At 63.5% G+C, this 56,746-nt stretch carries 53 protein-coding genes and 2 pseudogenes (2 of these 55 only partly in view); 25 read left to right on the top strand and 30 right to left on the bottom strand.

Translation table 11 applies throughout. The features are described 5' to 3' along the window. Together AB4Y79_RS01340 and AB4Y79_RS01335 are read right to left on the bottom strand one after the other, a co-directional pair. Positions 1–424, bottom strand: the 5' portion of a protein-coding gene (locus AB4Y79_RS01340) for a hemerythrin domain-containing protein (protein ID WP_441858061.1). Its footprint begins 89 nt before the window's first position; the window shows 424 of its 513 coding nt (coding positions 1–424); it begins with the start codon at positions 422–424; its stop codon lies off the left edge, out of view. 142 nt (positions 425–566) lie between these two features. Continuing rightward, positions 567–1,073, bottom strand: a complete 507-nt coding sequence (locus AB4Y79_RS01335) for a hypothetical protein (protein WP_441858059.1) — start codon at positions 1,071–1,073, stop codon at positions 567–569. A 174-nt stretch (positions 1,074–1,247) separates the two neighbouring features. On the opposite strand from AB4Y79_RS01335, the gene AB4Y79_RS01330 reads away from it, so the two are divergent. Both AB4Y79_RS01330 and AB4Y79_RS01325 read left to right on the top strand, forming a co-directional pair. After that, positions 1,248–1,958: a response regulator transcription factor gene (locus tag AB4Y79_RS01330; protein ID WP_441858057.1), complete on the top strand. Its 711-nt coding sequence runs from the start codon at positions 1,248–1,250 to the stop codon at positions 1,956–1,958. Next, positions 1,955–3,448: a HAMP domain-containing sensor histidine kinase gene (locus AB4Y79_RS01325; protein ID WP_441858055.1), complete on the top strand. Its 1,494-nt coding sequence runs from the start codon at positions 1,955–1,957 to the stop codon at positions 3,446–3,448. The genes AB4Y79_RS01330 and AB4Y79_RS01325 overlap by 4 nt, the downstream gene beginning before the upstream one ends. Positions 3,449–3,633: 185 nt before the next feature. Here the strand turns inward: AB4Y79_RS01325 and AB4Y79_RS01320 are convergent, their stop codons facing one another. From AB4Y79_RS01320 to AB4Y79_RS01310, 3 genes are all read right to left on the bottom strand, one after another. Further along, positions 3,634–3,837: a hypothetical protein gene (locus AB4Y79_RS01320; RefSeq protein WP_441858053.1), complete on the bottom strand. Its 204-nt coding sequence runs from the start codon at positions 3,835–3,837 to the stop codon at positions 3,634–3,636. 251 nt (positions 3,838–4,088) lie between these two features. Next, on the bottom strand, positions 4,089–5,438 hold the full coding sequence (locus AB4Y79_RS01315; RefSeq protein WP_441858051.1) for a MinD/ParA family ATP-binding protein: 1,350 nt from the start codon (positions 5,436–5,438) through the stop codon (positions 4,089–4,091). A gap of 341 nt (positions 5,439–5,779) precedes the next feature. Then, complete coding sequence (locus tag AB4Y79_RS01310; protein ID WP_441858049.1) at positions 5,780–5,926, bottom strand: hypothetical protein; 147 nt, start codon at positions 5,924–5,926, stop codon at positions 5,780–5,782. A 199-nt stretch (positions 5,927–6,125) separates the two neighbouring features. On the opposite strand from AB4Y79_RS01310, the gene AB4Y79_RS01305 reads away from it, so the two are divergent. Then, positions 6,126–7,406: a glycoside hydrolase family 26 protein gene (locus AB4Y79_RS01305; RefSeq protein ID WP_441858047.1), complete on the top strand. Its 1,281-nt coding sequence runs from the start codon at positions 6,126–6,128 to the stop codon at positions 7,404–7,406. Between the two features lie 296 nt (positions 7,407–7,702). Beyond that, positions 7,703–9,268 (top strand): right-handed parallel beta-helix repeat-containing protein, encoded by a 1,566-nt coding sequence (locus tag AB4Y79_RS01300; RefSeq protein ID WP_441858045.1) that lies wholly within the window; start codon positions 7,703–7,705, stop codon positions 9,266–9,268. A 117-nt stretch (positions 9,269–9,385) separates the two neighbouring features. Here AB4Y79_RS01300 and AB4Y79_RS01295 read toward each other — a convergent pair whose 3' ends face one another. The 7 genes from AB4Y79_RS01295 to AB4Y79_RS01265 form a co-directional block, all read right to left on the bottom strand. Next, positions 9,386–9,784, bottom strand: a complete 399-nt coding sequence (locus tag AB4Y79_RS01295; protein ID WP_441858043.1) for an Hpt domain-containing protein — start codon at positions 9,782–9,784, stop codon at positions 9,386–9,388. Continuing rightward, positions 9,781–11,814 carry a glycosyltransferase gene (locus tag AB4Y79_RS01290; protein WP_441858041.1) on the bottom strand — a complete coding sequence of 678 codons (2,034 nt, stop codon included), beginning with the start codon at positions 11,812–11,814 and terminating at the stop codon, positions 9,781–9,783. Before AB4Y79_RS01290 ends, AB4Y79_RS01295 begins: the two co-directional genes overlap by 4 nt. Next, positions 11,814–13,514 (bottom strand): ArnT family glycosyltransferase, encoded by a 1,701-nt coding sequence (locus AB4Y79_RS01285; protein ID WP_441858039.1) that lies wholly within the window; start codon positions 13,512–13,514, stop codon positions 11,814–11,816. The genes AB4Y79_RS01290 and AB4Y79_RS01285 overlap by 1 nt, the downstream gene beginning before the upstream one ends. Then, on the bottom strand, positions 13,504–15,519 hold the full coding sequence (locus tag AB4Y79_RS01280; protein ID WP_441858037.1) for a hypothetical protein: 2,016 nt from the start codon (positions 15,517–15,519) through the stop codon (positions 13,504–13,506). Before AB4Y79_RS01280 ends, AB4Y79_RS01285 begins: the two co-directional genes overlap by 11 nt. 118 nt (positions 15,520–15,637) lie before the next feature. Next, positions 15,638–15,781 carry a hypothetical protein gene (locus AB4Y79_RS01275; protein WP_441858035.1) on the bottom strand — a complete coding sequence of 48 codons (144 nt, stop codon included), beginning with the start codon at positions 15,779–15,781 and terminating at the stop codon, positions 15,638–15,640. Between the two features lie 187 nt (positions 15,782–15,968). Further along, positions 15,969–18,152, bottom strand: a complete 2,184-nt coding sequence (locus AB4Y79_RS01270; protein ID WP_441858033.1) for an acyltransferase family protein — start codon at positions 18,150–18,152, stop codon at positions 15,969–15,971. Positions 18,153–18,327: 175 nt separating this feature from the next. Then, complete coding sequence (locus AB4Y79_RS01265; RefSeq protein ID WP_441858031.1) at positions 18,328–19,155, bottom strand: MBL fold metallo-hydrolase; 828 nt, start codon at positions 19,153–19,155, stop codon at positions 18,328–18,330. Positions 19,156–19,500: 345 nt separating this feature from the next. On the opposite strand from AB4Y79_RS01265, the gene AB4Y79_RS01260 reads away from it, so the two are divergent. The 3 genes and pseudogenes from AB4Y79_RS01260 to AB4Y79_RS01250 all read left to right on the top strand — a co-directional run. Then, a complete protein-coding gene (locus AB4Y79_RS01260) occupies positions 19,501–21,021 on the top strand; it encodes a polysaccharide biosynthesis tyrosine autokinase (RefSeq protein WP_441858301.1) in 1,521 nt (506 codons plus the stop codon). A gap of 45 nt (positions 21,022–21,066) precedes the next feature. Further along, on the top strand, positions 21,067–22,011 hold the full coding sequence (locus tag AB4Y79_RS01255; protein WP_441858029.1) for an NAD-dependent epimerase/dehydratase family protein: 945 nt from the start codon (positions 21,067–21,069) through the stop codon (positions 22,009–22,011). Between the two features lie 358 nt (positions 22,012–22,369). Then, positions 22,370–22,634 (top strand): annotated as a pseudogene (locus AB4Y79_RS01250) (IS3 family transposase); the annotation flags it as partial. A 41-nt stretch (positions 22,635–22,675) separates the two neighbouring features. Here AB4Y79_RS01250 and AB4Y79_RS01245 read toward each other — a convergent pair. Then, on the bottom strand, positions 22,676–23,965 hold the full coding sequence (locus AB4Y79_RS01245) for an ISL3 family transposase (RefSeq protein ID WP_441858027.1): 1,290 nt from the start codon (positions 23,963–23,965) through the stop codon (positions 22,676–22,678). A gap of 118 nt (positions 23,966–24,083) precedes the next feature. Here AB4Y79_RS01245 and AB4Y79_RS01240 point away from each other — a divergent pair. Continuing rightward, positions 24,084–24,246, top strand: a pseudogene (locus tag AB4Y79_RS01240) (IS3 family transposase); the annotation flags it as partial. Positions 24,247–24,336: 90 nt separating this feature from the next. Here the strand turns inward: AB4Y79_RS01240 and AB4Y79_RS01235 are convergent. From AB4Y79_RS01235 to AB4Y79_RS01215, 5 genes are all read right to left on the bottom strand, one after another. Beyond that, the gene (locus AB4Y79_RS01235; RefSeq protein WP_441858025.1) at positions 24,337–25,482 is read right to left on the bottom strand and encodes a hypothetical protein; all 1,146 of its coding nucleotides are present in this window, start codon (positions 25,480–25,482) and stop codon (positions 24,337–24,339) included. 104 nt (positions 25,483–25,586) lie between these two features. Then, positions 25,587–26,651 (bottom strand): hypothetical protein, encoded by a 1,065-nt coding sequence (locus AB4Y79_RS01230; RefSeq protein WP_441858024.1) that lies wholly within the window; start codon positions 26,649–26,651, stop codon positions 25,587–25,589. Between the two features lie 37 nt (positions 26,652–26,688). Further along, the gene (locus AB4Y79_RS01225; protein WP_441858022.1) at positions 26,689–27,237 is read right to left on the bottom strand and encodes a hypothetical protein; all 549 of its coding nucleotides are present in this window, start codon (positions 27,235–27,237) and stop codon (positions 26,689–26,691) included. Next, positions 27,183–28,283, bottom strand: coding sequence for a glycosyltransferase (locus tag AB4Y79_RS01220; protein ID WP_441858020.1), 1,101 nt, complete (start codon positions 28,281–28,283; stop codon positions 27,183–27,185). The genes AB4Y79_RS01225 and AB4Y79_RS01220 overlap by 55 nt, the downstream gene beginning before the upstream one ends. Then, entirely contained in the window at positions 28,283–29,134 is an 852-nt protein-coding gene (locus AB4Y79_RS01215; RefSeq protein WP_441858018.1) for a glycosyltransferase family 2 protein, read from the bottom strand. The genes AB4Y79_RS01220 and AB4Y79_RS01215 overlap by 1 nt, the downstream gene beginning before the upstream one ends. Before the next feature lie 640 nt (positions 29,135–29,774). On the opposite strand from AB4Y79_RS01215, the gene AB4Y79_RS01210 reads away from it, so the two are divergent. The 5 genes from AB4Y79_RS01210 (at position 29,775) to AB4Y79_RS01190 (ending at position 36,018) form a co-directional block, all read left to right on the top strand. Next, positions 29,775–31,163, top strand: coding sequence for a sugar transferase (locus AB4Y79_RS01210; protein ID WP_441858017.1), 1,389 nt, complete (start codon positions 29,775–29,777; stop codon positions 31,161–31,163). Positions 31,164–31,227: 64 nt separating this feature from the next. Next, on the top strand, positions 31,228–32,541 hold the full coding sequence (locus AB4Y79_RS01205; protein ID WP_441858015.1) for a UDP-glucose dehydrogenase family protein: 1,314 nt from the start codon (positions 31,228–31,230) through the stop codon (positions 32,539–32,541). A gap of 197 nt (positions 32,542–32,738) precedes the next feature. Beyond that, the gene (locus tag AB4Y79_RS01200) at positions 32,739–34,415 is read left to right on the top strand and encodes a DUF4012 domain-containing protein (RefSeq protein ID WP_441858013.1); all 1,677 of its coding nucleotides are present in this window, start codon (positions 32,739–32,741) and stop codon (positions 34,413–34,415) included. Between the two features lie 170 nt (positions 34,416–34,585). Then, positions 34,586–35,185 (top strand): LPXTG cell wall anchor domain-containing protein, encoded by a 600-nt coding sequence (locus AB4Y79_RS01195; RefSeq protein WP_441858011.1) that lies wholly within the window; start codon positions 34,586–34,588, stop codon positions 35,183–35,185. Between the two features lie 377 nt (positions 35,186–35,562). After that, on the top strand, positions 35,563–36,018 hold the full coding sequence (locus AB4Y79_RS01190; RefSeq protein WP_441858009.1) for a VanZ family protein: 456 nt from the start codon (positions 35,563–35,565) through the stop codon (positions 36,016–36,018). A 10-nt stretch (positions 36,019–36,028) separates the two neighbouring features. Here AB4Y79_RS01190 and galU read toward each other — a convergent pair whose 3' ends face one another. The 7 genes from galU to paaA all read right to left on the bottom strand — a co-directional run bounded on the left by galU (position 36,029) and on the right by paaA (position 41,862). Further along, entirely contained in the window at positions 36,029–36,919 is an 891-nt protein-coding gene (gene galU / locus AB4Y79_RS01185; protein WP_308930046.1) for a UTP--glucose-1-phosphate uridylyltransferase GalU, read from the bottom strand. 69 nt (positions 36,920–36,988) lie between these two features. Continuing rightward, positions 36,989–37,771 carry an enoyl-CoA hydratase/isomerase family protein gene (locus tag AB4Y79_RS01180; protein WP_441858007.1) on the bottom strand — a complete coding sequence of 261 codons (783 nt, stop codon included), beginning with the start codon at positions 37,769–37,771 and terminating at the stop codon, positions 36,989–36,991. Positions 37,772–37,800: 29 nt separating this feature from the next. Beyond that, positions 37,801–39,027 carry a 1,2-phenylacetyl-CoA epoxidase subunit PaaE gene (gene paaE, locus AB4Y79_RS01175; protein WP_441858005.1) on the bottom strand — a complete coding sequence of 409 codons (1,227 nt, stop codon included), beginning with the start codon at positions 39,025–39,027 and terminating at the stop codon, positions 37,801–37,803. A 9-nt stretch (positions 39,028–39,036) separates the two neighbouring features. After that, on the bottom strand, positions 39,037–39,561 hold the full coding sequence (gene paaD / locus AB4Y79_RS01170) for a 1,2-phenylacetyl-CoA epoxidase subunit PaaD (protein ID WP_441858299.1): 525 nt from the start codon (positions 39,559–39,561) through the stop codon (positions 39,037–39,039). A 5-nt stretch (positions 39,562–39,566) separates the two neighbouring features. Beyond that, positions 39,567–40,493 (bottom strand): 1,2-phenylacetyl-CoA epoxidase subunit PaaC, encoded by a 927-nt coding sequence (gene paaC, locus AB4Y79_RS01165; protein ID WP_441858003.1) that lies wholly within the window; start codon positions 40,491–40,493, stop codon positions 39,567–39,569. Continuing rightward, complete coding sequence (gene paaB, locus AB4Y79_RS01160) at positions 40,490–40,870, bottom strand: 1,2-phenylacetyl-CoA epoxidase subunit PaaB (protein ID WP_441858001.1); 381 nt, start codon at positions 40,868–40,870, stop codon at positions 40,490–40,492. Before paaB ends, paaC begins: the two co-directional genes overlap by 4 nt. Beyond that, on the bottom strand, positions 40,867–41,862 hold the full coding sequence (gene paaA / locus AB4Y79_RS01155) for a 1,2-phenylacetyl-CoA epoxidase subunit PaaA (protein WP_441857999.1): 996 nt from the start codon (positions 41,860–41,862) through the stop codon (positions 40,867–40,869). Before paaA ends, paaB begins: the two co-directional genes overlap by 4 nt. Before the next feature lie 300 nt (positions 41,863–42,162). On the opposite strand from paaA, the gene AB4Y79_RS01150 reads away from it, so the two are divergent. The 9 genes from AB4Y79_RS01150 to AB4Y79_RS01110 all read left to right on the top strand — a co-directional run bounded on the left by AB4Y79_RS01150 (position 42,163) and on the right by AB4Y79_RS01110 (position 50,392). After that, positions 42,163–42,597 (top strand): VOC family protein, encoded by a 435-nt coding sequence (locus AB4Y79_RS01150; RefSeq protein ID WP_441857997.1) that lies wholly within the window; start codon positions 42,163–42,165, stop codon positions 42,595–42,597. Between the two features lie 5 nt (positions 42,598–42,602). After that, positions 42,603–43,244: a winged helix-turn-helix transcriptional regulator gene (locus tag AB4Y79_RS01145; protein WP_441857995.1), complete on the top strand. Its 642-nt coding sequence runs from the start codon at positions 42,603–42,605 to the stop codon at positions 43,242–43,244. Between the two features lie 48 nt (positions 43,245–43,292). Then, on the top strand, positions 43,293–44,114 hold the full coding sequence (locus AB4Y79_RS01140) for an alpha/beta fold hydrolase (RefSeq protein ID WP_441857993.1): 822 nt from the start codon (positions 43,293–43,295) through the stop codon (positions 44,112–44,114). Positions 44,115–44,229: 115 nt separating this feature from the next. Next, on the top strand, positions 44,230–45,819 hold the full coding sequence (locus tag AB4Y79_RS01135) for a S53 family peptidase (RefSeq protein ID WP_441857991.1): 1,590 nt from the start codon (positions 44,230–44,232) through the stop codon (positions 45,817–45,819). A 134-nt stretch (positions 45,820–45,953) separates the two neighbouring features. Beyond that, complete coding sequence (locus AB4Y79_RS01130; protein ID WP_441857989.1) at positions 45,954–46,709, top strand: phosphatase PAP2 family protein; 756 nt, start codon at positions 45,954–45,956, stop codon at positions 46,707–46,709. A gap of 9 nt (positions 46,710–46,718) precedes the next feature. Beyond that, entirely contained in the window at positions 46,719–47,393 is a 675-nt protein-coding gene (locus AB4Y79_RS01125; RefSeq protein WP_441857987.1) for a DedA family protein, read from the top strand. Between the two features lie 5 nt (positions 47,394–47,398). After that, positions 47,399–48,070: a response regulator transcription factor gene (locus AB4Y79_RS01120; RefSeq protein WP_308930033.1), complete on the top strand. Its 672-nt coding sequence runs from the start codon at positions 47,399–47,401 to the stop codon at positions 48,068–48,070. After that, on the top strand, positions 48,067–49,128 hold the full coding sequence (locus AB4Y79_RS01115) for a sensor histidine kinase (protein WP_441857984.1): 1,062 nt from the start codon (positions 48,067–48,069) through the stop codon (positions 49,126–49,128). The genes AB4Y79_RS01120 and AB4Y79_RS01115 overlap by 4 nt, the downstream gene beginning before the upstream one ends. A gap of 292 nt (positions 49,129–49,420) precedes the next feature. After that, on the top strand, positions 49,421–50,392 hold the full coding sequence (locus AB4Y79_RS01110) for a hypothetical protein (protein WP_441857982.1): 972 nt from the start codon (positions 49,421–49,423) through the stop codon (positions 50,390–50,392). Between the two features lie 110 nt (positions 50,393–50,502). Here the strand turns inward: AB4Y79_RS01110 and crcB are convergent, their stop codons facing one another. Genes crcB through AB4Y79_RS01095 form a run of 3 tightly spaced genes read right to left on the bottom strand, consistent with a single transcriptional unit; the run spans position 50,503 to position 52,003 of the window. Next, entirely contained in the window at positions 50,503–50,871 is a 369-nt protein-coding gene (gene crcB, locus AB4Y79_RS01105) for a fluoride efflux transporter CrcB (RefSeq protein WP_441858297.1), read from the bottom strand. Between the two features lie 5 nt (positions 50,872–50,876). After that, positions 50,877–51,455, bottom strand: coding sequence for a fluoride efflux transporter FluC (locus AB4Y79_RS01100; RefSeq protein WP_441857980.1), 579 nt, complete (start codon positions 51,453–51,455; stop codon positions 50,877–50,879). After that, on the bottom strand, positions 51,455–52,003 hold the full coding sequence (locus AB4Y79_RS01095) for a universal stress protein (RefSeq protein WP_441857978.1): 549 nt from the start codon (positions 52,001–52,003) through the stop codon (positions 51,455–51,457). Before AB4Y79_RS01095 ends, AB4Y79_RS01100 begins: the two co-directional genes overlap by 1 nt. Positions 52,004–52,168: 165 nt before the next feature. Here AB4Y79_RS01095 and AB4Y79_RS01090 point away from each other — a divergent pair, with 165 nt between their 5' ends. Continuing rightward, positions 52,169–53,833, top strand: a complete 1,665-nt coding sequence (locus tag AB4Y79_RS01090) for an ATP-binding protein (protein ID WP_441857976.1) — start codon at positions 52,169–52,171, stop codon at positions 53,831–53,833. 64 nt (positions 53,834–53,897) lie between these two features. Here the strand turns inward: AB4Y79_RS01090 and AB4Y79_RS01085 are convergent, their stop codons facing one another. Then, positions 53,898–54,401: a DUF4188 domain-containing protein gene (locus tag AB4Y79_RS01085; protein WP_441857974.1), complete on the bottom strand. Its 504-nt coding sequence runs from the start codon at positions 54,399–54,401 to the stop codon at positions 53,898–53,900. A 66-nt stretch (positions 54,402–54,467) separates the two neighbouring features. Between AB4Y79_RS01085 and AB4Y79_RS01080 the strand changes: the two genes are divergently transcribed. Then, positions 54,468–55,043 (top strand): TetR/AcrR family transcriptional regulator, encoded by a 576-nt coding sequence (locus AB4Y79_RS01080; protein WP_441857972.1) that lies wholly within the window; start codon positions 54,468–54,470, stop codon positions 55,041–55,043. A 179-nt stretch (positions 55,044–55,222) separates the two neighbouring features. Here AB4Y79_RS01080 and AB4Y79_RS01075 read toward each other — a convergent pair whose 3' ends face one another. Next, positions 55,223–56,104, bottom strand: coding sequence for a helix-turn-helix domain-containing protein (locus AB4Y79_RS01075; protein ID WP_441857970.1), 882 nt, complete (start codon positions 56,102–56,104; stop codon positions 55,223–55,225). Positions 56,105–56,189: 85 nt separating this feature from the next. Between AB4Y79_RS01075 and AB4Y79_RS01070 the strand changes: the two genes are divergently transcribed. Continuing rightward, positions 56,190–56,746 carry the 5' portion of an aldo/keto reductase gene (locus tag AB4Y79_RS01070; RefSeq protein WP_441857968.1) on the top strand. The gene runs 331 nt beyond the window's last position, so the window shows 557 of its 888 coding nt (coding positions 1–557); the start codon lies at positions 56,190–56,192; its stop codon lies off the right edge, out of view.

The following is a 56,746-nucleotide window of genomic DNA, read 5'->3' as shown; positions in this document are numbered from 1 at the left end:
GGCCGAGGCGGTGGCGCAGTTCCAGGGACGCATGCTGGCGGAAGTCCGTCAGGCCTTCGCGTTCCTCCTCTGCCATGTGATCACCGTTGACTTCATTGACCTTGGCCAACGCCGCCCACCACTCCGGTGCTCCGGCCTGATGCTGCGTAACGTCACTGATGGCGTCCCGGATTTCGTTGTGGTCGTGGATCGCATCGGTGGTCTCGTCCTCCGGGGAATCCTTCCCGCCTGCGCCCTCCCCCAATTTCAGCAACTCGGGGTAGAAGAGTTCCTCTTCACCTTTGGCGTGGACTTCCAGCAGGATGCGCAACCGGTTCCAGACAGCTTCCAGGTCCGGCGCTTGGCAGCGATGCATCTCATCGAGCAGGGCGAACAGGCGCCGCTGTTCGTGGTGGTCGTTCAGAATCACTTCAACGATGTCCATGGTGGCCCTTTCAGCGGGATATGTACCTGTCAGCACTAACTCTCAAGGTACCCATTTGTCGCGCCGGCACCCGCAGGCCACGATGCGCGCCCGCGCTCTCCCAGCAGGACTGTTGGGAGAGTGCCGGCGCATATCAGGGCGTTTATTGCTTGGCGGGTGTTTGGGCCAACTTGGTCTGGATGGCCTTTGCCTCCTTTTGGATCTTGTCTCCATAGCCGCCGTTGAGGGCGTTGTCCTTGATCTTCGCTGCATCGCCATCACGGTCGGAGGCTGCCGCCGCTTCCAGGGTCTTCAGGTCCGCCTGCAGGTTTGCGGGGAGCTTGTCGAAAGCAGCGGTCTGATGAATCAGCACGTACGCGATCTCGTGGGCCTTGTCTCCGAAGCCATCCGCGGCCTGGATATCAACCCTGAGTTCGGTTCGAAGCGCGCGTACAAACGGATGGGCGGCAGGGTGCTTCCCGCTGCCGGGTCCGGCCGCCGCTGCGGATGAAGCGCCGGCGGACGGCGACGGGTTTTGGCTGGCTGCCGATGCTGACGTTGCCCCAAGAACCGCTCCCCCGATGAGGACAGCTCCTGCAGCGGCCGCGCCCGCGCGGACGCGCCAGAGCCGTGTGTCGCGGTTACGGGGCGCCGTGGGGTTCGTGTTCATGCATTTCTCCTCGATGATTCCGTGGACCTGGGACAGTTTGTGCCAGGTCGGCACTGTCTTGGTCTTTGTACTCTGGCGTGGCTAGATCAGGGCCGTGTTCGGCGAATGTAAGAGGACGGTAAAGTTCAGGTGCCGCCAAGCCGGGGCCGTGCTGCCATGGCGTTCAATGGGTACATGGAGCAAGAAACGGCTGCCGGCGCAATGCCGGCCCGCGGACTCGTGCTGATCGTCGAGGACGAGCGCGCCATCGCTGATGTGCAGCGCCTCTATCTGAGCAGGGCGGGTTTCGGTGTGCACGTCGAAGCGACCGGGGAAGGCGGCCTGGAACGGGTCCGGAGCCTGAGGCCGGTCGCGGTTGTGCTCGACGTCGGGCTGCCCGGCATCGACGGAATCGAGGTTTGTCAGCGGATGCGTGCCAGGAACGACTGGACCCCAATCATCTTCGTCACCGCCCGCGACGAGGAAGTGGACATGCTGCTGGGGTTGGAGCTGGGCGCCGATGACTACCTGACGAAGCCGTTTTCGCCCCGGGAACTGGTGGTCCGTCTCAAGACGGTTCTCCGCCGCAGCGCCGGAGTCCCGGCAAGCGGGACCCTGCGCGTCGGGTCGGTGGCCCTGGACCCGGAGAACCGCACCGTAAGCGTGGAAGGCGAGCCCGTTGAACTGACCGCGAGGGAGTTCGATGTGCTCGCCTACCTGTTGGCCAGCCCCGGCCGGGTATTCAGCCGCGAGCAGCTCCTCTCAGCCGTCTGGGGGCAAGCAGACTACTCGGCCGGGCGCACCGTGGATGTGCATATCGCCCAGTTGCGCTCCAAGCTCGGCCCGGGCAACCATATCCGCACCCTGCGCGGCGTCGGATACTCTGCCGACAGTGATCGGGCGTGAACGGCCTGCTCCCGGGAGTGGGCGCACCCGAGCAGCACCCCCGGGGTGAGCCCGGAAATGCTCTTATGCTCTGGCTGCGCTCATTGGCTGGACGGATCACCCTCGTCACCGCCGCCGTCGCCATCCTTGCAGTCCTCGTCACCGGCAGTGTTGCCTTTCCGCTGATCCGTTCCGCTGCCGTCACCCAGGCCAGGGAGCAGCTTTCCCGCCAGGCCGACGCTTTCAGCGCGGCCCCGGTTGCAGCCCAGGCGCTTGACCTGCGCGAACGCCACCTCCTGGGACCGGACAACTACGACCTGTCCAGCATCACCGCCGGCGGCGCCGTCACGGGCGCGGCGGCTCAGATTCTGAGTCCGGACGAGGTACACCCGGTGCTCGCCGGGCAAAAGATCTCCCGCACCCTCACTAAGGGCGGTGTCCAGTTCCTCGTGGAAGCGAGGCCCCTCACCAAGGGCGGCGGAATCGTCCTGACCCGCTCACTCGCGGACGTCAACGCTGCTTCGGCCCGTCTTCTTCAACCAACTCTTCTGGCGCTGGCGGCGGGGCTCCTGATCGCCGTACTGGCCGGCACGCTGCTTGCCCGGCGGCTCTCGGGCCCGCTCGTCAGGACAGTAGCTGCAGCTCGGCGAATGGCTGGCGGCGAACGGACCGTTCACCTTGAGCCGGCCGGCGTTACCGAGGTCCGTGCCGTTGGAGAAGCCATCAACAGCCTCGACCATGCGTTACTGGCCAGCGAAAGCAGGCAACGTGAGTTCCTGCTTTCCATCTCTCACGAGATCCGCACGCCGCTCACGGCGCTGCGCGGATACGCCGAGGCCCTGCAGGACGGCCTGATACCACCCGAAGACACGGCCCATGTGGGGCAGACCCTGGCCACGGAAACGGACAGGCTGGACGGCTTTGTCCGAGACCTGCTCGCACTGGCACGGTTGGAGGCTGACGATTTCACCCTCGATGTCCAACGCGTCGACATCCCCGCCCTCCTGGAGCAGGCGCAGCGTGCATGGCAGCCGGCAGCGGCTCAGGCCGGCGTGGATCTCACGCTCCAGATCCCTGCTCCGGACGCCGGAGAACCCCTGATGGTCATCACGGACGCACAGAGACTCCGCCAAATCATCGACGGGCTCATCGGCAACGCCCTGCGCGTCACCCCACCCGGGAAACCCCTGGTCCTTCACGCCGGAATCGAGGAGCCGGCCCCCTCCCCCGACGTGGCGCGAACCACGAACCAACAGGGCATCGTCGCGATCCAGGTCCGTGACAATGGTCCCGGCCTCACCGCCGACGACGCCGCCATCGCTTTCGACCGCGGCGCGCTGGCACGCCGCTACAGCGGACAGCGGCCAACCGGCAGCGGGCTCGGCTTGTCCATAGCTGCCCGGCTGGCCCAGCGGATGAACCTCAACCTCACCGTGGAACCGACAGACCCGGCCGAAAACGGCGCCTGCTTTTGCATCCGGCTGCCGCGGGCAACCAACGTCCAACGCTGACCCGTAGCGCAGGCTACGGGACCTGGCCGGGGCCGCGGATATCGAGTTGAGGGTCTTCAGGCCGGGCCTCGGCGGCCACACGTTAGGTGGAATGCCCGGGACAAGGGAAAGGCTCAGCCGCCGCAGCACGCTGAACGACGGCGGCGCGCGCCACATTGCCTGCGTGCACCCGAGCGGGGCCCGGGCTAGGTGATCAGGTAACTGTCCTCGGCGTCGTGCCGGGGCGCGGGCTTCACGAACGGCAGCGAGCCCACCACTGTCTTCACCCCGATCACGGGCAACAATACCGCCGCAGCCGCCACAGACAACGCAGTGAAACCAACAAGCTCCAGCGTCTCGCGCTTCGGCAGGCGGCGACGGCGGCGCCCACCATCCATGAGATCCATCATGGTGACGACGCTACGAGCCCGCAGCCAGGATTTCCCCGGTACCGGCTACCTGTCTTTCACACCGGCCACTACTCAGGCAGCCACCGGGGAGCGGGACGCACACTCTGCGACGCCGATCAGCGACGCGCAAATTCGCCTCCGACGCAGGTCTGCATTTTCGCGTCCCACATCTGGGCCGCGCCAGGGAATCTGCGCAGCGAAAATGCGAGTGGGCGTCGAAAACGGCGGCGCCCGCCGGAAAGAGCGGAGCCTTACCGGTACCCGTCCACGATCGCGGCGGCAATTTCCTTGTACGCCCGCCGCGTCTCCGGCTTGAGTACGTCCAGGGTCACCAGGTCGCCGTCGGCCACCCCGCGGTCGTGCGGCACGGCGATCAGTTCGCGGCAGATCCCGGAGAGGTGCTCCTCGATGGCGTCCTTGTCCACCCGGGAGGACACCTCGTCCTTGTCCGTGATCACCACAATCGCGTTCCGGGCCAGGTCCTCGTACCCGTGGCTGGCCAGCCAGTGCAGGGTGCTGCGCGCCCGCTTGGCACCGGATACCGCGTAGCCTGCGGCGATCACCAGGTTGTCGGCCGACTGCAGGATCCCGCTCATCGCGTTGTGCGTGACGCCGGTGCCGCAGTCGGTCAGAGCCACCGAGTAGTAGCTGGAGATGAGTTTGCGGATCCGCAGGTATTCCTCGGCCGTGAGCGAGTCCGAGACTTCCGGGTCCTGCTCCCCCGCGATCAGGTGCAGCCGGCCGGCGTGGTGCATGTACCGGGCCAGGGCCGTCAGCGAGTTGATGGACTCAATGTTCTCCAGCAGGTCCGTGATGGTCCGCGGGCTGGACTGCTGGTAGATGCCCTCGCCCAGCGCGCGCTCCACGAGGTCGCCGGAGTCCGGGTTGGCGTCGATGGCGCAGGGCGCGTCGCCGCGGTATTCGGCCAAGGTCAGGCCTACGCCCACCGTGGTGGAGGTCTTGCCGATGCCGCCCTTGAGGCTCAGGATGGCGGTGTTGTAGCTGCCCTGGAGCTGCCGCGAAATCCGCCGCCCCAGTTCGTCCTCCTGGCGCTGCTTGGCTCCCGGGCCCAGGTTCCAGGCGCCGCCGGTCAGGTTGTACAGCGCACCACGGAACCCGCCTACCGGCCGCGGCTTCTGCTCCTTGACGAACAGGCCGGGCGAGCTGATGAAGTCCGGCATGGGGCTTTCGGCGATCGCGTCCGCCACGGTGGGCCGGCTGCGGCGGAAGGAAGGAGCGTCCGACGACGGCGCTGCCGCTTCCGGAGCCACCTCACCTGAGCGGCCGCCCGGCACAGCGGATTCATGCACAGAAGCTCCGGGCCCAGCAGCGCCCGGCACAGCAGTGGCAGGTGCCGCGGATCCGGGCAGGGAGGCGCCCGGGACAGAAGCGATGGGGGCGGCTGCCGGCCCCGACACCGGGGCAGAAGCAGGGGCAGCAGGGGGTACCGCCGGTGCGGAAGCCGGCGCCCGGGTGGGTGCCGGTGCGCGGGACGGCTTGGTGGCGTCGGCTGCGGCGGCCGCCTCGGCCCAGGACGTGCGGCGGGTCACCGGCTTTCCGGCGTCGTTGGAACTGGAAGGGGAAGGGGTTACTGCTGGCATGGTTCCTGTCCAGGCATCGTCCACTGAGCCATCGGCACGACGAAGGTCGCGGCGTCGGCGCAGTTGCGGCTGCCCTGCATCCTCTGCTGGGGCGCCTGCATTCTGATCCGCCGGTTCTGGCATGTCTGTCCCCCCGGACGATTCGGCAAACTGTTATGCAGTACTGGTTCAAACAGTAAGTCTAGGTGCTGGGACCGGGATGCCCAGCCAGGCTGTGTACCTAGTGGTGCGTGAGGGCGGCCGCTACCACGGCGACGGTGAGGATCAGGAGGACGGCAAGGACGGTGTAGCCCACCCACTTGGGACGGCCTTTGTGGGGGTTGATATCGACATACGGCATGTCAGCGCTGATGACCTCGGGGTGCGGGACGGACGGGGATCCGGAGTGCGCGGCGCTTGAGCCGCAGCATCTGGTAGAGGACTGCAAAGGGGATCAACAACGTGCCGAGCAAAGCGAACAGCGCAAAAGCGTAGTCGGAAAAAGCCACAACAGCCTCCATTGGTGATAGTGAGCCCCCGCATAGACCCAACCAGAAGAGAGCGAAATTGACAAATTGCGTCAAAAACTCAAGGTTCCCTCAAGACGCCGCCGTTTCCTCAAGATGCCGCCTTCCCGCCGGACCCGCGCCGGGACCCGGCGGCACTTAGGATGGGGAGACGAAACCGCAGGCCAACAGGGGGTCCGCTTTGCCTGACCACCAGTCCACGGACAATTCCCTGACCCGCCGCGAGGCACTGGCTGACAGGTTCAAGTCCTGGGCCCTCCCGGTGGCGGTGGCGGTACTGGCCGTGGGATTCGGTGTAGCGAGCATCACCACCGGGTTGGCTGACCGGAACCGCGCCGCCCAGGATCAGAGCACGGCAGCGGAGGCAGACCAAGCCCAGCCCGTCTGCGAGGTGGCGGACCGCGCGAGCCTGGCGCCGTCGTCGGGAACCCTGTTCGGGGTGAACCTGGATCCGGCCGCCAAACCGCTGGCCCAATACGCCACCGAGCTGGGGCACAAGCCCGCCGTGAGCGTCTCCTTCGTGGACTTCCCGTACACGGACCAGGACAGGACCAACCTGCAGCAGGCCGCCGCCCAGATCCGTAAAGACGGACACATGATGCTGCTGACGCTCGAACCCCAAAAGGGCCTCTCCGCCGTCACGCCTGACGCGATCGAGGGCCTGGTGAAGGACCTGGTTTCCATCAACGGCCAGGGCGTCCCTGTGGTGGTCCGGTTTGCCCATGAGATGAACGGCTTCTGGTTCCCGTGGTCGCAGCAGCCGGTGGAATTCCGGGCCGCGTTCACGCAGGTGGCCGACGCCGTCCATGCCGGGGCGCCGGGCTCGGCGATGATGTGGGCGCCCTCCTACGCCGGCGGCTACGCCTACCCGGGCCGGGTGTACGACGTCCAGCCCGGGACGCCGGACTTCACAGCGCTGGATACAAGCGACGACGGCGCCCTCAACATGGCGGACGATCCTTACGCCCCGTTCTACCCCGGGGACGCCGCGGTGGACTGGGTGGGCCTGTCCCTTTTCCATTGGGGTGCCACCTACCCGTGGGGTGCGAATGCGGTGCCTGAGCCCAACAAGTTCGCGGACCAGCTCACCGGCAACTACAACGGCACCAACGGGGACGAGCGGCTCCTCCCGGATTTCTACACCGAGTACGCGGTGAACCACGGCAAGCCGCTGGCCATCCCAGGAACGGCGGCCCTGTACAACCCTGCCGCGGGCGGCCCGGCCGAAGCGGACATCAAGCGGGCCTGGTGGGAGCAGGTGTTCAGCGCCCGGACCCACGCGCAGTTCCCCAACCTGAAGATGATCAACTGGTTCGAGTGGGACAAGGACGAGGCCGAGGTGAAGGGCCGGGTGGACTGGACCGTCACCAGCACTCCGGCCATCCGGGACGCCTTCACTGCGGCGCTGCCGGACTGGCTCAAGTATGGCGCCGGGACCAACTGCCGCCCGGCCGGGTCCTGATTCACCGCTTCCGATCCCCCGCTGCTGATCGGGCCAGAACCCCCTAAACAAACCTGCATTGCCCTTGTGAAAGCGCATTCCCTGTGTTTGAATCGTTCCATCTTCGGGATTTGGGACATATCAGCGGGGCTGCGGGGCCGCCATCCTTTCCCGGGCGCACCAGAACCAGGCCACCACTCCCGGCCGTTTTGTGGTGCGCACAGCGCTTTGTCACATCGATAAAGGGACATCCCTGAAGGTCTCCCCCAGAGCATTTTTTCCAGATGATTCGACATACATACAAAGGAGTAATGTGCGTGAAAAAATCAAAGAGGATAGCTGCTGCAGTGGCCGGTGCCTGTGTGATGGGGGCCTTGTTCGTCGTTGACCCCGCCAGCGCGAGTCCGGCGGAACAGCCGCCGGCCCCGGACCTGTCGATGCTCACCGCGGTGGCGGCAGCGCCCTCACCGGATGCGCACGCCTATTTCATCTCGCCGAGCGGAAGCGACAGCAACCCGGGAACACAGAGCGCTCCCTTCAAGACGCTGATGAAAGCGCAGGCAGCAGCGTCGGCCGGAGACATCGTCTACATCCGCGGCGGAATCTACAACCAGTTCGAAATACCCGAAACCAACAATCCGTTCGAAGACGTCTACCACTACGTCAATGACATCTATAAGAGCGGGATCACCTACGCGGCATACCCGGGGGACGCCCGGCCGGTTTTCGATTTCAGCAACGTACCCACCGATCAGCGCGTGGCCGGCTTCTACATCGAAACGGCAGTGACCGGCGTGAACTTCGTCGGATTCGATGTCACCGGAGTCAAGGTGGGCGCCCAAAAGCAATCGGAGGCTTTCAGGATTGCCGGCGGCGCCAACTTCCTCAACATGGCAGCCCATGACAACGAGGCAATCGGCTTCTACTACACGCTGAACGGAACGGGCGTTGTCCTGAACAGCGACTCGTACAACAACATCGGCCCCACCGCCCTGTCGGCCGGAAATACCGACGGCTTCGGTGCGCACGCAAAGAACGTGTGGTTCATCAATGACCGGGCGTGGCACAACAGTGATGACGGCTTCGACAGCATCACCTCAGAAGGCCGGGTGGCCTACATCAATGACTGGTCGTTCGACCACCACGGCAACCAGAACGGCGTGGGTGACCAGAACGGATTCAAGGTGGGCGGGTACGCGTACCGCACCACCGGGCTCCCTGATCCGATTCCACTTCACACAGTTATTAACTCCCTGGCCGCTAATAACGGCGCCAACAACTTCTACGCCAACCATCAGCCGGGACAATCGGCGAAGTGGATCAACAACACGGCCTACAAGCCCGGGTACGGCGCCAATTTCAACTTGCTGGAGCGCGTGAGCCCAACAAGCCCGCAGAACATTCCGGGCTACCGGGAGGTCCTGCACAACAACGTGGCCTACTCCGGCCCGCTGACCTCAAACGACAACACTCCGGCGGAGAACGAGACGAACAATTCGTGGACGATCGATGGCGGCCTCAGCGTGGCTGCCGGAGACTTCGAGAGCCTGGACATGCAGCAGCTGACCGCTCCCAGGAAGGCGGACGGCTCACTCCCGGACGTGACGTTCATGAAGCCTGTGGCTGGCAGCGCGCTGCAGGAGCACGGGCTGGGCTACCTCGCGGACAAGGGCGATCCCTTTGCGACGCTGGAGAAGCTGGTGACCACCTACAGCAGCTCCGGAGACATTGATAACCAGGGCCTGCGGGACAGCCTCGTGACCAAGCTTCAGGACCATGAGCTGGCTGCCTTTACCCAGGAACTGAAGGCACAGCGGCAAAAGCACATCAGTGACTATGCCGCCGATACCCTGACCCTGGTGGCGGACGCGCTGGCAAGGTAGGGCGTGCCCGCCTGAAACCGCGGCGGGACGTTGTCCGGGGCACATCGTACAGATGCGTCCCGGACAACGGTTGCGCCCGGCCAAGGTCCGGTGGGGCCGGCCCCTATGACCTTCAGCTCAGGGATGCAGCAGGCCGTTGACGACGACGGCGCCGGCCTTCAGGACGGCGGCGACGGCGGGTGCCAGCACATCGAGCAATGGTTCCGCGGCTGCCCAGTCGCCCCGGCAGATGAGGGCTTCCATGGCCTCGGCGAGCGCCGCCAGCTGCAGGGCGCCCACCATGGTGGAGGTGACCTTGAGGCTGAGTGCCCGGTCCGTGGCGGTGTCCCCGTCGCCGCCACGGACGGCGTTGCTGACCTTGGCCAGCCGGTCCGGCAGCATCTCCAGGTAGGCGCCCAGGAACGCGTGCGCGCCGGCGGGGCTGTCCAGCTCCTCCCCCAGGTCCCGGACGCACCGCGGGTCCAGGACCGGAAGCTCCAGGGCTGAGGGGTCCAGCACGGAAAGGTGCGCGCTCACGCGGACCACCGCCCGTCGTCGTGATACTCCTCATCCAGCCCGTGCGGGGTCTTCTCCCATTTGTGCGGACTGGAAATCATCTGCCAGGCCGCACGCCAGGCGGCCACGGCGTGCAGCACCCAGTACGCCGGGTTCAGCAGCGCGAAGATGGCGATCCGCCAGCCGTGCCGCCGCCAGGTGGCGATGCCGGACACCAGGATCATCATGGCGTTGCCGAACAGCATGGACACCACCCCGCCCAGCAGCAGCCATTCGGGCAGCACCAGGCCCACAAAGTTGTAGCCCACATAGGTGACGATGGTGAAGCCGAGCACCAGCGGGTAGGCGAGGAACGCCAGCGGGGTGCCCAGGATCAGGCCCAGGAAGCCGACGGCGCCCGCCACCCCGGTGCGCTTGACGTACCGGACGGTGTTGCGGGTGTTCACGGCCGCGGTGACCATGTACCCCTTGATCCAGCGGGTGCGCTGCTTGATCCACGCGGGCACCTGCGAGCAGGCTTCCTCCCAGGTGGTGGAGTTGATGACACCCACCCGGTAGCCTTCGACGGCGGCGCGGAGCCCCAGGTCCGCATCTTCCGTGACGTTCCACGGATCCCAGGCACCCACCAGGCGCAGCAGCCGGGTGTCGAAGTGGTTGGACGTGCCGCCCAGCGGCAGCGGGATGCCGGAGCGGTCCAGGCCCGGGAGCATGGAGTCGAACCAGTGCGTGTATTCGATGGCGAAGAGCCGGGTGAGGACGTTCTGGTCCGCGTTGAAGTAGTTCAGGGCGGCCTGCACGCAGATCAGCGGCCGCCGGTCGGGGGCCAGGTAGCGCCGCTCGAAGGCGTCCTGCCGGAACGCGTCAATGGCCGCGCGGAGCTGGCCCGGGTCCGGCCGGTCCTCGGCGTCGTAAATCACCACGTACTCGCCGCGCGCGAAGGTGAGGCCGTAGTTGCAGGCCCGGGGCTTGGTCTGCGGTTCGCCGCGGGGCACCACCAGGATCCGCACGTACTCCGGCGGCCGGGAGCGCTTGGCGGCCTCGATGGTCTCGGTATCGTCCTCTTCCAGCAGCACCAGCACGTCCAGCTTGGAGCGCGGATAGTCCAGCTGCCCCAGGTTGGCCAGCAGCTTGTTGATGATGTTGGCCTCGCGGAACACCGGGATCAGGATGGTGTACACGGGCAGCTCGCCGTCGGGGATCCGGCCGGCCAGCCCGGAAGGACCACCCAAAACCCCGGAACCCAGCGCCCCGGAACCCAACGTCCCCATACCGCGCCGCTCCAGTTCCCGGGCCCGGGCCTTGGCGGCGGACTTGTCGTGCAGTGCGTCGAACGGCTGGCGGAGGCTGGCCAGGGTCTTGAAGCCGATGCTCACCAGGAACACCACGTTCACGGCCGTGAGCAGGACGATCACCGTCAGCCGCGCCTCGAGGACCAGCCCGGCCAGCAGGCAGCTGAGCAGGACGGCGGGCAGGAGCCGCTGCCACAGGTTCAGTGCCGTGCGGGCGGAACCGTCCGGTTGTTCCTCGGCCAGGCGTTCGGCGGATTCGTAAAGCAGGTGGTGGCGGAAGGCGCGCTGGATGGAGTGGTTGATGTCCCAGTCGGTGGTGGTGCGGAACACCACCTGCTCCGCCCCGGGGATGCGAAGGGCGGCGGCCCGGATGTCCTCGTTGGGTTTGACGGCGGTGGCCACGGTGAGCACGCCGTCCTCCAGGTGCCAGGGCAGCCAGCCGGGCTCGGACACCTCGGTGAAGCTCAACTGCTCCAGCAGGGCGTCGTCCGAGGGGTGCTGCACCAGGTCCACCAGCGGCGCGTCCCACTGTTCGGCGAGGACCTGGTAGACGTGCCGCCGGTTCAGCCCGGTTTCCAGGATGATGTGCCGGCCCAGCAGTCCGCCTTCAGTGTTGGCGCGGACCAAGGCGCGGTCCAGCTGTTCCGTGGTGATCAGGCCTGCCAGGAGCAGGGTCTGGCCCAGCGCCACGGACTGCACGCCAACGCCGTCATCATAGGAGGCGGCCGGAGCACCAAACAGGACCGGGGCTGACTCTGCCATCAGTTGACGGTCCTTTCGTAAATCCGGTGCGTGGGGCTGGAGAACACCACGGCGTAGCGGGCGTTGAACGTGCGGCTGGTGCTGATGGCCTGGTACACCAGGTCCGTGAACCCGGAATCCAAGGGAGCGTCCTCGCCCTCCACGTTCACCAGCACCCACTTGGCGTATTTGGCCGGGTCCCGCAGGGCGGGGCCAAAGTGGTCGCCGGCGGCCCGGTTGTAGATGTTGGCGAGCGGGATGCCCATCATGGGGAGCACGGCGTTCCCGCGGGCGCTTTCGTCCAGGAGGATCCCGCCGCCGTCGTAATGCTGTTTCAGCCAGCGGGCCGCGGCGAAGGAGTAGGTGTTGGACTCGTGGGACATCCGGCCCTCGGCCAGGACGGCCAGCCGGCCGGCGGGGTCCTGCAGCCACCACGCGTTTTGCCCAGCCAGGGCCAGCAGCAGGAACGCCACAATCCAGGACCGCGTCCGACGACGGCGGGTCACCTGGTGCACGAAGGCCGCCACCAGCACGGCGGCCAGGGGCAGCGCGGTGAGGGCGAAGCGGTTGTTCCACCAGGTGCTGGGGAGGGAGTGGTCGTTGTTGATGGCGGTCTGGCCCAGGTAGAGGCTGAGCAGGGCGAAGGCGTAGGCGCTGCCGGTGACCGCCACCAGCAGGGTGCTGGTGGCCAGGCCGCGCCGGTACACCACCACCAGGGCGCCGCACGCCGCGGCAACCAGCACGGACATGCCCAGGGTTTCCAGCAGGGACCAGTGGAACGTCCAGAGGGTCAGGCCCAGGTTGCCTTTGGTGGGGAGCAGGCCGCCGTCGGTGATGTTCTTCTGCTGCGCGTAGGCGGAGTACTGGCCGAACATGAATTCCAGCGGGTTGCCGTAGATGGCCCAGTTGTAGGAGAGCCACCACAGCACGGCGGCTGCGGGGACCATGGCGTAGGCGGCGGCCATCTTGGTGGCCTCGCGCCATTGGCGGGAGCGGCGCAGCTCGGTGACCAGGACGAACAGGGTGCCGGTGAGTACCAGGGCCCAGCCTTCGTAGCGGGAGAGCACGGCGGCGCCGGAGGGGATCCCGGCGAACACGGCGAGCTCGCCGGCGCTCATGCGGCGCCGGCTGGTGGCCCAGTGCGCCAGGCCGGCCATGCCGGCCACCAGGCACATGAGCAGCACGGGTTCGGTGAGGGCGGTGGTGTAGGTGTAGAGGATGGCGGGGTTGGCCAGGAGCACCAGTACCGCGGCCAGCCGGCCGGTGCGCCCGTAGCCCAGGCGGGCGCAGATCCGGTACAACCCGGCGGCGGTGGCGGCCAGGGCGATGGTGCCCAGCACGCAGGCGCCCCAGCCGCTGCTGAACATCCAGAGGTTGATGATGAACGGCATGAGCAGCAGGTGGGGCATGGGCAGCCACACGGTGCCGAGCTGTTCGAACCCGGGGGCTTTGCTGTCGAACACGCGCCGGGCGATGGTGAGGTGGCTTTGCGCGTCCGAATAATCCAGGTTGCTGCCCTGGCCGGTGGTGTAGAGGCAGGCCAGGAAGCCGACGGCGGCCGCCACCACCGCGATGGTGGCCGTGCCGGGGATGCGGCGCCCGGCCGCCGGGGAACCCAGGGCGGTCCAGGTGCGGCGCAGCCATGGGGTCCGCTCCCCCGCAGCCGGCCTGGCCGGGGTGTCCGTCAGGGGTGCGAGGGCCGCCTGCATGTCACTGGCCACGGGCGGTGTCCGCGGCGGCCTGTTCCAAGGCGTCGGCGTGGGCCTGGGCAGCGCGGCGGTGGCGACGGCGGAGCAGGACGCGGGTGCCCGCGGCCAGGACCAGCGCGGCAGCTGCGGCGGCGAGCCAGAGTGCCAGTGGCCGGAACCCGTCGGTGACTTCGGCCTGCGGGGTGATGGCGTTGGTTTCCAGCAGCACGGGGTTGCCGGTGGTCTGGGTGACCAGGATGTTGCGGGACAGGGAGCTCCAGCCGCCGGGCTGCTGCTGGACGTAGCTGGCCAGGCTGGCCTGCAGGGTGCCGGGGGTGGCCGCCGGTGCCTTGGTGTCGGCGGTGTCCGGGGCCCAGCCGCCCAGGAGCAGGAGGTTGCGGCCGTTTTGTTCGTAGGCTTCCAGGGCGCCGTAGGGGGCGCTGGTGCCTACGCCGTATTCGATGTCCCGGCTGGAGACGGTGCGGAATCCGGCGAGCCGGAGCGGGGCGCCGGCTCGTTCGGCGGTGGCGGGGGTGGCGCCCACCAGGAGGCCGGAGTCGCTGGAGTCGAGAAGGGCGGCGGGGGTGGTGAGGCGCACGTCCAGGAGGGAGTCGTTGTCGCGTTGGAGGGAGAACGCCAGCGTGGCTGCGTTGTTGGTGTTTTGCTGGGCGGTAGCGCCGGCGTCGAACGCGATGGGGAGGGTGGTGCCCAGTACTTGGGGGAAGCGGGCGAAGCCGGGCTTGATGGAGTGGCCGCGCTGGGCGGTGAGTTTGCTTCCGGTGGTGTCCACGGTGAGTTCCATGGGGAGCAGCCCGGCGGGGCCTGAGCAGTCGCCGCCGGCGGGGAGGGCGGTGAGGCGCAGGCGCAGGCCGTTGCGGGACTGGATGTGGCCGGCGGGGACGTCGGCAGTGATGTCGAAGGTGTCGCCGGCCAGGGTTTGGGAGCTGAGCAGGTAGTCGTTCCAGTAGACGGAGAGCGCGGCCTGCCCGCCAGTGGGGACGGCGGTGTGGGTGCCGCGGAGCTGGAGGCTGATGGCGGAGACGGGGCCGCCGAACTGGGACTGGTTGACGCCCAGGTAGGTTTCCTGGGTTCCGTAGCCGGCCAGCCGGATGGCCTGGGCGCCCAGGTCTGTGAAGGTTTGTTCGGGGCCTGCGGCGGCGGGGACGGTGGAGGTCATGCCGGTGACGGTGGAGCCGTCAGCCAGGGCGGATTTGGTGTCCGCCAGGGCGCGGGCTGCGGTGCGAAGTTGGTCGCCGGTGCCGGTGATGGTGAGGGCGGGGCGGCCGGCCTGGGTGGCGAGTGTGGTGCTGGCGGGACCGTCCGTGGCGCTGATGGTGATGATGCGCGAGCCGGCGGGGAGGGCGGCGGCCTCCGCGTCCATGTCCTGCGGTGGCACGAGCGTGAGTGCGGCGTCCGGGTAGCGGTGGGCCATGGCGGCGGAGGCGGCGAGGATGGCGGCGGAGACGTCGGTGGAGGGCTCGGCCGGGACGGGGATGAGGATGGCGGGCACGGAGGGAGCCAGGAATTCGGCCACGGTGGTGGGTGCGGTTTCGGTGCCTTGGGTGGTGAGGCTGATGTTGTTGAGCGTGGCGGTGGACTGGGTGGCGGTGCAGACGTCCCGGACGGCGGGGTTGTATTCCAGGGCCAGGACCAGCTGGTGGTCGGTGAGGTCCGCCGCGCTGACCGGGGCGTCCAGGGCGATGATTCCCTTGGCCGGCGCTTCGAGGAGGGTCCTCCCCTGGACGCTGACGCGGATGGTGCCCGTGGTGGGCTGGCCGGTGACGGCGATGCTGCCGGTGATGCGGGCGGGCTGCAGGCCGGGGGCGACGGGGACGGCGAGCTGCTGCCCGGACTGGCCGGGCATGGCGGACACGGAGGCCAGGCTGGCGGGGGCGGTTGCCGGGTTGGTGTGGGAGGCGGCGGCGCGTTCCGTGGGCGCTGCGGCGGGAGCGGCGGCGTTGGCGGCGGATGGGAACTGGACGGCGGCAAGCAGGGCGCAGGTGAGAACAACGCTCCCTGCCCGGAGACGTGAGAGCATGCCTCCACCTTGGCGGGGCAGACTCAATTTACCCTGCGGTCTACCCTCAAGGTTGACTCAAGAACGGTGTTTGCGCAGGTCAGGGCTCATTTTGAGGCTCTGTGTGCGTGTGGCGCGCCTAGCGCTCCATCGCCATCAGGACCACCCCGATGGTGGCTACTGCCAGGGCGGCCAGGGCCACGTATGAGATGAACCGCAGCCTGCGCTGCCGTGCATCCTGCTTCGAATAGCGAACGTCGTAGCTTACCCCGTAGCGGCCCATGCGCTTAGGTTAGGGTGCCAACCTCAAGGTTGCCCGGCTGGTGCGACCGGACAAAGGCAACGATGCCGGCAGGAGGCTACTACCTTGCATCCGTCGTCGGCATGGCGTTCCCAAGCGCAACGCGTGGCACTCGCCCCACCCTAATATCGGCGCGGGCACGCTCGACATTACTAGCTAGGAATTGCGTCTAGCCCTGCGCTGGGCCCAATTTCAGCGTCTCCGCGATAACCCCGCTGAGTGACTTGGACATGACCGCAGTCAGGTGCCCAGTATCTGCGTACACGGGTGTCACGCCGATAAATGAAGGGCAGACGTTGTCCGCCGTGCAGAACCATGACTTGGTGGCGACAATTTCCGGTGCAGGTTTTGTGTTCACTGCAATCCCGGCCGCTTGGGTAGCTTTGGCGAGGTCGTCATAACGAGCATCAGCCGAGCCTGCGCAGTCAGAGGGCTTGCTGATTCGTGTCATGCACTCCTGCAGGTTCTTACCACCTGGCGGGGAATCGAGGACAACGATTCGGGTCGCCGCACCGTTAAGGGCGGTGAAGGTGTCCTCAGTGCCTTTCCGCCACTCGTCGACTGCGGCCCGTCCGGTGGCCCTGCTAGCGAGGGTTCCGCTGGCCCCGCGGGAACTAGTGAGAAATACGATATCTGGATGGATGTCTTTCACCTGGTCGATGGCCCACTGCCGGAATGGGTTGCATGACGGGTGCGCCGAACCATCGTCTTGAAGCATGGTCAGTGTTGCTGCGGGGCATTGCTGCATTGTGTAGATCACGACCTTGTAACCGAGTGGTTCAAGCGCTGCGCGAATGCCTGGCGCAAAGCTGACTGCCATCGAATCGCCCATGAGCACTGCAGTCTTGGTGGCACCGGCGGGGCCGTACGAGCATCTTTGGGCGTTCGCTATCGGATCCGGCTGAGAATTGCGCTCCATGGCGAGGCATCCGTCCTGCACCCACTCTGGAGCCTTTGCGGATGGGCCAAGGTCTTCCGGTTTCGGATTTAGTGCCGGCCATTCCGTCGCCGCCGAAGCTGCCTGCAGCTTCACAGAGAGCATGCTCGTTGCCGACGCAGTTGCCCCGCCAGAAGGCGCTATAGGCGACGGGATTGGCAAGGCTACGGCGGGCCGCTTCTGCAGTGTTGCGTCGTTCCACAGTGCCCAGCCGACCACGGCAAGCGTGATGGTTGCCAGCACCGCGAGATAAGGCAAAGGATTCAGCGTCAGCGGCTGCCTGTTTCTCTTCACGGATTTGGGTTCCAGCCAGGAAGATCTGCGGATTGGGTCCTCAAGCAGGTGGAACGAAACGGCCGAGAAAGCGAATACTGCGATAAGGAGTGAAAGGTCAGAAATCGGACCCTTGGGCAGCAGTTCGGCCACGAGGATTGCGAAGGGGAAATGCCACAGGTATAGCGAATAAGAAATGTCTCCGAAGTAGCGGGACAAACGGTTGGTGAGCGGGAATAGGAAGCGCTGCTCGCCGCCACAACCGGCGGCGATAACAAGGCCGGATGAAATGACCGGCAGAAACGCCCAAGGCCCGGGAAACGCACTTTCTGGAGTGATGGCAAAGAGCGAGACACCAATTCCGAGGAGCCCGACGTATGCCAGTACTGGCCGCGACCAGGCTGGAAGCTTCGACAACACGCCGGCTGCGATAGCGATTAGCGCGCCGAGACCAAGCTCCCAAGCGCGGGAGAAGGTTGAGAAGTAAGCCACGGTTGGGCTTGACGACGTCTCCCAAAGCGCCCAGCCGAAGGATGCTAGGACAATTCCTGCCATGACTAGCCCGAGAACGCGCCTTGCCCGAATTTCGGTCCAGCTGGCCCGGCTTGCCCACACCCCCAGAACCAGCACTATCAACCATGGCCACAGTACGTAGAACTGCTCTTCAACGGCCAGTGACCAGAAGTGCTGAAGTGGGGACACAGCCGCACCAGCATTCATGTAATCGGTACCCATGAGGGCGAAGTGCCAGTTGGCTGAGAACAGGGCAGCCCAGAGGGCGTCGTCACTGATCACATGAGCGCGTCCAGCATTCAGCAGCATCCAGGCTGCCCCAACTGTCACTAACAGCACGAGTACCGCCAGGGGCATGATGCGACGTACGCGGCGACGGTAGAAGTCCGGGAAGGAAATCCTCCCCTTGCGGGCATGCTCCTTGAGGAGAAGCCCCGTGATGAGAAAGCCTGAGATAACAAAGAAGATGTCCACCCCGACAAAGCCGCCGGACGGCCAGCTAAAGAAGTGATCGGAAATTACAGCCAGAACGGCCACCGCTCGCAACCCTTGGATATCGGCCCGGAAAGACCTCTTCTTCGGGGCAGTGTCGGTCGGCCTGCGCTTACGCGCAAGCAAAGATGTGGCCATGGTTTCCCCCAGTTGAGACCGACTGAATTCGGCTAATTGTACCTGCCGGCCAGGTGGCAAAAGGACCGGTTACGACCGCCCATGCACTTCCATGGCATGAATCGACGCCTATGCACTTTCCACCGGCCTCTTCTCAGTCGCGGCGCATCGTCGTCAATCCGCAAACCCGCAAACCCTACGGCTCTCGACTCCCTTCCCCGCGGCTCTCCTGCAAACGCTTGATGAACCAACGGGACTGTTCGGGCCCGTAGGGCAGCACAGGAATCGCCTTGGTGGCGTCGTTGGGGGTGTCGCGGATGGACTGGCGGGCCTGACGAACGGCGGTGGTCATGGTGTTCGCCATGGTTTTGACGAATTGGTCGCTGCAAGGCTGGCCGTGGCCCGGGATGAGGAATTCGTAGCGGTGACGTAGGGCGGAGATATGACGGAGCGCGTCGGCCCATTCCTCCGGATAGGAGTCCTCAAACGAGGGGTGAGCGCCCTGTTCCACAAGGTCACCTACATACAGAGTGGTGGCCGTTCCCACCAACAGATCACCATCGGTGTGGCCGCGGCCCAAGTAAAACAAGGTTGCTGTAACGCCACCGAGGTCCACTAGGACGGGCTGGTCTTTGACGATTGCGTTGGGGACCACGAGCTCGACGTTCTCACCTTCACCGGCGGACATCTCAGGTTCGAGTGTCCCAACGTGTCGGCGCTGTAGGTCACCACGCTGATCAATCTCCGAGGCACAATTCTGGTGCGCCCAGAATTCCGTGACCCCGGCTTCGGCGAAGACGGCGTTGCCGAAGAAGTGATCGAAGTGGGCATGGCTGTTAACGACGACGAGAGGCAGGTCCGTCTTCTCCCTAACCGCATCCAGAATCTCGCGTCCTTGACGGGGACCACACCCGGTGTCGACAACCATGGCACGGTCAGAGCCGACGATTAGGCCGGTATTCAGCAGGCATCCTTCAGTTACCAGTACATAGTTGTCCGTGCCGACTTCGAGCCATTTCGACATTGTTTCTCCGTGCCTCCCCGCAAACCAGTGTGCGTTCGTCTTGGTGACCGATTGTACCCATGTCGCACAGTACGCCCAGGATCCCGACCAACTCCACGGCGACCGAGCCACCGTACGCCTGCCGGGATGCTGCCTGAAGGGGAGAGGTATCGGATCAGGGTGAACGCTTAGTCGAAACTCTCAAACGGATACGAAATAGAGAACATACAGCGCGTCGGTCATAGACGATCTCTGCGGCCCCACACGTTTGGTCCGACGGGTAGTATTGGCTGGACCGCACGAATAATGCCGTTCTGGGTGGCATCCTTCTTGGGTGCCCCAGTATTCGACCAGGGGGACCCCAGTTTGGATTTACGCGACTACTTGCGCATCCTGCGCCGTAGCTGGATTCTTATAGTTTCGACCACGCTAGCTGGCCTACTCATTGCTGGTGCCGCTGGAGTCATAACAAAGCCGACCTATACCGCTAACACGCAGCTTTTTGTTGCAATCCAAAGCTCAGGGTCAGTTCAGGAACTTCAGCAAGGTAACACCTTCAGCCAGGCCCGAGTTCAGTCCTACGTCAAAACTGTTGGATCCCCGGTGGTACTGCAGCCAGCAATTGACGCACTTGGGCTGACCATAACGCCTGATGAACTAGCGCAACGAATCAAGGCTTCTACCGATCTAAATACAGTCCTCATTAACATATCTGTTTCGGATCAGTCGGCCGTTCAAGCTGCCGCAATTGCTCAAGCAACAGCAAACAGTCTGATAAAAGCCGTTGACACGCTCGAGAAGCCCAAAAATGGTGGAAGCAGCCCCGTTGCGCTTTCTGTAATAACTCCTGCGGTAGCGCCGTCCGAACCATCTGCCCCGAACGTAAAGCTCTACCTACTTCTCGGCCTACTACTGGGGCTCGGATTAGGAGTTTTCTCAAGCATACTGAGGTCCACACTCGACAATAGGATTAGGGGCGAAGCTGACTTGCGTCATGTTACAGACGCCCCACTCCTTGGCGGGATTGCTTTTGATCCTGATGCTGTAAAGAAGCCTCTTCTCACGCAGGCTGCACCCCAAAGCCCAAGAGCTGAATCTTTTAGGCAGCTGAGAACCAACCTACAATTCGCTAATATCTCGGGCCACGCAAAGACTGTACTCGTAACTTCATCTCTCCCCGGAGAAGGCAAAAGTACTTCCGCAACGAACCTAGCCATCGCTCTAGCGCAAGCCGGTCAAAGCGTCTGCCTCATCGACGCTGATCTCCGACGGCCAATGGTGAATGAATATCTCGGACTCGATCGCAATGCGGGGCTTACTACCGCGCTGGTTGGGGCAGCCGATGTGACGGAACTCTTGCAGCCGTGGGGGGATGACCATCTCTTTGTCCTGACATCAGGACAAATCCCGCCAAATCCGAGCGAACTTCTCGGCTCACAGGAAATGGGCCACCTCATTCGCCGCTTGGAACAAACTTTCGACACCTTAGTGATTGATGCACCTCCGCTGCTTCCCGTAACAGACGCCGCAGTGTTATCTCAGCATGTTGGTGGGGTAGTTCTGGTAGTCGGATCGAGCAAGCTAAAACAGCACGATCTTGAGAAGTCCATCAATGCTCTGAAGATGGTTGGCTCAAATGTTTTGGGCGTAGTGCTAAATCGGCTTCCCACCAAGGGACCAGATGCCTATTCGTACAGCTATTACAGTCATGAAGGAAAAAGTGCCAGACTGTCCTCAGAAAGCATGAGGCCAAGGTCAATTGATCGCGAATCAAATGATTCTGCAGACTTCTGGCAGTTTCAAACTGATGATTCGACGGGAACGTCTAACAGCCCAGCGCGGCGACCTGCTCGTTCATTTCCCTCATCTCAAGTAGACCTCGAATAAAGAATATATTCGACGAATTTTTCACATCACTCGCTAAGGACATCAATGAAAAGTCTTGTTACCGGCGCTGCCGGCTTTATCGGCAGCTCGATTGTTAGGCGACTTTTGGCTGAAGGTCATTCTGTTGTGGGGGTTGACTCCCTAACAGATTATTACGATCGCGACTTGAAGGTAGCAAATGTCAAAAAGAATGAAGATTCAAGATTTGAATTCTTGGAAAGCGATCTAAATGACATAGACCTTCCCGCAACCCTTGACGGCGTCAATTACGTCTTTCATCAGGCAGGTCAGCCAGGCGTGCGCAAATCGTGGGGGACTGATTTCGAGATCTACACTCGTGAAAACATCCAGGCAACCCAAAGACTGCTGGAAGCGGCTAAAGGTTCCGACTCGCTTGAGCGATTAGTGTATGCCTCCTCATCATCTGTCTACGGGAACGCAGAGCGCTACCCAACGGAGGAGAGCGACCGCCCCCAACCCGTTAGCCCCTACGGAGTAACAAAACTGGCGGCCGAGCACCTCTGTTCGCTCTACGCCAGCAATTTTGGAGTTCCAACCACTTCCCTGCGTTATTTCACTGTTTACGGCCCCGGTCAGCGCCCGGATATGGCGTTCACCCGATTCCTAAGGGCAGCAGTGCAGGAGCAAGAGCTCCCGCTCTATGGAACCGGCGAGCAGATCCGCGACTTCACTTTCATCGATGATGTCGTGGAGGCAAACATTCGCGCGTCGATGACGGAGTCTGCCGCAGGGAGCGTCTACAACGTTGCTGGCGGTAGCAACGTTTCAATGAATGACGTCTTGGACATAATCGACTCGCTCGTCGATTCACCGCTTCGCGTCAATCGTTCCGAAGCGGTAGCAGGAGATGTATGGCGCACTGGGGGCTCCACGGCCAGAATAGCGTCCGAGCTATCCTGGTCGCCAAAAGTGCGCATTGAGGACGGGATAGCCGCCCAGCTGGCATGGGTGCAGGGAACACTCAAGTAAGCCGAAGTATCCCGTAGTTGCATACGCAAAGGGACCAAGCCGGTTTGTTACGGCTTCGGCACGGGCTTACCGCCTTGTTGTTACGGCTTCGGCACAGGCTTACCGCCTTGGTCTAGTTTTAGGGGGCCTCAGTGGGTGATTGGCTCTGCGACAACTGAGCCAATCACCCCGGGCAACCATGACAACGCGGAGCGTAGCGTCATCAATTTACCCACCTCAAGCAGGGCTTTGTAGCCTGTTCGCTCGCGTGCAACTGAGCACTTAAGTCGTTGTCCAAGTTTCTATTTGACGTGTCGTCCGACGATCACATGCGCGGCAATTCCCGCTGGCCGCTTGCTAAGTCAGAGGCCAAGGCTTTGGGCAGGTGTTCTCGAAGAAGCGTGGCCAGAACCGCAAACCAGGAACGTCCGTCCATGACGGCCTGGTCGAGCGGGACTTCACCGCCACCGCGCGGAACGAACTGTGGCTGACGGACATCACCGAACACCCCACCGCAGACGAAGCTCTAACTCTGCGCGGTGAAGGTCGTCTGCTCCGGAAGGATCGCAGGTCACTCGATGGACTCGCGGATGAAGTTCTCCCCTACCGTCGCGGGGCTGGAGAACGCGATGCGCTCAAGCCGGCTCTTCACGGTTCGTGGGGAAATGGATCCCTGGAATGAGCGTCATGCCGCCGTCCGGACGGCACTTCTCAAGAGAATAACCGATTTGTAATTGTCTGGGTTGCGGTATCCGCGGGCGGTGCGTTTGATGCGCTTGATTGCCGTGTTGTTGGCCTCGACCTTTGCGGTTGTGGCGCCGGTAATGATCAGCACTTCGATCTCTTTACACCACCTGCAAACGGTGCGGTAGAGCCTGTTCGTCTCCGGCCTGGCGGCTGCCTTGACCAGGTCCTCGAGTACCTTCTTGGCCGTCGCGGCGTCTTTCAGGGAGCCCATGCGCAGCAGGGCCCGAAGCTGTTCCTTGACCTTCCAGACCGCTTGGAGTGTTCCGGTCGAATCATCAGCTGCGAAGACTTCCTCTAATCGGAGGGCGGCCCGGCAGCTCAGTGTGTCACTACCTCCAAGCAGGAGCATGCGGTGCGCCCAGGCCTTGTCCATGGCCCTGCCGCAGCGGCCCTTGACCTGCTGGGAGAGGTTCTGTCGGGTCTCCGTCATTGCCTGGTTAGCCAGCCAGCTCAGATGGAAATGATCGACCGCGACAGCGGTCCGTGGCAGCCACATCCGCAACGCCTTCCTGAACGCTGCGGACGGGTCGATCGCGACGACCTGCACGGCCGGCCGCCACTCCAAGGGCCGGGCGAACAACCAGTCCCCGACCCCTTTATGGTCGCGGCCGTCGACAACGCCGAGGACCTGTCCGGTGTCCAGATTCACGATGGTTGTCATCCATGGCTCGAATCGTGTCCACGCCTTCGTGGACGGGTCCTGAAAGTAGCGCACGGACCGGAACCGATGTTCATCAATGCCCAGCAACCGAGGGCTGAGCGAATCCACGTCGGGCAGCCGCAGCAGGCAGGCCTCGGTCACCGCGGCCCGGACCATCCACCAGGACACGGCGAACCCTGCAGCGGTCTCGGACACGGCCCTGCCGGAGCGGATGACCGCGTCCACGAGCTGGTCCCGCAGCCGGCTCGTCGAGCGGGCATGGCGCGGCACCTGCGGCGTGGATTCGAAGAACGACAGCCGGTCGCATGCTGGCTCTTGGCAATACCAGCGGTACTTGGACCACAGCACATCCACCGGGCCGGCGACGGGAATATCGCGGAGTCGCTGAAGCCGGCGCTCCTTCCGCCGGGATGCGATGACCCCGCAGCTCGGGCAGCCCGGCGGCTGGTCAGTTTCAATAACGACCCGCCGCCGGCCGGCAGTGACGGAGGTGGAAATGACGTGGTAGTCGGGCAGGTTGAAGAGGATGGTGGCAGCGTCGGCTGCGACCCCGGTAGGCTCGATCAAGGCTCGTGGTCCTGTTCCAGGTTGAATGCTAGACACACTCATCCCAGCAGGGCCACGGGCCCCCTTGTCTTCAACGACACGAACTCAATTCCCCACGAACCGTGAAGAGCCCTCAAGCCGCCCAGCCGCTACAGTCGTGCATTCAGACCGCCGGTCCCAAGCCGGTCCCGCAGATTCGTTGAGTCACTCCGGCACCACGGGCTCACCGGCTCCATAGGCGGGTCGGTGCGTGCGCAGGCAATGCCGCGATGAAATCGTTCTTCTCACTGCTGCAAAAGAACCGCACGCGACTAGGTGGAAGGGGTTCGGCTGTGCAGGTAGCAGCAACATGTTAAACGTTGCGCCTACCTTGGGAAGGGCTCTAGACCTACCTATCCAATTTTGGGGTTGGAATGGGCTGGCGATGCTTTTTTACACACGATCCACCAGACTAGAACGGCGGATATGGCTGGAACCACTACATTCGTCAAATCGCCCCGTAGAAGATTCAAGCCACGTATAACCAGAATCAAGCCGACCATCCAAACGATATGGTCACTTGACCTAAGGAATAGCGAGCAAACTCTGAGTAACACCAGCATCAACAGCGCCGCCACCAAAGGGGCGGCCCAACCGACATTGATATATGCCTCCCCCAGTAGACCAGCGGTCGTCTCGGCACCAGTGAGAAAGTAGCGCTCAGGCGTCAAGACCTCACTACTTACTACATTTCCTGGAAGAGGCTTCGCCGACCATACATTCCTTGGGATGAAAGAAGCGACGGAAGCCATATACGTGGACCCTTCTGCCACTCCCCCTGCCTGCGACTCAATAAGGTCCACGAGAACGTCGGCCTGGCTCACATCGGTCCCGTCCAAGACCGAGCTTGTTTCAACCAAGCCTCTAGTACTCGCCAAGTACAAGCTGCCACCGAGCAGTGGAATAGCAATCACCGACACGACTACTACGAGTCGCTGAAAGTCACGTTTTACAGATTTTTTGGAAGCCAAAATTCGCTTCCAGAAATAGGCCAACGCTGGGATCACGGCGCCAAGGAACAGACCGGAACGACTTCCCATGAGCGCCGTAACAACGAGCAAGGCACCCGATGTGAGCCAATAAGCAAAAGCAAGCGTCCCCCGCGTCGCGGCCGCACTTGCCACACCGAGGGCTACCAAGACCGGCAAAACAAAGTAACCGAGTAGAATTAAAAAATTGTCGGAAAATACTGACTGGCGTAATTCCAGCGTAGCCGAAATTCCAACGCTGAGAATCTTAAGAAAAACCACACCGCCAAAAATTGACGCTAACAGCAAATACGGCAAGAAATGTATGCGAGGGCCGACAGTTTGCGCTTCTTCCCCAATGACCGGCAGGGCACCCTTGGATGCAAACTCTGCCCCGAGCGAAAACAGGATCCAGGTTCCTACGACAAGAACAATGGCTAAAGAGATCGAAGCGTCACTTGCCGTCCTCAGACCGATAGATGCTGCAATGTACGTGGATCCCGAAAAGGATACGTTCAGAACATCTATCATGTATATGACTATATATGCAACTCCAAATAACGCAGTAGCATACATTGATTTCCTGAACCAACTGATGCACTGCAATAGGGCTAGAATAGTAACAAAGCCCAAAACTAATTGAAGGAATTGCATGCACGTCTCCGTTGGGTAAAAATCAAGAAAATCGTGATCGAGCCAATTGCTGTGCTTTCAACTACCATTGCAAGGCGGGGGTCAGCGCCAGAGATCAGTAGACCTGACAAGGCGGACGCACCTATCACACCTGCAATATAGGGCGCCCAACTGAGGTCCAAGACGTGTGCAAAGCCCGAGATCGACCCTACGAACGCCGCCAGAAGCGAGCATCCCAACACGGACGGTACAACTGGCAAAGCCGGCAACACGACGAGTGAAGCCACGACTACTACAGCCCAGCAACAAATTGTGAGGACGGCGAACCGTTCGACAAGGAAGTGGGTCCTTGACCTCCATTTGCGTCGGTCCGAAAAGACCACTTGGATTAGCACAAATCCAACGAGCCCTTGAACGGCACCATAGATGACCAGCGCATAGTGCCACAACAAGAAATCAGCAGTCGACGACACTGCTGTCCGCACCCAGTTCACGTCATTTCGATAATATAGAGACGCCACTAGCCCCAAAGCGATTGACGCAGCGGCCCCTTTGCTTAGCAGTCCTGGCTCCCCGTACCCCAATCGGCGCCGCCCCACCCTTGGCCGATAATAGATCATGACTGTGACGGCTATCGTCATCACGAGCGGCGAGGCGGAAGTGAAGAGTCTCTCGGATAGCGCTGCTAGGGTGGCTGCAATAACAAGGCCTATAGACCTGAGCGCCTGAAACAACTGGAAATCGGTGCCGCCTTTGCCCGTAAGAATAAGTAGCGAGGACTGGCCCATGACAAGTCCCAGTAGTGCACCAGATATGGTCGCAAATACTGCGTCGACGACCGAGCCAAGCTCTGTCAGGAGCTCACAAACGGTGAAGAACACAGCCGTAGACGCCAACACCCATGTCCTACCAAGGTACGACGATGCCAGATTTCGACCGACCTGCACGACACTTGATTGGGCAGCCTGCATCCCAACTATGAGAGCGGCCACGTGCAGGAGCAGCTCGGAACCAGCCCCCAATAACGCCGGAATAACGAGGACAAGCGACATGCCGGCAAAGGTCATGCCCGCGAATGCGAGACCCTTTACTCTTCCGGCGAACCTACGCAGACCGAACCACATCAAAACTAGACACCGATTTGGTGACGACACAGTTAGCACCAATCGTTGCGCCGTCCCCAATAATCAACCCACCAGCAACGACGGCACCGCTGTAGAGAGTGACATTATTGCCTACAACTGGATATTGGCCGCTTCGCGAAGAGCCGACTGTAACATTTTGGAAGATTCGAGCGTTTGCCCCAATTACAGCACCCCGACCCACGACTATTCCTGTGGGATGAGGTAATTCTATTGCCCCCTCAAATCGAGCACCAGAAGCGATATCACTAGCAAAGAAAGTCAGGGTAAGCCATCTAAAAAATATGTGAGCAATACCTGACGAATTCGCACTAAGACGGAATAATGCCGATGCAATAAGTGAGGGATTGAGAAATGCAGATATTTTTATTACTCGGCTAGGCCTATTTCGGTTGGAGTTGAGGTAATGAAAGTCTCGGTCTGCGGCCCAACTCTCTGCAATCACCCCAAAGGCATTCACAGAGGAGCTCCCAGAACTTCTCTGTAGGAAGCCGCCAGCTCTGCTGAACATACTCGCCACTGCCGATCTGGAGCACCGTTGACCTGGGTCGCGGACTGATAAAGCTCCACAAGCCTGCGGGGCGCGTCTTCCCCCAACAGCTCTAGGGGGTCGAAACGTTTGACATCCCCCCCCAGCGCGTCCTCCAAGTAACTGTGTCGAGTGGAAATAATCCGCAGTCCAGCACATGCCGCTTCAACATCCGCTTGGGATACGACTTCAAACCACGCTGGATTTATGTACGCTTCCGACCTTTGGATAGTGGAAAGTATCGCGCCGTGGTCCTGTTGACCTAGGTACTCGAGATTGTCGTGCTGATCTACCAACGTGAGAAATTCCTGTGCGTAGCCAGGGTGGTTATCATTGAGTGCGCCAACAAACACTGTCTTGAGATCCGTTTGTCCAGCGACCTTGGCCAGCAGCAACGAGTTCTTGCGGGGTTCTATCCTGCCGACACTCACCAAGTTGTAGTCCGGAGGCGTAGAGGTCTTTGGGGTTGAAGAAGACGAAAACGAGAAGCCATTTCTAACGATCCTGTGCGGTGTACCGCTCTGGAAATCTCGAGCGATGGCATCTGACTCACCAGCTGCCATTGGGTATATGGCAGCTGCGTCTCTCACGAGTTTCCATTGAAGCGACCTATACGTTCCCGGAACGACTGCCGCGCGAAGGTTTTTTTGCTTCAGAAGCTTAACCTGCTCCCGGAGTCCAATTCCCGTCTCTGCTCCAATTCCCAAACGCCTTAACTGGGAATAAAACCGGTCTGAACCGAACTCATACATTGACTCCATTCCGGCAAATGGGTGACGGATTGTGGATATGACGAATGGGCGTCCGGTCTTCTTCGCCACCTGCGAATACCGCAAGTTCTCCCTCGGCGTGTCCAAATTCATTAAGTGGACAATGTCGGATTTCGTCGCCGCTAGTTCCCGAGGTGAAGTCACGACTTCTGACTCCCAGCCTTCTTCTCGCAGACCTTCTTGATACCGCGCCACTTTTTTGCTGTCGCCACCTGGTTTGTCATAGGCATCAGCTCGGAGAGCGAACACAACCTTCATTACTTCGTCTCCGTTCCCGAGAAAGTCGCACTGGGCTTGTAGGGCGTACCACTCAAAGTGAAGCTCTTGAGATTCCGGTTCCCTGGACTTGCCGTGTATAGCAGACGGGGTTCCCGACTATAGAACCTTAAGCCTGAAGCTATTTCGCGCTTCCAAGGACCAAATGAGAAATGCTTTGTAGCACGGGCCCACGAGTGTTTCCAGGTGACATCCCCGCAAAGTAGGACAGGAATGCCATGACGCCATGCCCGCAAGGATATGTCTTTGTCCTCATAGTAAAGGAAGTAGCTTTCGTCCCATCCTCTCAGCGCTACAAAGGAGGCCGCGGAACCAGCGATCACAGCCCCGATTAGCCATGCAACGTACTTAGTCTCACCTTCATTGGCCAAGACCTGATAGGTGGAACCCGTGTTTGAGTTAAGCCGATTTCGTATTTTACTCGAGAGACTCGGCGCGCCTCGCCCATTGGGCTGCTTGCTGCCATCAGGGTTCAGAAGTTGCGGCGAAACCAGGCCCCCACTCTCATTGATCAAGAGCTCAAGGTCCTGCAAGCTTTCCCAGCCCACAACGACATCGGGATTGACGAAGGCGACATACTCGCCTAGCGATTCGCGCAAGCCTATGTTATTGGCAGCGGAGAAACCAGCGTTCTTTTCCAGCTCAATGACGCGAGCACCCAAGTCTTTGGCCGTTGCCACGCTTGAATCCGTAGAACAGTTATCCACGACGATCCACTCGACGCCAGCCGGGATGTCTGTCTGCCAGTGTTGCTCAAGAACTTCCGCGCTGTTATACGAGACCGTAATAATCGACCAACGGATGTCCTCGTCCCGACCTTTGACCACCCTCATTACCCCTAACTTCCTCGATCGCCGCGACAAAGCTCGCAGCTCAGTTTGGGGTCTGATCGTCAGCAGCTACAACGACAGATACACGCCCCCCGGTGAACGCTCATGCTGCCCAATTAGTGTACCTAGGCACACCCCATGTCACGCTCATCGATTTCTTGGCACTCACGGGGTATGCGAGGCGTTGGCGGTCTGCCCTTCGTTACGCGCTGGAGCACACGCTGCGACGTGGATGAGAGCAACTTCCTCCCGTCTGCAACATTCAGTCAAATTAAGCGACCCGACTGTGACGCAGGTACGCTTCAAATCAGCTGAGGACCGTCCTCCGCGATAGCATCTGGTCCTGTCGCTGGCGGCAGCTACAATTAGATTCGCCATACCCGCGCCGACGACGGCTCGAGGCCTGGGATTCCGTCTTATTTTCTTGTATGTACATCGAACCATGCAGTGATGAGCCGTAATGTCCAGTCAACGGTTTCGAAACAGAGTCTGTGGACAATTCATAGAAGCTTGGGTTGGTTGCAATTCCATGGGGGGAAATACTGTGTGGGGCACTCAACGGATCGCTACGCGTGGGGCAGAAGTAATCGAGCCTAGATCGGAGCGCAGCTGGCGAAGAAGGTACGCTATACGGCTGCAGGTAGTGGACGCACTAGTTGTGCTCTGGGCTGTTGCTGGCGCATTTGGTGTTCGTTTTGGCTTCTCTGACATCAGCAACGGTGACGTTCGGGATGCCGACTATCTGGTCCTCGCGGCAGTGCTGGCCGTTGCATGGTGGCTCATGTTATGGCTTTGGGGATCCAGAGAAGCCAAAGTCCTCGGCTCCGGCTCGGAAGAATATAAACGCGTTCTGGCTGCCTCAATGTGGCTGTTCGGTTTCGTTGCAATTTTTTCCTACGCCCTCCGGATCGACACTGCTCGGGGATTCGTCGGGTTGGCTTTTCCGGCAGGCGCCTTGGGCTTGTTAGCCGGTCGCTGGCTTGTTCGACAACACCTCAGCCTTGAAAGGAGCCGCGGCAGAAGCACGTCGCGAGTACTCATCATCGGCGGCCCGCATTCAGCCGCGCACCTAAGTTTGTCGCTCAAGAGTGCACCTTCGGCAGGCTACTTGCCCATCGCCGCGCACCTACCAGGGGCAGGAACGGGCTGGGAGAGAGACGCCCAACTCTCCGTCCCTGTTACGGGCACTGAAGCCGATTTCGATTCAATACTCGCGGTGATTCTTGCAAGCGAAGTTGACGCGGTCGCGGTATCTGCTGGCGTCAATATGCATCCCAAGGATCTTCGACGTTTGGGATGGGAACTCGCAGCACGAGACATTGGCATGATACTGGCGCCCGCTCTGACCGACATCGCAGGTCCACGGATCCATACTCAACCGGTTGCGGGATTGCCGTTGATTCACGTTTCGACGCCCAAGCTCACAGGAGGTAAGAAAGTTGCCAAGAGGGCCTTTGATGTTGCGGTAGCCGGGTTATTGGTTGCAGCTCTGTCCCCAGTTTTCCTACTTCTGGGTGTTCTGGTCCGTCTGACCGATCCAGGCCCGGTGTTCTACCGGCAAGAGAGAATTGGACTGCGGGGGACGACATTCAATATGCTCAAATTTCGTTCAATGAAGGTTGATGCCGACGCCCAGCTTCAGGCGCTACTGGACGCCCAGGGAACAGCCGATAAGCCTCTGTTTAAAGTCGAGAATGATCCTCGCATCACGCCTCTTGGTAGGATCCTACGAAAATTCTCGCTGGATGAACTCCCGCAGCTGCTAAATGTCCTTGGTGGCAGCATGAGCCTCGTGGGTCCGAGGCCACAGCGAGCAGGCGAGGTCGCCCTCTATGACGACGCAGCGCAGCGTCGATTGTATGTCAGCCCAGGAATGAGTGGCTTGTGGCAAGTCAGCGGGCGGTCAAACCTGAGTTGGGAAGAGAGCATACGCCTTGACCTCTATTACGTCGAGAATTGGTCGCTTATGGGTGACATTGTGATTCTCTTCAAGACCTTCCGAGCTGTCTTTGCCAGTGACGGCGCCGTTTGATGACTGAATAACACTCTTTAGCTGTATAGCGAAACAATAATTCTTTCTGGGGAAGGTAGTTGAAATGCGTATTTCTGTAATAGGTTGCGGGTATTTGGGTGCAGTTCATGCGGCATGCATGGCAAAGCTTGGCCATGAGGTCGTAGGCATTGATGTAGACGAACGTAAGGTAGCAGAACTTTCAAAGGCCGCAGCTCCCTTCTACGAGCCAGGTTTAGATGACTTGCTCCGAGATGTACAGGAAACAGGCAGACTCTCGTTCACCACGGACATGTCTGCCGCTGCCGGCAACGATATCCATTTCATATGCGTTGGCACACCTCAGAAGAAGGGGGAAAACGCTGCAGACATGAGTTTCGTTGACTCAGCTGTGACCGCTCTTCTACCGCACGTTGCCGCAGGAAATCTCGTCGTGGGTAAGTCAACCGTTCCAGTTGGAACCGCTGCTCGACTTGAAGGCCTGCTTGAGGCAAGTGAGCCAACGGCCCACTTGGTTTGGAATCCTGAGTTTCTCCGTGAAGGACATGCCGTTCAGGACACGCTTAGTCCGGATCGTCTCGTCTACGGCGTCAAAAGTGGTGAGGAGGAACACGTTGCTGTGGCCATCCTGGACGACGTTTACGCTGGGCCAATTGCTGATGGCACGCCTCGTCTGGTCACTGACCATGCAACGGCCGAGCTCGTTAAGGCGGCGGCCAACTCCTTCCTCGCAACCAAGATCTCCTTCATCAACGCAATGGCTGAAGTTTGCGAAGCTTCTGGCGCCGACGTCACACGGCTGGCTGATGCAATAGGCCTCGATGACCGTATCGGACGTAAGTTTCTTCACGCCGGCATTGGATTCGGGGGAGGATGTCTGCCTAAAGATATCAGGGCCTTTATGGCGCGCGCAGGTGAGCTTGGCGCAGACCAAGCCCTAACGTTCCTGCGCGAGGTCGACGCAATTAACATGCGACGAAGGACACGAGTAGTCGAGCTCACGAGAGAACTCATGGGCGGCATGCTCTTGGGTAAACGCATCACAGTTTTGGGCGCTGCTTTCAAACCAGAGAGCGACGACGTACGAGATTCCCCAGCGCTCAGCATCGCCGCGCAACTCCAACTGCAAGGTGCTGTCGTAACAGTTACAGACCCGAAGGCTCTTCCGAACGCGGCGCGACGATTTCCTGAACTGCAGTACGAACCAGAATTGAGCAAGGCGGTCGCCAAAGCCGACGCTTTACTTCTACTAACAGAGTGGGAAGAATTCCGTCGTCTCGACCCTTATGAACTTGCCGTGTCCGTCGCCTCTCCGCGCATTTTAGACGGACGAAACGTCTTGGATGCAGGTAAGTGGAGAGCTGCTGGTTGGACTTACCGTGGTCTGGGCCGTCCCTGAACATGTCCCAGAAGGTACCTGAATCCTCCGCGCTATTCGCAGACTCAACCTCCTCCCCTTGGCTAGGAATACGATTCCGCAGAATCCTGAAGATTGGACTCCCGGTCTTCCTACTCATTGCGATCCTCGGTCTTGCTGCCATTTGGTTGGGTTATAAAGCCACCACCATCAAGTCCGAGTTAGAGAGAGCCTCGAGTTTGGTCTCACAGCTGAAACAGGAGATCGAGGCATCTGATCAAGGCGCAGTAACAAGCACGTTGGCAGAACTCCGCAATCACACTACGACCGCTCGTGACTCTGCTGAAGATCCCCTTTGGACTTTGGCTTCGAATCTGCCATGGCTGGGACCAAACCTAAGCGCCGTCTCCGAAGTGGCCAGATCAGCTGACGACGTGGCGAACCTAGGTTTGAGCCCTCTGGTGAATGTCTATCAGTCGCTTAACTGGGACTCACTTCTGCCAAGCAGCTCGGGCAGCAACCTCGGAGCAATTGCAGCGGTAGCACCAAGCGTTGCCTCGTCGTCATATGCAGTGCATTCATCCTGGGAACGGCTGGACGGCATAGACCAAACGCGATTGCTTCCCCAAGTGGCTCTCCCGCTGAAAGCAGCAACCCAGGAACTCAAGGAGGCGGCGGGGGCGCTTGATTCCGCGGCAGATGCTGCACGCATAGCCCCAACAATGTTAGGTTCCGACGGGCCGAAAAATTACCTTCTTGTCGTCCAGAATAATGCGGAGGCCCGTGCTTCTGGTGGGATTCCGGGCGCCCTGGCTGTACTCACGTTCGATCACGGAAAACTGTCCCTCGGAGCTCAGAGTAGTGCTGTCGATGTTGGCGTTATGTCACCGACTTTGCCGGTTGAAGAGCAACAGCAACTGATTTACTCGGCGCGCCTCGGGAAGTACATGCAGGACGTGAACCTGACTCCTGACTTTCCCACCGCCGCCAGTACAGCCCAAGCGATGTGGGAGCGAAAAACTGGACGCCGGGTCGACGGCGTCGTCTCGATTGATCCTGTTGTCCTTAGCTATGTCCTGCAGACGACCGGCCCGGTTACGATCAACGGCCCGGAACTGGCAGCGGTGAAGGCAGCAGGGCTACCAACCGAACTGACCGGCGGCAATGTGGTTCCGACCCTACTCTCGGACGTTTACGCGAAGATCAGGCAACCAAAGCTGCAGGACGCGTACTTTGCCGGCGTCGCTAAGGAGGTATTTGCAGCGCTGTCGAGCGGCAAAGGAGAAGCCAAGGGTCTTATCGCCGGAATTACTCGGGGAACAGAAGAAGGTCGTGTCTTAGTATGGTCTGCCGACGCCTCCGAACAATCAGTCATCACGAAATACGCGCTGAGTGGCTCAATCTCTGGGCCCAGCGTTTCTCCGGCTCAGTTTGGCGTTTACTTCAACGACGGGACAGGCGCCAAAATGGACTACTACATTAAGCGCACAGTCCAGCTCGTCAAGGAATGTCCAGCAGACGGCTACGAGCAAACGACTGTACGCGTAACCAGCACTAATACAGCGCCTGCCGATGCTGCCACTTCTCTCCCGGCCTACGTCACCGGTGCAGGAATTTTTGGAGTAGCAGCCGGTACGGTCCAAACAAACATCGTTGTCTACGGACCAGCACAAGCAAACGTGGAGTCAGCCACGATTGACGGCCAAAAGACTCCCTTTGCCCCATACATCCATGCGAACAGGCCGGTAGGCGTGGTTGCCCAGCAGCTTGCGCCTGGCGAGTCCAAAACTGTGGACTTCACCTTCGGAAAAATTGTTCAGCACACGGAACCTAACCTGGTTGTCACGCCAACCGTTCAGCATGTAAAGGACGTTATCCTTCCGACGGAAAACGCGTCATGTGATCAAGGCCAGTGACGGTTGCGTTAACACCATGTAAACCGACTGGATTGAGGTTGGTTACAACCTATCCGGGATGGTACCTTCTATCTGGGATATCTATCCGTAGTTCTGCACACGGTCTCGTGCGGAGGGGACATTTCCCCAAAATCGGGTATCAAAACTTAAACGTCTCCGGGGGGACACACATGAAGAAAACACTCGCTGCTCTCGCACTCGCGGGCTCAATCGCACTCATCGGTTCCGCGCCTGCCATGGCCGCAACCTACCCGGCACTTCCGCCGCAGGCCGCCGTTTCCGACGGCACCGTTGGCCCGGGTGAATCCTTCGTGTTCCGCGGCCAGGGCTTCCTCGCCGGCGAAGGCCTGACCATCACCGTTACGCCGGGCCAGGCTCCGGCCTCCAACGGCGCCGGCCTGGGCCGCTCCGTGGCCGTGAAGATTCCCGTCTTCCAGGCACCGCAGACCCTGTCCGCAACCGCTGACGCCCAGGGTGCATTTGCCCTGCCGATTGCCATCAGCGAAGCAGGCACCTACTCCCTGACCGCAACCGGCAACACCTCCGGTGTGACCGTTGGCCCCGTCACCGTCACCGTGGCCGCTTCCCTGGCAAACACCGGTGGCGCTGCCGCCGGTAGCGCTCCGCTGGCCAACACGGGCGGCCTTGCCAACACCGGTGCCGACTCGGGCCTGATCCTGTGGACCCTGGTGGGCGCAGGCGCACTGGCAGCCGGTGCAACCTCCGTAGTGGTGGTTCGCCGCCGCGCCAAGGCTGAGGTTGCCGCGTAACCGCAGCATCTCCTAGCACCAACGAAGGTGGGTGCATCTCCGGAAACGGAGATGCACCCACCTTTTTGCTTTTGGTTTCGACAGGCTCAACCACCGACTGAGTTTCGGCAAGCTCAATCACCGGCGAATTTCGACAGACTCAACGGCCGGTGGGCTGCGGGTTTCCGCACCCTTGATTCCGACAGGCTCAACCGCCGTCCGATTTGTGGTAACTATTAGGGCTATGGGGAGACATTGGCGCAGACCACCACGCGAATACGACTTTTCTATCCCACTCCCCCGGCCACAGGTACTGGGCTACGGCCTCCTCATTCTTCTCGCGGCCTGCGCCTTGGCCACCGCCGCCTTCGCCCTTCTACGGACGTCCTGAGGCCCCTTTGAGAATCCTCAACAACCACCGGCTGTGGCAGCTGATTCTCGCGGCCATGGTGGTGCCCTTGGCACTTGTCGCCTTCTGGCCAACACCCGTAGACCAGCCCCTCTCCGGGCAGCTATCCAGTGTTTTGTATTTCCTCCACCACCACGGCATTCCCCGCTGGTTTAACTACAATTTCGTCGAGGCCTCCGCCAACGTAGGCCTATTCCTTCCCGTTGGTTTCGTAGCCGCACTGGCATTTACGAACAAGAAATGGTGGCAAATCGGCGCCTTCGGAATGCTTATTTCCGGCTGCATCGAACTGGGGCAGCTCCTGTTTCTTCACAGCCGTTTTGCAAGCCCGTCAGATGTCATGACGAACACGTCAGGCGCTGTCATTGGCGCCCTGGTGGCAGTCCTGGCCACGCAAAAAAGGGGGCCCGCCGCCTTACGGCAACGAGCCTCCCTAGAGCAGTAGAGCGTCACGACTACCCGACGAAGCCCTTCATCCAGGTCTTCAGGTCCTCGCCGAACTCCACGCGCTCGGAAGCGAGCGTAATCACGGCCTTGAGGTAGCTCAGCTTGTCACCGGTGTCATAGCGGCGCCCCTTGAAGACCACGCCGTATACACCAGATCCTTCGCCCTCGCCCGCTGCGAGGGTCTGCAGGGCGTCGGTCAGCTGGATCTCGTTGCCACGGCCGGGCGCGGTGTTTTCAAGGACGCCGAACACCGAGTGGTGCAGCACGTAGCGGCCAATCACGGCAAGGTTGGACGGTGCCTCGCCGACGGCCGGCTTCTCCACCAGGCTGTTGACGCGGACATAGTCCTCGCCTTCAACAACCGAGATGTCCGCGCAGCCGTAGGCACTGATCTGCGACGGATCCACCTCGATCAGCGCGATCACCGAACCGCCTGTCTTCTGCTGCACCTCCATCATGGTGCTCAGCAGGTTCTCGGCCTCATCGATGAGGTCATCACCCAGGAGCACCGCGAAGGGCTCGTCACCCACGTGCTGCTGCGCGCAGAGCACAGCGTGGCCCAGGCCCTTGGCCTCACCCTGGCGGACGTAGTGAATGGGACCCAGGTTGGAGGCGTACTCCACCATGCCCAACTTGTCCTTGTCCCCCTTGGCCTCCAGCGCGGCCTCCAGGCCGGGCTCGCGGTCGAAGTGGTCCTCCAGGGCGCGCTTGTTGCGGCCCGTGATCATCAGAAGATCGGTAAGGCCGGCACCCACCGCTTCCTCGACGACATACTGGATGGCCGGACGGTCTACAACGGGCAACATTTCCTTCGGCATTGCCTTGGTGGCGGGCAGGAATCGAGTTCCCAATCCGGCAGCAGGAATGACGGCTTTGGTGATAGCTCTCCCCATAGTCATAGCTGAACCTTAACAAATTTGTTGGAGCGGCGGACAATTATGGTTTCGTGGAGCTCGCTTTCAACAGGCTCAATCACCGCGGAATTTGGGTTCGCGCTTCTCCTGGAAAGCCCGGAAACCCTCTGCGTAATCCTCGGTCTTGCAAAGCCGTGCCTGCTCTTCGTTCTCCTCCTGCATGGCCTGCCAGAGGCCCAGGCGCTGATCGCGGATGTGCGCCACCAGCTCCTTCGACGCAACGAACGCACCCGTGGCGCCAGCGGCAACCCGCTCCACGATCGCCCGGGTGGAATCCAGCAGCTCAGCCGCCGGCATGGCGCGGCTGAACATCCCCTGCGCCACGGCCTCGGCGCCCGAGATCAGGTCCGCCGTGTAAATCAGGTCCAGCGTCCGGTGCATGCCCAGCCGCTCCGTGAAGTACCAGTGCCCGCCCGAGTCCAGCGTGGCCCCCAGCTTGGCGAACGGCGATCCGAACTTGGCGTTCTCCGCCACGTACACCACATCCGTGGCCAGCAGCAGCCCCAGACCCACGCCCAGGCAGGCCCCCTGGGCCGCAGCGAACGTCGGTGCGGGGAAGGATGCCATCTTCTTCAGCAACGGCTCCACCAGCCCGCCCAGGTACGCTCCGGCGTCGTCATTCTCCGGGGTGACCCCGGCGATGTCCCGGCCCGCGCAAAAGGCCCGGCCCTCTCCCCTCAGCAGCAGCGCCCGCACCTCACCGCGCAAGGCGGCGGCAGCAGCGTCGTCGTACGCCTGGGTTAAATCCCGCAGCGCCTGCTCATCCAGTGAGTTCAGCTTGTGCGGGGCGTCCAGGACAACCTCGGCGATGCCGTTGCTGATGGAAAGGGAAATCATGGAACTCCTTTGGTGAGACCGGAAAAGGCTTAGACGTCGAAGTCGACCGTGACTTCCTTGCTGGTGGGGTGGCTTTGGCAGGTGAGCACGTAGCCCCTGTCCAGCTCATCCTGCTCCAGCGCGTAGTTCTCGTCCATGGTCACGCTGCCGGTGACCACCTTGGCCCGGCAGGTGCCGCACACTCCCCCGGCGCACGCGAACGGCACGTCCGGGCGCACCCGCAGCGCCGCGTTGAGGATGGACTCGCGGGCGTGCGTGGGGCTGGCGACCTCGCCCTGCAGGCCGTCCAGCTTGAACGTGATCTTGTACGTCTCCTTGGACTCGTCCACCACCACGGGACGGCCGGCCTGCCCCTCCGGACGGTCCGGCTTACCGCTCGTGAACAGCTCGAACCGCACGTTCTCCGGCTTCACCCCGCGCTCGGCCAGGGTGTCCCGGCACAGCTGCACCAGCTCGAACGGCCCGCACAGGAACCATTCGTCCACATCGTCCGCGTGCAGGGCGGTACCCAGCAGCTGCTGCAGCTTCTCCGCATCGATCCGACCGCTCAACAGCGGCGCGATCCGCTGCTCCCGGGAGAGCACATGGTGGATGGCCAGCCGCTGCGGGTACTTGTCCTTCAGGTCCGCGAGCTCCTCCAGGAACATCACGTCCATGGCGGCCTTGTTGGCGTAGATCAGGTCGAACCGGGTCTCCGGGTTGGCGGCCAGCAGCGTCCGGGCGATCGCGATCACCGGGGTGATGCCGGACCCGGCGGCGATGGCCACGAAGTTCCCGCCCTCCCCCGCCAGCTCCTCCGGGTGGTTCATGGAGTTCATGACGTTCTGCTCCACGGCCACACCGTCGCGGCCGTGCTTGGAGACGAACGCGCCCATGGGGCTCATCACGTCCAGGGTGTCCCCGGCCTTCAGCTCGGCGTTGGCCCAGGTGGAGAACAGCCCGCCCAGGTCCTTCTTCACGGCCACCCGGATCTCGCTGCTGCCGTCCTCGAAACTGCGCGGCTCGGCGCAGATGGAGTAGCTGCGGCGGATTTCCTTCGGCTCGCCATTCTCATCCGGCAGCGTGGTGCGCAGGGCCACGTACTGGCCGGGCAGGTAGTCGAACTTGCCGGCGAGCTCCGCGGGGACGTGGAAGCTGACCTCGATGGCGTCCTCGGTGAGCCGGCGCACCTCCTGCACGGTGAGGGTGTGGAAGGACGGACGACGGCGGCCGGTCACCTCAGCCTCTTCGGCGGCGGTCTGGCGGACAACAGGCATGGGGGTTCCTTACAGGACTTTGAAGTAGTCGAACGGTTCCTTGCAGTCCTGGCACACATACAGCGCCTTGCAGGACGTGGAACCGAAGCGGGTGAGTTCCTTGGTGTTCAGGCTGTTGCACTGCGGGCACTTCACGGCCATTCTTAGCCTGATTGCACCCGTGTGGCCGCCGGCTTTGCTGTTCCCGGTGGGCGGGGCGATGCCGTACTCCTGCAGCTTCTGCTTGCCGGCCTCAGTCATCCAGTCCGTGGTCCACGCCGGGGCCAGGACCAGGTCCACTTTTGTTTCCTGGTAGCCCTCCTTCTTGAAGGCGGCCTGGAGGTCGTCCCGGATGGCGTCCATGGCCGGGCAGCCCGAGTACGTGGGCGTGATGGTGACCTTGACGCTTCCGTCCGTGCCGACGTCGACCTTCCGCAAAATCCCCAGGTCCGCGATGGAGAGCACCGGGATCTCCGGATCCACCACCGTGGCGGCGATGTCCCACGCCCGCTGCTGCGGGGTCCGGGTGCGGGTTTCGAAGTCCGAGATGTACATGGCGGTCACCAGCTCGCCCCGGGATGCTCGCGGGCCAGGACCTGCATCTCCGCGAGGAGGTAGCCCAGATGCTCCGAATGCTTGCCGTACCGGCCGCCGCCCGGCGCTGCGGGCACGTCCGGGACCTCCAGCTCGGCTTCCGTGAGGACCTCGGTGGTCAGGCGGTCAAAGTCGCCTTTAAGGCTGGACGGCGCGACGGCGGCACCCGCCTCAGCGAGGCGCTGCGTCAGGTCATCGTCCTGGAACAGTTCGTTGACGTACGGCCACATCAGGCGCAGGCCGTGGACCATCCGCGTGCGGGACTCATCGGTGCCGCCGGCCAGGCGCAGGACCCACTGGCTGCTGTGGTCCCGGTGGTAATCCACTTCCTTCACGGCCTTGGCCGCGATGGCTGCCAGGGTTTCATCCGTGGATTCGGTGAGGCGGCGGTAGAGCTCGTACTGGTAGTAGCTCACCACGAACTGGCGGGCGATAGTCGCCGCGAAGTCACCGTTGGGCTGCTCGAACAGCTGGACACTGCGGAACTCGTGCTCGCGGCGGAAGTAGGCCAGCTCATCCTCGGACGTGGCCGTACCGTCCTCCTTGGGCATGCCGGCGCCGGCGTACGTGAGGAAGCTGCGGGCGTGGCCCAGCTGGTCCAGGGCGATGTTGCCCAGGGCGATATCCTCCTCCAGCTCCGGTGCACGCGAGATCCAGTGACCCAGGCGCTGGGCGAGGATCAGGGCGTCGTCGCCGAGGCGCAGGGCGTACTCGGCGATGTCCTCGCTGGGCTTGACCAGGCCGGTTTTGACCTCGAGGGCGATGTCCTCCGGGCGGAGGGCGTTGCCGGGGGTGATGCGGGTGGCACTTGCGTTGGAGTCCCCGCCTGCGACGCCGGTGGAGATGTCGCCGTGGCCTGTTGCTGTTTCTGCCGTGGTTTCGGGGGTGCTCACAGGTGCTTCACCCCTTCGCTCTTGGTGTAGTACGTGGCGTGCCGGTAGTCCTTGCCCTGCGGGGACTCGAAGAAGGAGCCCTTGGAATCGGGATCGCTGGCCGCGATGGCGTCCGCCGGGACCACCCAGATGGAGACGCCCTCGTTCCGGCGGGTGTAGAGGTCCCGCGCGTTACGGAGGGCCATGGCGGCGTCCGGCGCGTGCAGGGAGCCGGCGTGGACGTGGCTCAGGCCGCGGCTGGACCGAACGAAGACCTCCCAGAGGCCCCAGGCCCCGCGGTCGTGGGTTTCGGCCGGGGCTGGCGAGGCTTTCGGGGCTTCGCGGTTGATTTCGGTGGCGGCGCTTGCGGGGGCGTCCGGGTTGCCATGGGGTGTCATGCTGCGTGTTCCTTCTGCTGCTTTGCTGACTGTTTTGCTGCGTAAGCCGCCGCTGCCTCGCGGACCCAAGCGCCGTCGTCGTGCGCTGCCCTCCGGCGCTCGAGGCGCTGGGCGTTGCAGGGACCGCGGCCGGCCAGGACTTCCTGGAACTCGTGCCAGTCCAGCGGGCCGTGCTCCCACTTCTTGGTGTCCTCGTTGAAGCGGACCTGGTCATCCGGGAGGGTGAGGCCCAGGACCCGGACCTGCTCCACCATCATGCCCACGAAGCGGCTGCGGAGCTCGTCATTGCTGAAGCGCTTGATGTTCCAGGCCATGGACTGCTTGGAGTTGGGGGAATCGTCATCCGGCGGGCCGAACATCATCAGGGCCGGGGCGTACCAGCGGTTCACGGCGTCCTGGGCCATCTGCTTCTGCGCGGGCGTGCCGTTGGAGAGTTCCAGGAGGATCTCAAAGCCCTGACGCTGGTGGAAGGACTCTTCCTTGCAGATGCGGACCATGGCGCGGCCGTAGGGGCCGTACGAGGCGCGGCACAGCGGGACCTGGTTGCAGATGGCTGCGCCGTCCACCAGCCAGCCGATGGCACCCATGTCCGCCCAGGTCAGCGCCGGGTAGTTGAAGATGCTGGAGTAGCGGGCCTTGCCGGCGATGAGGTCGTCCATCATCTTGTCCCGGTTTTGGCCCAGGGTCTCGGCGGCTGAGTAGAGGTAGAGCCCGTGGCCGGCCTCGTCCTGGACCTTGGCCATGAGGATGGCCTTGCGCTTGAGGCTGGGGGCGCGGGAGATCCAGTTGGCCTCCGGCTGCATGCCGATGATCTCGGAGTGGGCGTGCTGGGAGATCTGGCGCAGAAGGGTCTTGCGGTACGCGGCCGGCATCCAGTCGCGGGGCTCGATCCGGGAGTCCTCGGCGATGATGCGGTCGAAGTGGGCCTCCCCCGCGGCGTCCGCTTCTTGGGTTAGCTCAGCCGGCACTGACTGCAAGTTCTGCGCTGCCATGGTTGCTCCTATGCAAAGACCTACTGGGACGTCCGGAATTATTTACCGACCGTTCGTTCAGGATATGCGGGCGCGGCGGAACTCGTCAAGCGTGCACCCCTCCCCCTGCAACGCCCGCTCACCTTTCGCAGCCCTTCCCCCAACGCCCGCTCGCTTGTGGCAACCGGGCGGCCACGATAAGCCGCCACCCAGAGCGAAGCTCCCCTGCCCGGACTGGCTACAGCTCATCGGGGTATTGACGCCCTACTTGTTTTTTGCAAGTATCAGGATGTCCGCACCTTCTTGGGAAAAGAGACCATCATGACCGCAATGTTCGTCAACCTGCCGGTGACCGACCTGGAGCGTGCCAAAGCGTTCTACACGGCGATTGGATTCACCATTAACCCGCTCTTCTCGGACCACAACGCGGCCTGCGTAGTGGTGGAGGAAGACCACAGCTACTTCATGATCCTGGTCCGCGAGTACTTCCAGACCTTCAGCGACCGGCCCATCGGCGACCCTTCGGCGACGGTGTCGGCCACAACCGCGATCTTCCTCGACAGCCGGGAGGCTGTGGACGCCAGCGTGGCCAGCGGCCTTGCAGCAGGCGGGGCCGAAGCGCAGCCGGCCTCGGATTACGGCTTCATGTACCAGCGCCAGCTCACCGACCCCGACGGCAACATCCTCGAGTTCGGCTACATGGACCCGGTCGCCTCTAAACAAGGCCCCGAAGCCTTCATGAACCAGCAGGCCTGAGGTTCATGGCCGCACGCGACTACGGACAGTACTCGGGCATCACCACGGCCCTGGAACTCGTCGGCGAGCGATGGGCCCTCCTGATCGTCCGTGACCTGCTGGTGGGGCCGCGCCGCTACGGAGAGCTCGCGGCGGGCCTCCCCAGGATCCCCAGCAACATCCTGGCGGCGCGGCTCAAAGAACTGCAGGCCGCCGGAGTCATCCGGCGGGCCCCCCGCTCGCGCGTGATCGTCTACGAACTGACGCCGTACGGCCGCGAGCTCGAACCGGTTGTTCTTGCGCTGGGCGCCTGGGGCTTCAAAGCCATGGGCGACCCCCGCGTGGAACAGATCATCACCCCCGATTCGATCACCATGGACCTGCGCACCACGTTCCGGCCCGACGTGGCGGCCACACTACCGGCGACCGCCTACTCAGCGCATTTCGGTTCCAGCGAACTCCTAATCAGGGTGGATGGCCCCACCCTGAATGTGAGGCGCGGCGAGGGCCTTGCCGACCTCGCCTTCGCCGCCGGGCCGGGCATCCGCCAGCTGATCTCCGGTGAAATGGCCCCTGACCGCGCAATCGAAACCGGTGTGATCCAGGTGCTGAGCGGGCAAGGGAACCTCCTGCACCGCTTCGCGGAGACGTTCCATCTTGCCGCCTGAACTGTAAGCACATTCCTTCCAGCGCCCACGACCATACGGAGCATCCAGATGACCAAAGCACAAGAAAAGGGCACGGTCCTCACCGTCCTGTCGCCCGACGGCACCGCCCTCAGCGTGGAGCGGATCGGCACCGGGCCCAGCCTTGTCCTGGTGGACGGCGCTTTCTGCGGCCGAACCTTCGGCCCGGCGCGTGCCCTGGCGAATGAGCTGAAGGATGCGTTCACTGTCTATTTCTACGACCGGCGTGGACGCGGTGACAGCGGCGAAACCAAGCCCTACTCCACAGAACGCGAGATCGAGGACCTTCAGGCAGTGCTGAACGAAGCAGGCACCAGCCCGTACGTCTACGGAATCTCCTCCGGCGCGGCCCTCGCCCTCGAAGCTGCCGCAGCGGGAGTTCCCATGCGGCGCCTGGCCACCTACGAAGCGCCCTACACCGGCACCCAGGCGGCGGGCGGGACCCCGGAGAGCCACCGCAAGCACCTTGAAGCCCTGCTCAGCGACGGCAAGCGCGGCAGCGCCGTGTCCTATTTCCTGGTCAAGATGGTCGGAGCGCCGGCGTTCCTCCCCTACCTGCTGCGCCTCATGCCCGGCGTGTGGAAGAAGCAAACCGCAGCCGCGAACACCCTGCCCTACGAGGCCCTGGTGACCAACGACTTCGTGGCCCCGCTGGAACGGCTCCGGCAAATCACCGTACCGGCCCTGGTCATGGTCGGCGGAAAAGCCGCAAACCCCATGGTTGAAGCCCAACAGGCCATTGCCGACGCCATACCCGGAAGCGAACACCGCGTCCTGGAAGGCCAAACCCACCAGGTCTCCGCCGCCGCCATAGCCAGCCAGCTCAGGAACTATTTCGCCACCGGGAACTAGCCTGCCGCCGTCGTGATTCCGCTTCCATAGCCGCCGTTGCCGGTCACGCTCCCTGTTCATTGTCAGTGCCCCGGAGCACAATTGGCTTTGCCGTACCCACGAACGGAGCCAAACCATGTCTGAGCACACCAACACCACCCCCGAGCACGCGGAGAGCAGGGTCCCCCTCCCCGGCTCCGAACGCCCCACGGCGGCAAGGATCCAAGACACCCTGGGTCCTGCCAACCCCGCCCACAGGATCGAGGTCACCGTGATCCTGCGCCGTCAGGAGCCGCTGCCGGAGACCTCCACTGAGGCCGCCGCTCCCCTAACCCGGGAAGAACTGGCGGCCCGTCATGGCGCCTCCGACGAGGATCTGCGCCTTGCCACCGAAACCTTCACACGGCTCGGAGCCGACGTCGTCGAGGCCGACCCCGCCTCCCGCCGTATACGCCTTGCCGGGACGGTGGAAGGCCTGAGCCGGATCTTCGGCACCAGCCTGGAGGAGGTCACCAGCAGCGGTCCCCACGGCCACGACGTCACCCACCGGCACAGGACCGGTGGGCTGCAGATCCCCGCGGAGCTGGACGGCGTTGTCACGGCGGTTCTGGGCCTTGATGACCGCCCCCAGGCCCGCGCCCAGTTCCATGCCATTCCGCTGGCGGCATCCGGGACCAGCTACACACCGCCCGAACTCGCCCGGATCTACAACTTCCCCACCGGGGGCGGCGGCGCGGGCCAGACCGTGGCCATCATCGAACTCGGCGGCGGCTTCGCCCAATCCGACCTGGACGCCTACTTCTCCGAACTCGGGATCACCGGGCCCACGGTGCGGGCAGTGGGAGTCGACGGCGCCGCGAACCAGCCCGGAAAGGACCCCACTGGCGCGGACGGCGAAGTTCTCCTCGACATCGAAGTGGTGGGCGCCTTGGTGCCCCAGGCGGACATTCCGGTGTACTTCGCACCCAACACCGACGCCGGTTTCCTCGACGCCATCATCAACGCATCCCACGCCACCCCAGCACCCACGTCCATCAGCATCAGCTGGGGCCAAAGTGAGGACGACTGGACCGCCCAGGCCCGGACAGCGTTCGACCAGGCGCTGGCGGACGCGTCGGCACTTGGCGTGACCGTCACCGCAGCAGCAGGCGACAACGGCAGCGCAGACGGCGCCACTGACGGCAAAGACCACGCCGATTTTCCTGCTTCCAGCCCCCATGTGCTGGCGTGCGGCGGAACCCGCCTTGACGCGGACCCGGCCACGGGAACCATCACGTCCGAAACTGTGTGGAATGACGGGCCGCACTCAGCCACCGGAGGCGGCTACAGCGACACCTTCCCGGCCCCCACATGGCAGTCCGGCCAGTCCACGCACCATGGCGGCCATCACCCCGCCGGCCGGAAGGGCCGCGGAGTACCGGACGTCAGCGGCGTCGCGGACCCCCAGACAGGCTACAAAGTGCGGGTTGACGGCAAAGACATGGTCATCGGCGGCACCAGCGCCGTGGCACCGCTCTGGGCGGCACTCATCGCCCTCCTGGCGCAGTCAACCAGCCGAACCTTCGGGCAGATCCAGCCGCTCCTGTACGGCAACAAGGCTGCATTCCGCGACATCACCACCGGAAACAACGGCACATACAAGGCCGCCGCCGGCTGGGACCCCTGCACCGGCCTCGGCAGCCCCGACGGAGAGGCGCTCCTCACCGCGATCACCTCCGGCCCATGACGTGACGGGAAGCGGCGCCCTCTGCGGTCCTGCGGCGGTCACATTTCTTAAGCCTTTCTTAGGAACCCTCGGGGAGGATCGAAGCAGAGACCAGGACAGAACCCTGTCCGCCGCAGGACCACCCCGGAGGATTCGTGAACGAACCAACCCGCGCCCACAAAACAACAGGCAAGCCCGGCACTACCGCCGCAGCCCGTGCCCAGTTCCCCGTGCTCCCCCAGGCCCGGCACTGGCTGCTGCTGGGCGCGTTGCTGTGCGCCGCCGTCGTCGCGCTGGGCTTCACGGTGCAGCTCCTGCCCGGCGACACCACTGCCGAGTTGAACGTGGACCAGGACCTCAGCCAGCACCACATTGCCGTGCTGACCGCCGTCGCGATGGCAATCAACCTCCTGTTCGGCCCGGTGGCGGGACTGGGCCTCATTGCGGTCATCGCCGTCACCGTTCTCGTGGTGCGCCGCGACCTGGCCAGGGCCGTTGCCTTCGGCGTGGTGGCGTGCTCGGGCTGGGTGGCCAGCGAAGCCTTCAAGCTCATCGTCGCCCGGCAGCGGCCCAACCCGTCGCTGCTGTTCGACCCGCTGGCGCCGGAGACCGGATCCAACAGCTTTCCCAGCGGCCACGTCAGCTTCGCCGTCGCCCTGGCCTTCGCCCTGTACTTCCTGGCGCGGCGCACCCGCTGGTCCAGGCTGGTGGCCGTTGCAGGCGCCGTCATGGCCGTGACGGTGGCATGGTCCCGGCTGTACGTCGGCGTGCACTACCCCACCGACGTGGTGGCCTCCTTCCTGGCGGCGAGCGCCGCCGTCGTACTGCTCGCCGGGCTCTGGAACCGCTACGCTCCCCGGCTCTTCGACCACCTGCCCGCCGCGCTCACCACACCGTCGAGCCGACGCTAAAGGACCCCCATGCACGCCATGCTCACCCCTGACGTGGTCTCCGCCATGGCCACCGCGGGATCACCCTCCCTGCTGGACCCCGCAGGCCTGCTCGGCGGCCTGGGACCGGCCGCCCTCGGCGTGATCGCCGGGATGGTCTTCATCGAATCCGGCGTCCTGTTCCCGTTCCTGCCCGGTGATTCGCTGCTCTTCACCGCCGGGCTCCTGCACCAGCAGCTGCAGCTGGCGCTTCCCGTCCTCATCGGCGTGATCACGGCGGCCGCGATCGCCGGCGACCAGGTGGGCTATCTGCTGGGGCGGCGGTTCGGCCGGCGCTGGTTCAAGGACGACGCCAAGGTCCTGAAAACCGCCCACCTCACCGCCACCGAGGACTTCTTCCGCCGGCACGGTGGCGCGGCCGTGGTCCTGGCCCGCTTCGTCCCCATCATCAGGACGTTCGCCCCGCTGACCGCCGGCACGGCCCGGTACGGGTACAAGGCCTTCACGCTGTGGAACATCCTGGGTGCTTTAGCATGGGCGACGTCGGTCACCCTGCTGGGCACCTGGCTGGGGCACTACGAAATCATCGCCAAAAACATCGACGTCATCGCCGTGCTCATGGTCCTGGTCTCCGTGGTTCCCTGGGCCGTGGAATTCCTCAAGCGCCGCCGCGCAGCCCGGCAGGACGCATTCACGGAAGAATAGGCCGCATGACCACCCCGGACCGGCCCTCCCTGCTGCTCGCCGAAGACGACCCCGCGCTGGGTCCCTTAATCGCGGAACTGCTGGAGCCGGACTACCGGATCCGGCTCGCGGCCACCGGCCAGGAAGCCCTCCACCTGGGCCTGACGCAATCCTGGGACGTGATGGTGATTGACCGCGGCCTGCCCGTCATGGACGGACTGGCGGTCATCGCGGCGCTGCGGGCGAAGGGCATCGCCACGCCCATCCTGATCCTCACCGCCCTGGGCGAGACCGACCAGAAGGTCCGCGGGCTGGACGCCGGCGCCAACGACTACATGACCAAACCGTTCGACGCCGGCGAGCTGGCAGCGCGGCTGCGCGCACTAACGCGGACGTTCGCTCCGCCCGCGGGCCCGGTGGGCATCGGCACCTGGGATTTCGACCCGGCGTCGCGCGCCGTCCGGTCCGCCTACGGCGAGGTGGTGACGCTGACCGCCAAGGAGGCCGAACTCCTGGCGGCTCTGGCCGCCGAACCCGGCAGGGTGTTCACCCGCGACGACCTGCTCGCCGCGCATTTCCAGTCCACGGACCAGCCCGGCGTCATCGACACCTACGTCCACCACCTCCGCCGCAAGATCTCCCGGACCGTCATCCGCACCGTCCACGGCGTGGGCTACCAGATCGGCGATGCATCATGATTTCCTTTTCCTCTGGCTCCGGGGACGCGGACCGGGACACCCTCCGCCGCGCGTCACTCAAGGTGGCATTGCGGATCAGCGCCGGGGTGGCCGTCCTGGTCCTGGTCCTGCTCACCGCCGCCACCGTGTTCCTCATGAACAAGCTGGCCCATCCCACGCCGCCCGGTTCCACAGCCGGCAAGCCCTACACCTACCTGGATTCGAAGGACCTGATCGAGGGGATGATCCTGGCCGGGTTGGCGGGCATCGTGCTGGCCGGTGTGGTGGGGTGGATCAGCGCCCGCAGTGCCATCCGGCCGCTGGGCGAGGCCCTGGCCCGGCAACGCCGCTTCGTCCAGGACGCCAGCCACGAACTCCGCACCCCGCTGGCGATCCTTGATACCCGCATCCAGCTCGCGCAACGCAAGGCCGAACCCGGGTCCGAACCAGCACAGGCCCTGGCGAAGATCCGGGACGACACGGCCACGCTGACGGGGATCGTCAACGAACTCCTCCTCGCGGCGACGGGGTCCCCCGTTGGTTCCTCTAGCGATTCCGATGTGGAGCCGGTGGATGTGGCGGACGTTGCCCGGGAAGTTACCGCGAGCCTGCAGGACCTGGCCCGGCAGCAGGGCGTCAGTTGTACCTTCTCCGGAGACCCGGGCGGCGCTGGTGGGAGCCCGGGCGGCGGCGCGGCTCTTGTACGCGTGGACCCGGGGTCGCTGCGGCGCGCGGTGCTGGCCCTGGCCGACAACGCCTTGGCCCACACCCCCGCAGGCGGCAGCATCACCATCAGCACCAGTGTTGAGGGATCCCGGGCCGTGGTCCTGGTGGCAGACACCGGATCCGGGATCACGGGGGTTGACCCGGACCGCATCTTTGACCGGTTCGTCCGCGCTCCGGGGCGGTCCACTGGCCGTGCTCCTGGGGCAGGTGAGCCTGCCGGGCGGCGGAGCTTCGGGATCGGGCTGGCGCTGGTCCGCGACATTGCCACCGCCGCCGGCGGCACCGTGGATGTGGTCCGCACCGGTCCCGACGGGACCACCATGCGGCTCGCACTTCCGCTGGCGCGGGGGTAGACCCTGGCGGCGCCCACCCAACCGAGGATGGGCGCCATATCCCGCTCCAGCTACAGCAGCCCCGCCTAACGATTTCTCCCCGCCGGAACCCGGGCCGCCGCCGTCGTACGCTTCTCCAACTTTCACGACGCCCAAATCCATTTTCGACGCCGATGTTCCCCTGCGCCCCCCACATATCTGGCGCGCCAGGTAACTTGCGCCGCGATATGTAATCTGCGCGTCGCGGAGCGCTTTTCCACATAGCGCCTGGCACCCATTCCGGCGCCGCCGGACGGCTGTGCACCATGGGTGAATGCCAGATCTTCCACCGCTTCTGTTGTCCCGCGATTCCATGGTCCACGGGCTCACGCCGAACGAGCTCGCCAAGCGGGTAAGGGCCGGCGCACTGGTCCGGGTCCGGCACGGCGTCTACACGGACGGTCCGGCGTGGCGGGCGCTGAAACCATGGGAACAATACCCGCTGCGCATCCAGGCAGCTGCGGAAATGCTGCAAAAACCCACCATTTTCGCCCGCCACTCCGCCGCCAGCTCATGGGGAATCCCCACCATCGGCGTACACCCCGTGCAGGTGCTCACATTGAAGAACGACGGCGGCCGGTCGCGCGGTGGGATCAGGCGCCACTTCGCTGCCAGGACAGACCTGAAGGTGGTCCAGCTCGGCGGTTTCCTGGTTACCGACCGCATCCGGACCGTACTGGATCTGGCAGCGTTCAGCCCGTTCGCGGAGGCCATCGTCCCGCTGGATCATGTACTGCGGGACGACCCCATCCACGGGCTCCCCGCCCTGACCAAGGCCGAACTCGAGGCCGGCATCGGGGCGATCTACTCTGCGGCCGCGGCGCGGCGGATCCGGGCGGCCATTGCATTCGCCGATCCTGCATCCGGCTCGGCCGGGGAGTCCTGGAGCCGTGCACTGATCCACGCGGCCGGATTCGAAACCCCCATCCTGCAGCAGAAGTTTTCAGACGCCGCCGGGCCGGTTGGCTATGCCGATTTCTATTGGAAGGAGTCCAAGGTGGTTGGCGAGTTCGACGGCGAGGAGAAGTATGTGAAGGATGAGTTCCTCAGGGGCCGCACCGCGTCGCAGGCCGTTGTGGCGGAGAAGAACCGTGAGAACCGAATCCGCGCCCTGGGTTTGCACGTGGTGCGGTGGGACTGGGCGAACCTCAAGGAACCTGGGGCGCTGGAACGGAAGCTGGCAGCGGCAGGTGTGGCCCGTCGTCGTACGCGCTCTGCCGTCCTCGACGCACAAAACCGGCTATGACGCACGCGCTACCTGACGCACCCGAAATGTTGCCCGCGCCCAGGAATCCGGGCAGCGAAAACGGATATTAGGGTCGAAAACGGATATCGGGGCCGCAGGCCGCCCGCGACTCAGAGCAGTGTGGCCAAGGCCAGGCCGGCGGCGGCTGCGGCCACCGCGGCCACTGCAGTGCCGATTCCGTTGAGGAGGGCCAGTCCGGTGCGGCGGGACTGGATGAGCCGCACGGTTTCGAAGCTGGCCGTGCTGAACGTGGTGTACCCGCCCAAGAATCCGGTGCCGGCAATGGCCTGCAGCTCTGCGGGCGCTGCGTGCACGATCACGGCACCGGCGAGCAAGCCAAGCAGGAACGAGCCCGTGACGTTGATGATGATGGTTCCCACCGGCAGGGCGGTGCGCATCCTGGACCGTACCAGACCGTCGACGACGAACCGGGTGGCCGCGCCAAGCCCGCCGGCAAGGCCGATCAGGAGGATGGTCACGACGCTCACTGGCCCTCCTTGTGCAGACTCTGCCGGCGATCGGTTGCCCGGGCGTGATGGCCCGCCGCCAGCCAGATCCCCGTTACCGTTGCCGCCGCGCCCGCCACCACGCTGACCCCGACGTAGAGCAGCGCGTCCGTGACGCGTCCGGCCCCGAACAGGGTGTTCGTTTCCACCGCCAGGGTGCTGTAGGTGGTGAACGCGCCCATGAAGCCGGTGCCGACGAACAGCCGGATCAGCCGCAGCCGCCCCGTGTCAGGGCCCCTCCGGACCAGGGCCTCCAGCAGGAGGCCGAGCAGGAACGCCCCCGAGAGGTTGATGACCAGAGTGGGGACCGGCCAGCCGCCGGGGGCAGGCAGGATGCTGCTCATGCCGTAACGGGTGAGCGCCCCCAGGATGCCTCCGGCGATGACCACCAACAGAAACCCGGGGTGCAGGTGCAACGGCCGGTGGGCGCGCGCCGCACCGAGTGTCCCCTCGTCCGGGGCAGGCTCCCGGCCGGTGCCCTCCGGAAGCCGGGTCCCGTCGTCGTGCCCCTGCGTGTCCGCGGTCCCCGCCTGGGCCTCGGGAACCGGCGGTTCCATCAGTGGCCCGCCTTCGGCTGTGGCCTGTGCGGCGCAAGCGGGACCACCAGGACGGGCCGGTGCTGGCGGTGGGTGAGGTGCACGGCGACAGATCCCACCAGCAGTTCCTCCAGCCGGGCTCCGAGTCCGCGCTCGCGGGTGCCCACCACAATGACTGACGCGTCGGCGGATTCAGCCAGGCGCCCCAGTGCCCTGGCAGGGTCACCGGCAAGGGTCACGAAGGACCAGTCGACGCCGGTTCCGTCGAGGGCCGCGCGGAGTTCCGCGGCGATGGTGGCACTGATTCCTTCGATGTCGTCATCGATCCCGTCCGGGTCGATCGGCCGGGCCTCCACCCTGCCGTCCGGCTCCTCAGCCAGGTAGGTGGTGACGTCCACGTAGGCGCAGACCAGCTTCACTCCGAGGCTGTACGCCAGCTCGGCCGCACGGTGGGCGACGGCAAGCGGCTGGCCGGGAACGACGCCCATGAGCACGGGTCCGCTGATCTTGCGTGGAACGTACGGCGTGCGCCCGGAAGCGGGGCTTGGTTGTTTCCCTGGCTCAGTCATGTCAACTCCTGTCAGATCCGGATTCTACTGCGCGGCCGGACGTCGGGCAGAAAAGCGCACCTAAAGCCCCCATGCCGACGGAGATTAAGAACCAGCATTGCTGTTGATTGCGCACGTTGCGGGGTAGGTTTCTTCCACAAGCGTTCGAGGCAGGTAGGGGAGACCATGCTTTTTGAGCAGTTGTATGGGTACTACCGGACATTGGGGCCCAGGGGCCGGGCGGTGCTGTTTCAGCTTCCGCTGTCTACGACCATGCTGCTGGTCACGGTCCTGACGAAGGTCCTGCACCCGCAACTCGATGTGTCCGGGCCATTCCTTCTTAGCCTCGGGGCACATGTTCTGCTCCTTGGCGCTTGCGCCCTGGTGCCGTGGGGTCGCTTGCCCGAACGGGCCGTGCTCGTCATCCCGGCCCTCGACTGCATCGTCGTTGGCTTCTCCCGCGAGGCCGCAGACCAGTACCTCACCGTCCTGGGTTTCCTCCTGGTTTTTCCCGTCGTATGGCTGGCCGCGGACCGGCGCCGCAGCGGCGTCCTTTTCGCCGTCGTCGCCACCATCCTCAGCGCGGTGCTGCCCCCGGCCATCCTGGGTACGGGCTTTGATGGCCCGGACTTTATCCGGATCGTCCTGCTCCCGGTCATAGTCGGAGCGATCGCGCTCACGTCATACGCGATTGTCAACGCCCTCTCGCTACAGCGGCAACAGCTGAAGGCCCAAAGCTGCGAGGTCAGAGACCTCCTGGTTGCCAGCGAGGACCGCGAGCGGCTGCTCAGCAGCGTCATGGACACTGTCGGCGTAGGCGTCTGCGCCCTCGACGCCCAAGGGCAGGCCGTGCTCGCCAACCACCAATTCAGCAGCCATTTCGGAGGGACCGTCACCGGGAGACAGCTGTCCGATGAACCACCGAGCTTCCTCGTCTATGGTCCTGACCGGAAGCATGCGCTTCCCCCGGAGCGTCGCCCCGGGTTCCGGGCGGCACAAGGAGAGTCCTTCACAGACGAACTGATCTGGGCCGACGACGGCACCAGCCAGAGGGCCTACTCCGCAACGTGCCGGCTGATCCGTGACTCCCGGGGCGAACACCGGGGAGCGGTCCTTGCGTTCACCGATGTCACAGCGCTGGTCGAAGCGCTCTCGGCAAAGGACCAGTTCGTCTCCAGCGTCTCCCACGAACTGAGGACCCCGCTGACCTCGATCATGGGCTACATGGACCTGGCCCTGGACGAAGAAGGCCTTGACCCTAACATCGAAATGTACCTGACCGTCGCAAAACGGAACGCCCAGCGGCTCCTGCATCTGGTCGGTGACCTGCTGACGATCGCCGCGGACGCCGTGCCCATCAACCCGCGGCACGCTGACCTGAGCGAGGTTGTCAGTCAGCGTGTTGAGGCCGCCCAACCGCGGGCCAAGGCCGGCGGCATCACCCTGAACCTGACCCCCGGAGAAGCGGCCACAGGTCACTTCGACCCTGACCGCCTCGGCCAGGCCGTCGACAACCTCATCTCCAACGCCATCAAATACACCCCCCAAGGCGGCACGGTTACCGTCAAGGTCGACGCCACGGGGCACGAACTCCGCTGCGAGGTCACCGACACCGGGGTCGGCATGACCGAGGAAGAGCTGGACCAGGCCTTCACCCGCTTTTTCCGCGCGGCCAAGGCACACTCCTCCACCATTCCCGGCGCCGGGCTGGGGCTGGCGATCACCAAATCCATCATGGAAAACCACCGCGGCCACGTCGTTCTGTCCAGCAACCCAGGACAGGGAACAACGGCGGCGCTGACCCTGCCCGCGGCCGACATAGGGGCACTGACCATGGCGCCCGCTTCGTGACCATCAACCAGCATATGAACCGCAGGCAGTCCGCGGCCCGTCGCCAAGAAGCCCCCTGCCGTGGTCAGGAGCGGCCGGTTGTGGGGTGGGCGGCCCGGCCCATCCGCTGCTTGGCGGTGTTGGTGCCGGCTCCGACGGGGACATGGTTGGTTGCCTTGGCGAGCCCAAAGAGCGGCATCCCGCTGTAGATGACCTCGATGCCGGCAGCGGGCACCTGATATGTCTCATGCCAGACGCCGACGTCTCCGGTTCCGGCGAGTTCCTTCATGAAACGGCGCCAGGGCTCAAGGTGAGGCGAATCCCGGTCGGCCGCAAACTTCCGCAGATGCTCCGGGCTCTCCCAGTAGCTGAGCATCATGGTCGTACGCCCCACCCATTGGTGGTAACCGAGCATCCCCGCCGCCGGGTCCTCTCCCAAATGCTGAAGCATCCGCCCCATGGCGGCGCCGACCCTCCCCACGGTCCCGACCTTCCACCACCGGTTTGCCCGCATCCCGATCAAGAAGACCGTGACGGACTCCCGGCCCGGGTCAGCCGTATACCGGCCCGGAAATACCTTCTGCGACATGGGAACTCCTTCGGACCGTGATTTCATAACAGTGTTACAAAACAAGGTTATGAAACAATGGATTCCATGGCAAGACCCGTTGTGCATAACGATTCCCTGAGGCAGGACCTGTTGGCCGTCACGGCTGACCTGGTGGACCGCACTGGTCCCGCGCGGGTGACGCTGCGGGATGTGGCCGCGGCTGCCGGGACCTCCACCACGGCCGTGTACTCCCTGTTTGGCGGGAAATCACAGCTCCTGACGGCGGTCGTGGAGGACGGATTCCGCTCTTTCGGCGATTCGCAGGTAGCCGCCGCCGGCGGCGGCCTCCAAGGGCTTGGCATGGCGTACCGTGCCTGGGCGCTGGAGCACCAGGCACTCTACCGGCTGATGTTTGGTGGCGTGCTGGCCGCCTACGTCGATTGCCAGCCGCACCCCGAAGCTGCCATGGATGCCATGCAGCCACTAATGGAAGCGGTCGCTTCTGCGCAGTCCGCCGGGACCCTCCTGGAGGCGCCCGTGGAACTGGTCGCGGCCGCCATCTGGGGCCAGGTCCACGGCCTGGTGAGTCTGGAACTGGCCCAAGTAGGCCCACCGGACGCCAACTGGGCCGCGGTGTACGCCTCGGCCCTGGACGCCGTGGCCCGCGGCTGGGCCGCCTGACGACGTTCCCAAGGGGCGCTCCAAACGCACAGCTACAGAGGCAGGTGCGGGCCGCCGTCGTACGCGTTCCCGACGCTCACCGCCATCCGTGACGCGCGCATTCACCTGCGCGGCAGATATGTGGGCCGCGCCAGGGAATATAGGCCGCGCAAACCACTGTGCGCAGCGCCAGCGGAAAGTCAGCTGGTTTCCGTGACGGATGCCTGGGCCGGTACCTGCTGCGTGGCGGCCCAGCTGGCCAGCACCTTCAGCGCGTCCTCCGACGGCGTTCCCGGCTCGGCCGTGTAGACGTTGATCCGCAGTCCGGGATCGGCGGGTAGCTCCAGGGCCTCGTAGGTCAGGTCCAGGTCCCCCACGATGGAATGGTGGAGCCGTTTGCGGCCGGTACGGTGGTACTTCACATCGTGCCGGGCCCAACGGACACGGAACTCCTCGCTCTGCGTCGAGAGCTCGCCGATCAGGTCCGAGAGGTCCTTGTCGTAGGGGTTCCTGCCGACCGTGGACCGCAGGACGGCCACGATGTCGTCCGCCGCGCGCTCCCAATCGGCGAAGAACTCGCGCGCCTTCGGGCTCAGGAAGGTGAACCGTGCGCTATTGGGCGGGGTGCCGCCGTCGGCCATCATGTCCGCGTACAGGGCCCGGCCCAGCTCGTTGGCGGCCAAGACGTCACCCCGGTCATTGCGGACCCACGCGGGCGCCGCGGTAATCGCATCAATCACCCGCTGCACACTGGGCCGGACCGTCAGCGGGCTGCGTTTGCGCCGCACCCGGGGAGCGGCAGTGGATGCACGGGCCAGGTCGAAAAGGTGGGCCGTCTCGGCGTCGTCCAACTGCAAAGCGCGCGCCAACGCCTCCAGGACGCTGTCCGAGGCGCCGGAAAGGTTCCCCCGCTCCAGCCGGATGTAGTAATCGATGCTCATCCCCGCAAGCATGGCCACCTCCTCCCGGCGCAGGCCCTTCACGCGACGGTTGCCGCCGTACGCCGGCAGCCCGGCTTCATCCGGCGTGAGCCGGGCACGGTGGGAAGAAAGGAACTTCCGCACGTCGTCGCTGTTCGTCATGGCCTCCACGCTACCGCCGCCGCGGCAGCGAAGGAGGGACTGTCAAGCCCTCCCACAAACCTCCGCATCCCAATACCGTGAAGGAATGGTTAAGGAACTCGCACTCAACAACGGCGTCACCATGCCCGCACTCGGCCTCGGCGTCTTCCAAAGTCCCCCGGAAGAGACGACGGCGGCCGTCCAGACCGCGCTCGAGGTGGGCTACCGGCACATCGACACAGCGGCCGCCTACGGCAACGAGCGGGAGGTGGGCGAAGGCATCCGCCGCTCCGGCCTGGACCGCGCCGACGTCTTCATCGAAACGAAGGTCTGGGTCAGCGACTACGGCTACGACCAGGCCCTGCACGCGTGGGACAAGGCCGTTGGCAAGCTCGGCGTGGACCAACTGGACCTGCTCATCCTGCACCAGCCCGCCCCGGACCGGTTCGAGCAAACCATCGCCGCGTACAAAGCCCTGGAAACCCTGCTGGCGGACGGGCGGGTGCGGGCCATCGGCGTCAGCAACTTCATGCCGCACCACCTGAACCAGTTGCTGGCGGAAACCGACGTGGTTCCTGCCGTGAACCAGATCGAGCTGCACCCGTACTTCGCCCAGCGGAACGTCCAGGCGGCCGACGCCGAGCACGGCATCCTGACCCAGGC

This window comes from Pseudarthrobacter sp. YAF2 (assembly GCF_052113345.1).
In the GTDB taxonomy this organism is placed as follows: domain Bacteria; phylum Actinomycetota; class Actinomycetes; order Actinomycetales; family Micrococcaceae; genus Arthrobacter.
The sequence above is the reverse complement of the archived record's forward strand: the minus strand, read 5'-3'. Positions and strand labels throughout refer to the sequence as shown.

Bases quoted from the DNA above. Each gene is read 5' to 3' on its own strand.
- AB4Y79_RS01290 (WP_441858041.1), bottom strand. From the start codon at position 11,814: ATGGCAGAGTCAGCCCCGGTCCTGTTTGGTGCTCCGGCCGCCTCCTAT.
- AB4Y79_RS01195 (WP_441858011.1), top strand. From the start codon at position 34,586: ATGAAGAAAACACTCGCTGCTCTCGCACTCGCGGGCTCAATCGCACTC.
- AB4Y79_RS01120 (WP_308930033.1), top strand. From the start codon at position 47,399: ATGACCACCCCGGACCGGCCCTCCCTGCTGCTCGCCGAAGACGACCCC.
- AB4Y79_RS01275 (WP_441858035.1), bottom strand. From the start codon at position 15,781: ATGGGCCGCTACGGGGTAAGCTACGACGTTCGCTATTCGAAGCAGGAT.
- AB4Y79_RS01320 (WP_441858053.1), bottom strand. From the start codon at position 3,837: ATGATGGATCTCATGGATGGTGGGCGCCGCCGTCGCCGCCTGCCGAAG.
- AB4Y79_RS01145 (WP_441857995.1), top strand. From the start codon at position 42,603: ATGGCCGCACGCGACTACGGACAGTACTCGGGCATCACCACGGCCCTG.
- paaE (WP_441858005.1), bottom strand. From the start codon at position 39,027: ATGCCTGTTGTCCGCCAGACCGCCGCCGAAGAGGCTGAGGTGACCGGC.
- AB4Y79_RS01215 (WP_441858018.1), bottom strand. From the start codon at position 29,134: ATGAGGGTGGTCAAAGGTCGGGACGAGGACATCCGTTGGTCGATTATT.
- AB4Y79_RS01115 (WP_441857984.1), top strand. From the start codon at position 48,067: ATGATTTCCTTTTCCTCTGGCTCCGGGGACGCGGACCGGGACACCCTC.
- AB4Y79_RS01255 (WP_441858029.1), top strand. From the start codon at position 21,067: ATGAAAAGTCTTGTTACCGGCGCTGCCGGCTTTATCGGCAGCTCGATT.
- AB4Y79_RS01140 (WP_441857993.1), top strand. From the start codon at position 43,293: ATGACCAAAGCACAAGAAAAGGGCACGGTCCTCACCGTCCTGTCGCCC.
- AB4Y79_RS01235 (WP_441858025.1), bottom strand. From the start codon at position 25,482: ATGATAGATGTTCTGAACGTATCCTTTTCGGGATCCACGTACATTGCA.
- AB4Y79_RS01080 (WP_441857972.1), top strand. From the start codon at position 54,468: ATGGCAAGACCCGTTGTGCATAACGATTCCCTGAGGCAGGACCTGTTG.
- paaD (WP_441858299.1), bottom strand. From the start codon at position 39,561: ATGTACATCTCGGACTTCGAAACCCGCACCCGGACCCCGCAGCAGCGG.
- AB4Y79_RS01265 (WP_441858031.1), bottom strand. From the start codon at position 19,155: ATGTCGAAATGGCTCGAAGTCGGCACGGACAACTATGTACTGGTAACT.
- paaB (WP_441858001.1), bottom strand. From the start codon at position 40,870: ATGACACCCCATGGCAACCCGGACGCCCCCGCAAGCGCCGCCACCGAA.
- AB4Y79_RS01095 (WP_441857978.1), bottom strand. From the start codon at position 52,003: ATGACTGAGCCAGGGAAACAACCAAGCCCCGCTTCCGGGCGCACGCCG.
- AB4Y79_RS01330 (WP_441858057.1), top strand. From the start codon at position 1,248: ATGGAGCAAGAAACGGCTGCCGGCGCAATGCCGGCCCGCGGACTCGTG.
- galU (WP_308930046.1), bottom strand. From the start codon at position 36,919: ATGACTATGGGGAGAGCTATCACCAAAGCCGTCATTCCTGCTGCCGGA.
- paaA (WP_441857999.1), bottom strand. From the start codon at position 41,862: ATGGCAGCGCAGAACTTGCAGTCAGTGCCGGCTGAGCTAACCCAAGAA.
- AB4Y79_RS01135 (WP_441857991.1), top strand. From the start codon at position 44,230: ATGTCTGAGCACACCAACACCACCCCCGAGCACGCGGAGAGCAGGGTC.
- AB4Y79_RS01315 (WP_441858051.1), bottom strand. From the start codon at position 5,438: ATGCCAGCAGTAACCCCTTCCCCTTCCAGTTCCAACGACGCCGGAAAG.
- AB4Y79_RS01180 (WP_441858007.1), bottom strand. From the start codon at position 37,771: ATGATTTCCCTTTCCATCAGCAACGGCATCGCCGAGGTTGTCCTGGAC.
- AB4Y79_RS01090 (WP_441857976.1), top strand. From the start codon at position 52,169: ATGCTTTTTGAGCAGTTGTATGGGTACTACCGGACATTGGGGCCCAGG.
- AB4Y79_RS01225 (WP_441858022.1), bottom strand. From the start codon at position 27,237: ATGTTCAGCAGAGCTGGCGGCTTCCTACAGAGAAGTTCTGGGAGCTCC.
- AB4Y79_RS01100 (WP_441857980.1), bottom strand. From the start codon at position 51,455: ATGGAACCGCCGGTTCCCGAGGCCCAGGCGGGGACCGCGGACACGCAG.
- AB4Y79_RS01075 (WP_441857970.1), bottom strand. From the start codon at position 56,104: ATGACGAACAGCGACGACGTGCGGAAGTTCCTTTCTTCCCACCGTGCC.
- AB4Y79_RS01205 (WP_441858015.1), top strand. From the start codon at position 31,228: ATGCGTATTTCTGTAATAGGTTGCGGGTATTTGGGTGCAGTTCATGCG.
- AB4Y79_RS01230 (WP_441858024.1), bottom strand. From the start codon at position 26,651: ATGACCTTTGCCGGCATGTCGCTTGTCCTCGTTATTCCGGCGTTATTG.
- AB4Y79_RS01220 (WP_441858020.1), bottom strand. From the start codon at position 28,283: ATGAAGGTTGTGTTCGCTCTCCGAGCTGATGCCTATGACAAACCAGGT.
- AB4Y79_RS01085 (WP_441857974.1), bottom strand. From the start codon at position 54,401: ATGTCGCAGAAGGTATTTCCGGGCCGGTATACGGCTGACCCGGGCCGG.
- AB4Y79_RS01150 (WP_441857997.1), top strand. From the start codon at position 42,163: ATGACCGCAATGTTCGTCAACCTGCCGGTGACCGACCTGGAGCGTGCC.
- AB4Y79_RS01110 (WP_441857982.1), top strand. From the start codon at position 49,421: ATGCCAGATCTTCCACCGCTTCTGTTGTCCCGCGATTCCATGGTCCAC.
- AB4Y79_RS01280 (WP_441858037.1), bottom strand. From the start codon at position 15,519: ATGCTCTCACGTCTCCGGGCAGGGAGCGTTGTTCTCACCTGCGCCCTG.
- AB4Y79_RS01270 (WP_441858033.1), bottom strand. From the start codon at position 18,152: ATGGCCACATCTTTGCTTGCGCGTAAGCGCAGGCCGACCGACACTGCC.
- AB4Y79_RS01335 (WP_441858059.1), bottom strand. From the start codon at position 1,073: ATGAACACGAACCCCACGGCGCCCCGTAACCGCGACACACGGCTCTGG.
- AB4Y79_RS01125 (WP_441857987.1), top strand. From the start codon at position 46,719: ATGCACGCCATGCTCACCCCTGACGTGGTCTCCGCCATGGCCACCGCG.